This is a genomic window from Paenibacillus sp. 01T442, assembly GCF_056398345.1.
In genome coordinates this window covers 1-57,671 of record NZ_JBFTPF010000035.1, presented here as the reverse complement: position 1 = coordinate 57,671, position 57,671 = coordinate 1, and the positions used below count along the sequence as shown (strand labels likewise).

Here is a 57,671-nt window from a genome sequence, read left to right as displayed (position 1 = left end):
TCGCCCCTCCCAAGAGGTTAGGCAAGTCCGTTAATTGACTTACTTCATACCCCATATAGCCTTGTGAGCGTATGGCCTTAATATAGTCCTCATGTGCAGAGATATGTTCCACACCTTGTKGGCTGAAAGCTTGTTCTGCTTGGGTGTGAACCCAAATATGACATGGCTTCATTTGAAGAAGTGCCATTTGCTGAAACATCTGCAGCATTGCGCTCCCCTTTTGCGGAGAAATGAGCACAATTAAACTGCCTGCAGGCCAATCCTGTGAGCGTTMCTTCAAAATCTGGCTGAGCGTCTGGTACCCATCCGCATCAACACCAACGAGATGTTTAACAATTTCCTTGTAATGATGCTGACTGTGCTTCGGTTCAAAATAAGTAAATTCCTTGCCGATCGACAGTAAACCAAGCGACATTTCGCGTCCTGTTCCGTATCGGAACAGGGAAGCTGCAACAGACACTGCTAGTTCAAACTCAGCCGCATCTCGGTAAGCGCGAGCAGTTCGGTCCAGTAACACGATGGTTTTCGGCAATGATTCTCGCTCGAACTCCTTCGACTTCCAAGTTCCTGTCTTCGCTGTCGCATTCCAATGTATACGTGAAAGCCGATCACCATAAATGTATTCACGAACACCATTGATTYGAGTCGTTTCCCGGTGTGCACTCGTCGCCGTTRAGTGATGCTGCATACCTTTGAGCATTTGATGAAATTGCGCCCATTCGCGGATCGTAACGGTTTGGGGATACACAGTTATCGGTTGTTGCAAATCTAATCGACCTTTATGCTGAAAAAAGCCGAAAATATCCTCGGTTAAGCATTCGGTTTCTCCAAAACGATAGTACCCTCTCCGAAGTGGAGGCGTGCTATACGTGAACTCACCCCGACGTTTCCAGTCTGGAACGATAGATCCTTCGAAAACAGATTCGTCCCCATTCTGACGAATAAGCTGATCTTTAATCATTACGTAGGGAACTGGCCAGTAACCTGGTACTTGGACGCCAAGTTGGATTTGTAAAGATTGTCCTGCTTCCAGCTTAGCTTCTACGGTTGCATTGGTAATCTTTCGAGTCCCCTRCACACGTCTGATGCCACTCCAATTCCCTGAAAGCAAATAAATAGCTAAAAAAGTCATCGTAATGAATAACATTGAAGCCAGCTTGCCACCCTGAAATAGCATGAATAACAAGCTAGCTGCCAAGCAAGTTACAAGTAGCCAAAAAGGTGCCGGAAGCCGGGTGAATTCCCCGAATCGTTTGAATACCGGTCGTTTCATAGGCTCACTTCTCCAATCTAACCGGAACCCGTACTTGCTCAAAAATCGTCGCGAGTACAGAGGCAATGCTGACACCATCCATACGTGCTTCCATTTGAAGGATCATACGGTGACCCAGTACAAAAGGAGCTAAATATTTAATATCATCTGGGATGACATAATCGCGACCATGTAAGAAGGCATAGGCTTTGGAGGCTAATACCAACGAGAGCGTAGCCCTTGGGCTCGCACCGAGGAATACCGCGTGATGTTCCCGCGTTTTTCTCGAGATGGTAACTAAGTAATCAGCCACTGCTTCATCCAAATGCACCTGGCGAACCTGCTCTTGAATTTCAAGAACTTGTTTCGTATCCACAATCGCATGCAGCGCTTCCATCGGATGTACCTTGCTTTGGGAAGCTATCATCATTTTCTCGGCAGCTTCACTCGGGTAGCCTAAGCTCAACTTGATCATAAATCGATCTAATTGTGCCTCTGGCAATGTATACGTTCCCTCAAAATCAATTGGATTCTGAGTTGCTAGCATAAGGAACGGGGATKGGAGTTCATGCAAATCACCATCAACCGTAATATGTTGTTCTTCCATCGCTTCCAAAAGAGCTGATTGTGTTTTGGTTGTCGCACGGTTAATCTCATCAACAAGTAAAATATTGGTCATAATCGGCCCCGGTCGGAAAAGAAACTCCTCTTTTTTGGGGTGATATATAGATACGCCAGTAATATCCGTTGGCAATAAGTCCGGGTTACATTGAATACGGCGAAATTGACCATTAATAGATTTCGCCAGCGCTTTAATAAGTACAGTTTTACCTGTCCCTGGAACATCCTCAAGCAGAACATGACCACCTGCCAACATCGCAGTAAGCAACAATTCAATTTCGGCACTTTTGCCAAGAATACATGATTCTAAATTTGCTTTTAGCCTAGCTAGTACTTCTACATGATGCTGGGTGGCAGTTTCCATGTGTTGATCCTCCTTAGAGTTTTGCTTGCAAATCTTGCTTCGAAAGCATTACTGAGTTTTTGTCGAAGCTTGTATGCGTAAACATCGCTTTATTGTACGAACCTGCTTCATCTTCTGTTTTGCTCAGAAAACAAACAAAATGTACGTAAATCTAGTTTACAGGAAAGTTTTTCTTCCGTATACTTGTAAATCCTCTAAAGTTATTTGTTAAAATTAACCACATAAATGAGCCATGGTTGAATTCCCAAAACAATTCCAAAAGCCCTCCACCGCGGCTCCATATATAAATGTAAAAAAGACGCCTCTCGGCGTCTTCCATCACTTCATGTTTAGCTTCCGTATCTACCTGCTTCAACCCTTCGGTTTCACAAACAAGGCAGCTAAAAAGGAGAAGATGATCGCGGCGGATATCCCCGCACTAGTCACCTTGAAAATACCTGTAATAATGCCTATATAGCCATCCTTATGCAACTCCTCCAGAGCACCATGAACAAGCGCGTTCCCGAAGCTCGTGATCGGCACCGTTGCACCGGCGCCAGCAAAGGCAATCAACGGTTCATATAAATTGCAGCCATCGGCAATGGCACCGAGCACAACCAACGTGCTCATGGTGTGGGCTGGTGTTAATTTGCCAACGTCCATCAATAGTTGTCCCAGAACACAGATGGCCCCTCCAACAACAAATGCCCAAAAAAAGCTCATACGTATAAACCTCCAGACTCTATGGAAACAGCATGTGCGATACAGGGAATACTTTCACCTTGCTKGAATGAAATCGGTGAAAGCAAGGCTCCTGTTGCGACAACGAGGATTCGTTTCAATTCTCCTTTTGCCATGCGCTTTAATAAGTGCCCATAGGTAACCGTAGCAGAGCAACCGCAACCACTCCCACCTGCTTGAACGGTTTGTGTTTCTCGATCAAAGATCATTAATCCACAATCACTATAGGTCGTCTGTTCGATTGGGAAATGATGCTTGTGAAAGAGCTCACGCGCAATGCTAATCCCCACCGATGCAAGGTCCCCCGTCACGATAAGATCGTAATAGGAGGGGTCGCGATTCAATTCGCGGCAATGTGTTTGGATCGTATCTACAGCGGCAGGTGCCATGGCAGCGCCCATATTAAACGGATCCGTGATCCCCATATCCACGACTCGTCCGATCGTAGCCGCGGTGACGACAGGGCCGTCACCAGTCTTCCCAAGCACGGCCACCCCAGCACCAGTGACGGTGTACTGCGCCGTCGGCGGCTTCTGAGATCCATATTMCGTTGGATAACGGAATTGCTTCTCCGCCGTGCAGTTATGGCTGCACGTGCCAGCCAGGACATAGTTGGCTGCGCCAGAGTCTACTAATTGGGCGGCTAGCGCCAGCCCTTCCATCGATGTGGAGCAAGCACCGAATATCCCTAGATAAGGGATATTTAGTGTCCGCGCAGCGAACGTGTTGGAGATGATCTGATTCATCAGATCTCCCCCAATATAGAACTGGATTTGGCCGCCGGTCAGGCCGGCTTTCTTCATTGCAAGCTGAGCAGCCTCCTCCAGCAACGCTTTCTCAGCTTTTTCCCACGTTTTTTGACCAACAGTCAAATCACCGTGGACGATATCAAAATCTTCATTGAGCGGTCCCTTTCCTTCATCAGGACCTACAACTGTGCCTGTTGAAAGAATGACAGGCCGATTCTCGAAAAGCCAACTTTGGTGTCCCTTAAGCATCTCGTCAGCCCCCCGTGAAGATCAGATGTGCAATGCCTACAAAAAAGGCCGCTACAGTTCCGAAAACAATAACTGAACCAGCTAATTTAAACATATTACCGCCAACACCGAGCACAAGTCCTTCAGCACGATGCTCAATGGCTGCGGAACAAAGTGAGTTCGCAAAACCAGTGACGGGGACAGAGCTGCCGCCACCTGCCCACTGTGCGATTTTGTCGTAAATACCAAAGCTTGTTAAAATAACCGAGATAATAATCATGACAGCAACGGTCGGATTGCCGGCAGTCTTCTCTGTAAAACCAAAATAATTAATGAACATATGCATAAAGCATTCACCAATCAAGCAGATTGTCCCACCCACCAGAAAGGCTCTGCCGCAATTTTTTAGTACAGGTCTTTTGGGTTCTTGCTGCTTAGCTAATTTCTGATACTCTTGTTGTGTCATCGTTAAGTTTTTCTTCTTGTTGTTAGGCATGACTTACTCCTATTCCCTCAAAACCTAAGCTCTGAGAATCGTATGTACCTGCTGGATAATTTGAGTTAACTGCATGGAACATGTTTCATACATCATCTTAGCCTCAGAATTCTGCGTCGTTAACGAGTACAACTCCAGATCTGCTTCACATTTCTTCAAGCACGCAAGTACGGCAGGGCGTTCGGTAGTTGCCGGCACGACTATCTTGTCATCAAAAAGGTCAACCGATAATTCACCATGTGTATCGACTTGTCCAAGAAATACATTTTCTTTCGCCACACCCATTTTTTCAAGCTCTGATTGCAGCCAGCCTCTACTTTTCCCAGCCGCAGCTAATGGTTCATTTTGAATAACTCCGTCCATCATAACGGCTTGAGTTGGTTTCTCTATGGGCAGCTTTAGCCCTATATGCTTTGGGGTTAGCGGTTGGTGCTCACTCTTCAAAAGAATACTCAAATCACCACTGGATTCCAACATCGCGAATTCCACATCCGCCACCCGAAATACACCTTTTGTACGCAACTGTTCGAGTAATTCATCACCTGTATAGCGTTCCTTCTTTAAATTATCTTCTAGAATCTTGCCATCCTTAATAAGAACTCTGCCATTGCCTTCGAACCATACTCGAAGGGTCTTGCTTTTTAACGTCAATATTTCCAGCACTAATGGCACAAGCACCCATATTAGAATCGCAATAACACCATGAAAATAATTTGCTTCGACGTCAGTCGAAATGTTCCCAGCCAGATCCCCAAGTGTTATGCCAATCACGTATTCAAAGAAAGTCAGCTGTGAAATTTGTTTTTTACCTAGAATCCGTGTCAATACAAACAGAAACATCAAGGTACTTAATGCTCGAATCGCAATAAGTAGCCATTCCGGCACATCATTCCTCCCCTTTCTTCAACCTTCAATACCTACATTATGTGTCATTTGCCCCCTAACTATTATTGCTCTAAATTGGATTTATTTGTTAACATGAGTTGCTAATAATACGGGCATATTAACAACCGCAAACCTGAGCAGATGGCATACAGCTGTTCTATTGCAAGATCACAAAAGAGGAGTGTTTACGATATGACAGTAGCATCAGACGTTAAAACCACCTTAGCATCTTTAAAAAGTGCCCAAGCCAGTCTTGAAACCTTCGCCCTAAGCACACAAAATCAAGAGGCCAAGCAATTATATGAGACTGCGGCCCAGTCGACCCAGCAAATCGTTGATCAAGTTGCCAATCGCGTCCAACAGTTAGAAAATGAAGAGCCGCAATATAAAGGCTTTTAATCGCCAAACAGCCGTTGCGAAGAAAACGCAGCGGCTGTTTATTCTTTTTTAAAAAAACAAACTAAAAAATAGGATTAGCAATACAAATAAAATGAGAATGAGCAGTTTCAGTCGGTCCTTTGGCATGAGTGCCGTCCCTCGTTTCATTGAAATTCCTTCCGATACTCATTGCGGCGGCTGTCCTGAGGCTTTCCTCACTTCATTCGCTAATCGATTAAATTCCTTCTGTGCTTCCGGATCTGAGGTCGCGAAATAGGCTGCTGATAAGAAAGCAATAATCTTGTTCGCATCTTCCACACTCATCATCAAAATAGGCCTCCTCTAAATAAGACAAATTTATTTACCAGTCCAATAATCAAAGGTCAGTGATTTATTTCTGAAAAAAGTATAAGGAATGTAGCAATACCCTGCGTCTCCCCATGCGGTTCCCCATGAGTTTCGTGCAATAATGACACCCTTCCMTTTTTCCTTACCATCCTTATAGCCAACCGCAAGCAATGCATGACCGCCAAGAAGACTTTCCTTTTTCCGATTGGGATACGGGATTTTCCCTGTTTTGGAAGCTGTCTTATTCTCAAATGAGGCATATATCCAAATTCCAAATACAACAGGTGAGCCATCCGCGAGCGCAGCCTTCATCCCTGCTAAATCATGAATGCGATGATAGCCTTCAATACGATAATACCTAGCAAGAGACTCCGCTTGATAATTCGGTGTTTCTTTAAAATTTGCAGTCTGATATGGCCATACTTCCTCTGGACATACGCCTGTTTTGTGCAACACTTTCATTCCGTCACGGATCGTCGCCCMTGCATCGCGATTTACCGTATTTTCTAACTCGCGTTCATGCCAGTAATGATACAGACGAGATAGCCTTGTTGTGTTCTGTTCTTCGGTTAGCAGCCAATACTCTCGCAATCCACTTACAATGGCATTAGAGGTACATGAGCCTAAAGAACCTTGGTTAACAATCGGAGAGAGTTTGCTGCGTAAATCGATTTGACCCGGCAATTGAGATTCCCGAATATAATTAACACTTCTGTATGTGAAATCACGAAAATCGCGAGGGTCCTGCTTGACTGTATATTTCCGCATACCTGTACCTCCTAAGAAGCCTAATCGCTGAGTACTCCAGTGTATTCACCCATAGGCAGGAGCGTGCAAAAAAGAGCCCGACTTCAGAAACGAAGTTCGAGCTCTTTCATGTATGCTTTGCTTTCTTATTCCGTTATTGTAACTGTTACAGGCGACCACTCACCGATAATCGTCTGTCCATGCAAAGAGACACTGCCTTGTGGTGTCAAATCCTTCTCCGTCATCATGCCTAGGGCAACTGTGAAGCGATTGAATTTGATCGGTACATGCTTCTCACGTCGCACTTCCACACCATTCACATAGAAAATGACTTCGTCATTGCCGCGGTGATACGTAATTTTGTACGTATTGAATTCACGGGGTTGGAAATTCGTTTCCTCTTTGAAAATACAGAAGAAGCGCGTTTTGTCCGTCTCAGGAACTTGTACACCAGGGAATGGAAGAACGGCATATACACTTGCATATTTATCGTTGCCAGCAAAGAAATCCAGTGCAGCGCCTGTCGTAAAATCAAGCAAATTCAAAGAGACGAAGCCATCATATAAATCGTTCGGCTCAGTGTTCTGCGTACGAGCACGGATTTGAAGCTCAAAAGAAATTTCTCCTTCTTCGGGCACTTCAACATCTTGAGCCGAATAGTACATATGCTTTGCGTTATCTAGAAATTGTACATAGTCATTTTTGCGGCTAAGCGGCGCACGTGCATATAGAATGCCATTTCGAACAATAATCGTTGCATTCGGCTCTCTGAATTCCCAGAAGGACCCATCTGGCATCGGGAACCCACCTATTTTCCAAACTTCGCCTTCAGATAAGATGGTATGAAAATCACCTATTGTAAATTGTTTGCTCATCGCTTATGACCTCACTTTGTTGTAATATTCTCATTGCAAAATAGCTTGAACGACCAAAGCCAGCATCATGATCAAGCCGCCTCTGGTTGTTGCTTTTAAGGAAGCACCCATTAATGGCAAATAGGCTGGAGAAGGATTCTCAGACTTCAAATTACCATATACCCGATAAAATGGAACAGCTGTCACTAAAGCAAGCAGGGCATAGTAAGGAAAAACGTCCATAACCACGCACAATATCAAAGCCAAATAAGAGAGTACGAATAAACATTTGGAGAATATGAGTGCTTTTTTCTCGCCCCAGACAACAACTAGCGTTCGCTTACCCGCACTTTGATCTGATTTCCAATGAAGGAAATGATGGTTAAACAGAATTAATGTCGTCAATAAGCCGATCGGCAAAGCTAGTAATATCGGTCGATAATCAACCTGCATAGTCTGCACATAATAACTGCCTAAAGTTGGTAGAATGCCAAATGAAAGCAAAATAGCAATCTCGCTATATCCTTTGCCGCGATAACCAAATTTAATAGGCGGTGCCACATAGAAATAGGCAATCAAAGCACCTAAACCTCCGAAAACAAGTACGAGCCAGCCGCTGCTTATGCTTAAAATAAGACCACAAATAAGAGCAACAGCAAATAATGACCATGTCAGAAAACTAAACGTTCGCTCTGTTATGGTGCCATTGGCTAGAAAACCTGAATTGGTCGAAATTGTTGAAGCTGTTTCCTTAGCTGCTGTATCAATGCCATTACGGAAATCCCATAAGTCATTAATCATATTCGAGAATAAGTGCGCAGCAATTGACCCAATAAAGGTTAGCACAAATAAGATAGGATGAAATGTATCGTTCCATACGATTGCTCCTAATCCACCCAAAACGACAGGAATAACCATGACTGGAATAACCCGAAATCGTGATGCTTTTAATAATAAACTTAAGTTGAGGTTATTCATTTCTCACGTCCCTTTCAACAAAAACTGCTCTGCTATTCATACTATCCCAATCCTAGTAGTACTTCAAGTAGGTTTCAATTCCCCTAAAACCACGGTATGCCATCTCTGTCAATAGTCGGAAAATGAGAAAAGGATGCTAGAATACTCTCTAGTCATCCTTCTTCCATAACAACTTATTTCAGATAGAAAACCTCGCGCATCGGGGTAATCGGAACGGCTTCACGGAAATCGAAGGAGCCTACAACCATTTTGGACGTAATGGCATTCCAACGATTACATGCATCACTCTCTGCCAGATAGGCGAAAGCAGCATCTATATCATCGCACAAGAATACATAGAAAAATTGTGCACCATTTTGAAAAATGGAGTAATCTCGGAATCCTGCTTTACTATGTTCCTCCATAATCTCTGGCCATGGCGCTAAGTGCATCGCCACATATTCCTCAAGATCTTCTTCGCGAATCGTCCATGTCCAAGCAAATTTACCGCTATTTTGCATAAGGATCAACCCTTCCTTTTTCTTATATGGTAGAGTTGCAGAAGCAACCGGTTATCTTTTTACCAAATCTTCGCGAATCGGTGTAAATACATCTAAAAGTGCAGAGTCTTCCAATGCGGTAACACCATGCTTAGCTCCACTAGGTATATAAACCGTTTGGCCCTGTTCAATAACAGTAACGACGCCATCGATTGTGAATTCGATTTTACCCTTCAAGCAATACGACATTTGTTCGTGAACATGGCTGTGCTGATAGCCGATAGCCCCAGGTTCAAAGTGAACCTCCATCATCATTAAACCTACTTCAGCTTTCAAAATACAGCGAGTTACGCCTGGTTCTGCCGCTTCCCATACGCCAATATTAGACATCTGACTTTCCCCTTTCATTATAAACCGCTTCCATCCTGAAATGAAAAAGAAGGACCGCAAGCGGCCCTTCACTTACTCACTAATTATATCCGATAAGCACCCAAATGAACATACTTGAAAATAAATGAACCTTACGCTGAAGTCGTCGCGCGATCCTTCCCTTTGTCAGCTTCCCCTGCGTTCTTGTTGGCGGCTTCACGATCCTGCTGCATATCAGCGACCGTTTTCACTTTCACACGAGCAGCCCCTTCATAGTCACGCGTCGGAATGAGGTTCCCTGATGCAAGACGCTGTTTGGCTTCAGCGATCGCGGCACTATATTGCGGCAGCCATGCCTCTTGTTCGACTAACATCTCATCAACCATTTGCCAAATTTCCTTTGGATTGCATACGGCTCCAACAAGAGGATCCATCATAAAGGCTTGACGCAGCAGTTTATCATCCCCATGCACAGCCGCCTCTACAGCTAAGCGCTGGACCGAAATGCTGACATTACATACCGCCGCTGGCCCCAATGGCAGATCACCAACATGCGGCATCGAGATCCCATTGCGATCGACGTAGCCTGGCGCTTCAATAATCGCGTCATCCGGTAAATTCGAGATCACACCTTGATTGACCAAGTTAAAATGACCACGATAGACGCGACCTGTTTCTAGGCCCTCGATAATGTAAKAACCATGCTCTTCGCTGCGCTTCTCGCTGGCATAGACAAATGCGGGATCCTTCATCCAGTTCGGGAAATCCGTTTCAAACCAACGTCGTCCCTCCGTACACACACGTAAGTATCCACCTGTTTCACCATTAATCCAAGACCCCATATCAATCCAATCTTGAATTTCACTTGCCCGTTTCCGATACCAAGGAACATACTCACTCAAATGTCCATTGGACTCMGTGCTATAGTAGCCAAAGCGGCGCAGCATATCAATACGAACCTTCTCTGTTCGTGCATACTCGGCGTGATTTTCAAATGCTTCTAATAAGCCTGCTGTCAAATCCTTCCCCTCATGGGAAGCTTGAATATACCAGGTTTGATGATTAATGCCAGCGCAAATAATGTCCACGTCTTTCTTATCCAACCCGTAAACATCTGCGATTTGATGATGGCCATGCTGTACTCCGTGACACAGGCCTATCGTTCGTACACCACCGTATTTATTACAAGCCCAAGTCAGCATAGCCATCGGGTTCGCGTAATTCAACAATGTAGCATCTGTGGCAGCGACCTCGCGAATATCTTGGCAAATGCGCAGCATTTCAGAAATACCACGTTGACCGTACATGATGCCCCCCGCACACAATGTGTCACCAACGCATTGATCCACACCATATTTCAAAGGAATATCCACGTCTGTTGCAAAAGCCTCTAGACCGCCAACACGTATCGTGCAAAGCACATATTTGGCACCTTCTAATGCTTCCCTGCGATCTGTCGTCGCTTGGATTTGAATCGATAAGCCATTCTCGTGGATATCACGTTGGCATAGCTCCGTCACCATCTCTAAATTGTGTGGATTAATGTCTGTAAAAGCCACTTGAATATTGTGAAATTCGGGTACAGCTAGTAAATCTCGAAGTAGTCCACGTGTGAATCCAATACTGCCTGCGCCAATGAATGCTACCTTAAATGCCATATATATCGCCCTCTCTAACACTTCGTTTATGTTTCACATTGTACCAAGCCAAAGAGAGAAAACGTTATCAAATTTCTAACTACTTCTGTTTCTATTTGTCAAAAATCCTAACCTCCTTCTGGATACATATGTTTATGCGTGTTCATCGATTTACGATAATCCGTAGGCGTTAATTGCGTGTGCACCTTGAATAGCATATGGAAATATTGACGGCTGCCCACCCCGATATAATCCGAAATATCCGCAATTGGAATATCCGTTTCAAGCAGCAGCATTTGTGCTTTTTCCATTCTGATTTCCGTTAAATAGGCCATTAAGGTCTGTCCTGTCACTGCTTTGAATATGCGTTGTAAGTAGCCTGGATGTAAATTCACAGCCCCTGCTATTTCTTTCACTTGAATCTCGCGATCGTAATTTTGATGCATATAATCCATGCTTATCTTCACATACCATTCGCTTTGTGCCAAACTACTGCTCGCGGATTCACGCCGTAAACGAGCAATTCGGATCAGCAGTTGAGCAAACAACAGTTGAATCATAGACTCACTCTTGTCAGCTGGCTTGTCTAGCTCCAGCACCAAACTTTTCATCACATGATACACTTCATCTGGGTCACGCAGCACTAAATAAGCGGTCTGAACTTCTAATAAAGAGTTCAGTTGTTTCTCTTCCGCGGCAAGCTGTTGTAAAGACGGCATTACGCCCTGTTGCGGTGTAAAACGAAATTCCACATTGAGCATCCGACACGGCTCATCATCTTCAACAATAAGTCGATGAGCGATATTGGCATTAAGAAGAATGAATTCCCCTTTTTTTAGTCTAACTCGTTCCGTTTTTGTTGGGGAAACCTGTATCTCTATATCACAAAAGCCATGTATGGTATACATGATCTCAGTCGCATCATGTCGGTGAAAGGGCATATGAAATCCTTGCCATTGTTTAAAATAATAAGCAACCACCTGTGGATGACATGGTTKATTCGGTAACAAAACAGGAAATAATCTTGTCGATTGTGGCATCGGGGGCTCCTTTCCATCGGATCATAAGGTCATTGTACTCCCCTGCCTTCAAAAAGAAAATCCCTTCCAATGGAAGGGATTCAACGGCATCTTTTAGTCTCGATCTGTGTAATCCTCATCCGAAAATGGATGAGTTAAATTATCCATAATTTCTGCAACGGCATCACTTAACATATCTGTCGGTGTTGTATCTTCTTCTTCTGGCAGTGTTGGAATTGTATCATTGCAAACGTGATCGAAATAATGACTTTTGTCCATTACATGTGCCTCCTAAATTGTACATTCATGATTAACGTCGCTCGTTTGCTTGTTTTGTACACTTTCTGCTCACTTTATTCACAACTTCCATAATTTCCACAAATCGCACACAAGATCTCCTTGCCTAAATGGTTGATATGAAGTAAATTAAACCTATATGAACGTATATCAACACAAATAAACCAACTCAAGGAGAGATTAATCCATGGATATCCGCTATGCATCCMACCCGAATGAAGTTAAACAATTTGATACTGAACGTTTACAAGCTGAATTTCAAATTCAATCCTTATTTACAGAAAACCAAGTGACATTAGTTTACTCACACGTTGATCGTTTTATTATCGGTGGTGTTTTGCCTACAACTGAAACGCTTAAATTAGAAGCTGACACGAAAGAAATGGCTGCTGATTACTTCTTAGAGCGCCGCGAAATCGGTATTATCAACGTTGGTGCTAGAGGAACAATCACTGTCGATGGCACAGCGTACACAATGGATTCCAAAGACTGCATTTACATCGGTCTTGGCTCCAAAGAAATTTCCTTCGCAAGCGATGATGCAGCGAACCCAGCGAAGTTCTACTTCAACTCCACACCAGCGCACCGGGCGTACCCGACTGTAAAAGTAGCGATTAGCGAAGCGACACCTGCTCACCTAGGCAGCATCAACACTTCCAATGAGCGTACGATTTATAAATACATCCACTTGGATGGCATTCAAAGCTGTCAACTTGTTATGGGTATGACATTATTGAAGCCAGGCAACATGTGGAATACAATGCCGACTCATACGCACAACCGTCGTTCCGAGGTTTATTTCTATTTTGACATGCCAGAAGATGCAGTTGTCTTCCACATGATGGGTGAGCCGCAACAAACTCGTCACGTTGTTATGCGCAATGAGCAAGCTGTCATCTCACCTAGCTGGTCCATTCACAGTGGCGTTGGCACGAACAACTACACATTCATTTGGGGTATGGCTGGCGAAAATCAAATGTTCAACGATATGGACGCAGTTGCTATGCAAGATTTGAAATAATCGGTACTCCCATTAGAAGAACGGATGAATCCCGATGAATCCATTACGTAGATATGAAACGATCATGGAAGTTTTACTCGCTCAGAAAGAAGTCACCGTGAATGAGCTGAGTGAACGTCTGCAAGTAACAGGAAAAACCATTCGCGAAGATTTAGCCAAGCTGGAAGAAAAGGGGCTGCTTATCCGCATTCATGGCGGTGCTATGCTAGCTCAAAGTGATCAGTTAGGCATTCTCTCTGCGAAAGAACCGAATATTAAGCATGCGGACAAAAAATCGGAGATTGCCTCTCTCGCACTCCGATACATCCAACCTCGCGATATTATCGCATTGGATGGTGGCTCGACAACGCTTGAAATTGCTAGGCGGCTGGATAATCAGCCGCTTACCGTTGTCACTAACGATTTATATATCATCTCCGAGCTTGTCCATAAGGATGAAATTCGGCTAGTTGTGCCCGGCGGTTATCGTCTGCGCAACATGCTTGCCGGCCCAGAAGCCGTAGACTATGTGCGAGGCCTCAACATACAGAAATCGTTCATTTCTGCTACTGGGGTGCATCTGCAGCATGGCTTTACGATTTACACCAATGATCTAGTTGAGTATAAACGTGCCTTAATCAGCTCCAGCGCAACCGTCTATGGGGTTATCGATCATTTCAAGTTCGGACAATGTGCGTTGCGAACTTTCGCTTCCCTTTCTGAAGTGGCTATGATTTTAACCGATAGCGGGTTATCAGAAGAAACGGCCCAGCAGTTCCGTGATACAGGCATCCAGATTGAAACTCTTTAAGCGGAACAACTACATCAACCGTGAAACCAATAATTACTTATTTTGAAAAGGAGTACGTCATGACACTTTTTAATCTATCGGGAAAAACAGCATTCGTTACAGGCGCTTCAGGCGGCCTAGGCCAAGCTATGGCGATCGGACTTGCAGAAGCAGGCGCGAACGTTATCGCGGTTTCCTCTTCTGAAAGCGTACAGACTGTTGAAGCGATCCGCGCATTAGGCGGCAAAGCAGAGCTTATCGCTGCAGATCTAAGCAATGAAGACATCCTTGAGGATGTTGTTGCTAGAGCGATTGGCATTTACGGCAGCATCGATATCCTTGTAAATAACGCGGGTATTATCCGTCGTACTCCAGCTGTTGACCACGCACGTCAAGATTGGCACGATGTGATTGATCTGAACTTGAACTCGGCATTCTTCTTATGCCAGCTGATTGGTCGTCACATGATCGAACGCGGCAGCGGTAAAATCGTGAATATTGCTTCCATGCTGACGTATCAAGGTGGAATTAACGTGCCAGGGTACACAGCAAGTAAGCATGCGATTGCAGGTGTAACGAAAGCATTAGCGAACGAATGGGCTGGCAAAGGCATTCAAATTAATGCCATTGCTCCGGGCTATATGACGACGAATAACACAGCTCCGATTCTCAAAGATGAGAAACGTACAGCTTCTATCACGGAGCGTATTCCAGCAGGTCGTTGGGGTTCACCTGAAGATTTGAAAGGTCCTGTTGTGTTCTTGTCTTCGGGTGCTTCCGATTATATGAACGGACACGTACTATGCGTGGACGGCGGATGGATGGCCAGATAGATGGGTATCGGGACACTCGCTCATACCGTCGGCCATCTGCCCTTGAAGGAATTGACCGCGAAGTTAAGCGGACGAAGCATCGACTTCGTTCAGTTAGCACTTAGTAAAGCGATTAGCGATTATGATTTAAGTCTCGGGAAATTAAGCCCAGCTCTCGCCAATCATATTGGCGAGCAATTTCATCGCGCAGGCGTGCGGATTGGCGTGCTCGGATGTTATATCAATCCCGTGCATCCCGATCCACAGCAGCGCCGTTATGAGATCGATAGATTCAAAGAGCATTTGCGATACGCCCGTGATTTCGGAACGTCCATCGTGGCTACTGAAACAGGTGATCTAACAACGTATCTTGCGGAGGATGCTAACGGGTATGAGGCCAAAGGATGGTCCATCTTGAAGCAAACGGTTGAGGAATTAGCAGAAGAAGCCGAGCGTTGGGGTGTTCATATCGGATTAGAGCCGGTTGTCACACATACTTTGTCCAGCACAGAGAAAATGGCTCAAATCTTAGCCGAAGTGCCTTCCAGCACGTTAGGTGTTGTTTTTGATCCGGTTAATCTCATATCGCCGACTGTGGTTGAGCCACGGGATCAAGATGCTTTCTTGGATCATGCCTTCGCAACTTTTGGCAGCCGAATTGTGCTCACTCATTTGAAAGATTATGTTGTGAATCATGGTAAAAAGAACGAAATTGAGTCAGGTAAAGGCATATTCGAGACATCCTCCTTTTTAGCAAAACTTCACACGTATAAGCCTGGTGTCGACATTTCGTTAGAGCGGCTCCAAGATCATACGATTGAAGAAACGTTCTCGTACGTTAGAAGCTTGCTGTAGTTAATCGACCCCCGACTTCTCTCCATGGAGAGGTGTTGGGGGTTTCTTATTATAAGAGTTACTTATTGCGCGGTCGCTCCTCTTCTCACTTTTTAATATCTGCATCGGTAAGCACTTCGAATTGATCACCTAGGTGCTGCTGCAGTGCCTTCAAGGTCGCCACACCAACGGCAATATCCTCCTCGCCAGCTCCTCCACTCACGCCAACCCMGCCAATGACTTGACCGTTAACCACGATAGGAAATCCGCCTACGAAAATCGCAAACTTCCCCGGCATCATGGCATGAATGCCAAACGCTTCCCCATGGATCGTTGCTGGCCCGCCAGGCTGATTAAACAAGTGTGTAGAACGTCTATGCCCACTTGCCGTAAAAGCTTTCGCCATTGCCAGCTCAKGGCTCGTGTTGCGTGCCCCGTTCATTCGCTCTAAGGCCAACAAATAACCGCCTTCGTCGACGATACAAATCGTTTCTGCCGCTTGAGCTTTCTCCGCAGCTTGAATACCCGCAGCAATCATCACCTTCGCTTCCTCGATTTCTAGCTTCAACACGGATCTCATGATGCATGGCCTCCTTCGTCAAACCTTATCCGCTTGGTACATAACCATCTCCACCTTCGGCACTTTTTCCATTTATATGAGGATTTAGGCGGAAAAAGTCACATGAGTGACTAGCTAACGAGAATTTTGGCATAAAAAAGAGCCTTCACCATCTCCATTAATGGAGACTAGATAGGCTGTTCGCGATTGTTACTTATTCGGCTGTTGCGCGCGTGCTGGTCGGGTCGGACGTTCCACCCAGTTCTCACGGCTCATGCGCTTCACTTGATTAATCGGATTCGAGAGATCGATCACTTCTGCTTTAAAAGGCTGCTCTGCTGCAAGCTTCTCTTTGTAGCTTGTCCCAGGTGCTGGACCGCCTCCACCATTCCGTTTTCCCTTGTTCCATACGCGATTCTTACTCATGCCACCACTCCACCGTTTTTTGTTTAAGTGTAATGGCAGTTACCAAAAAACGCAAATATAGGTTTCATAATAGAGCAAGCTGTCTGTGGGAGGACGGTAGGGAAATGGGAAAAAGATCGCATAATAACGCGGCGCACGTACCTCCAACCACTTACTGAGACTACTATACCCGCACAACCTGCCTCACTTCCTACCTCCAACCATACTCTCTCCCTACTATAACCCCACTCATTACCTCCAACCACTCTCCCCCGCAAAATAAATGGAAAACATGTAGCTAATTCCTCTCGAAATCGCGGATTCTTGAGAATAACTGGAAAACATACAGCTAATTTGCTCAGTGTGACCGAAATCAAACCAAAATCGCTGAAATTAGCTACATGAAATCCAGTTATTTCTCATTTTCAAGCAAATTCGGTGAAATTAGATGTACTTTTTCCAGTTAATGGCGTGGCGGGAGCCGGGATGACGTGAATGACAAGGGGCTTGATGTTTGACAAACGGTGTGCCGCTAGACAAAGAGAGCTCCGTTCGGATAGAGAGTATTGTTTACAGGTGAAGCGTTGATCGACAAGAGGCCTGCTGGCCCCTTATCTCTACAAATCGAACGCTTTCGCCAGAAGGCGATATGAATGCAATCGCGCTTCGATGTTATGAATCGGCGAAACGACCATGATTTCATCCGCCTGATACGCTTCATTCAACTTCAAAATCTCTTCCTTCACTTGCTTAGGCGTACCAACAATTCGTCTATGACGACCATTGCGAATCATCGCATAGTCATTCTCCGTATACGGGTAATTGAGCGCCGTATTCACGGATGGGAATGACGGTAGCAGCATGCCGCGGCCTAAAGACAAGAAGAACAAATCTGTGCTAAGCGCCAGTTGATTCGCTTCTTCTTCCGTATCTGCACAGATAACCAACACGGCTGCTAAGGAATGAGGCTTTTCATTCAGGATCGATGGTGTGAACTGCTCGCGATAAATGCGCAGCGCCTGCTCACAATCGGCGTTCCCAAAAAATTGCGCAAAGCCGAAAGCCGCCCCTTGATCAGCAGCAATTCTTGCGCTGTCATAGGAAGAGCCGAGCAGCCAAATCTCTGGTGCCGTCGAGATTATTGGCGACGCTTGCAGCGCGGCGAACCTATGGCCCGCTGGAAGTGAATCATATAAATAACCCGTCAAATCAGCGATTTGCTGCGGGTATTGGTCAACACCTGTATATTTGCCCTCTTGCAGCGCACGCGTGGATATTGGCATGCCGCCTGGTGCACGGCCAAGCCCAACATCGATACGCCCCGGATGGAGAGCCTCTAACAAGCGGAAGTTTTCAGCAACTTTATATGCGCTATAATGCGGCATCATGATGCCTCCAGAGCCTAGTCGGATGCGCTCTGTTTTGGCTGCCAAATGCGCGATCAGAACCTCTGGACTTGAATGCGCCAAGGCTTGTGAAGCATGATGCTCCGACACCCAGAATCGGCTGTAGCCAATACGATCAGCTTCTTGTGCGAGTTCAGTCGTCTCGGCCAACGTCTGCGCGGCATTACGACCTTCTCCAATTTGCGATTGATCCAAAATACTTAATTTTAACACTTGAAATCACCTCCACTTAACTGTAACATAAAAAAGAACAGAATAGCAAAAAACACGTATGACTACCTATTATCCTCTCCAATTCACGAATTTAATGTGAAATTCACATGAACATTCATAAACTGACAGAATCTCTTATTTTACACCTCTACCAAACTTATCCATAAGATGGTATTTTATTATATACATCCTAGCGAAGGAGCGATTGCCATGAAAACTATTTACGAGAATTATAGAGGTTTCAAAATTAACAAAGATGATAGCACTTATAACGCTATACACGCGGATCGCATTATTTTTACGCAATCTCCGTTAAGTCAGGTTCTTGATTCCATCGATCATTACATTGATGTGACAGGAATTTCTGATTCATCCGAAGATCTATCTTCCTTACCGCAAAATTAATCAAGCACTTCCACGAATGTGGATATACGAATGAATTGGAGCACCCACTGTCATCTGGTTGAAATGAGAAGGAATGCCGCGGCAGAGGTACGGAGTTAAGTACGTGGATACAAAAAACGCAACTGTCCTTTACGGACTGTTGCGTTTTCTATTTGGTGGTTGTAGTAAGTCGGTTTCATCGACTAACTCCACTCTCATGCTATCGTATCAGCTACAAAATCACATGCTTCACATTCATCAGCTCCGCCACTTTCTGAAACTGGGACGCATTGTGCCCAATGGACATCGCGCAGTGATGCGTTGGCGCTTCTGCAAACCAGCGCGACATGTACGCATCCGGGTGCTCACGGAACTTCACCGGCGTCTGTGTGTTGCCGATCTTCATGATCGGCCCGTTCGTCGACTCGCCTTCGCTGGAGATCAGCTTCAGCCGCCCGTCCCCCGTCTGCGTCACATTCAGCGTCGTGATCGCKCCTGTCTTCACCTTGGCTTCGACGGACACGCCCGTGCCCTGCTTGCCGTGATAAAGCCCCATGCCTCGTAAAATCGGCTTTCCTTCGGAAATCGCGATGTGGAACGGCCCGTCATGGCCAAGCAGAATCGTCTCGTCGATATAATCCACGACGACGATTTCCGAGAAGGAGCCGCCGACGCCGAGAATATCGCTGATTTTCATCGCGACAGCTGTCTTCAGGTCTCCTTCGCCAGAACAAGGAATGCCACGCGCTGTTAGCAGCGAGTGACCAACAATGAAGCCGCCTTGCAGCTTCTCGTATCCACCACCAGGCGCGCCATGGTAATAGTACGACAAGGCGTCTAAATCATAGGCGCGCACAAGCTTCTCTTGCGCGGCAGCTACCCGACAAGACCACTCCAGCTGCTCTTCCGTTGGCTTTTTCGCAATCGGATCCGAAGGGGAGTCTCCGCTGATTTGGAACATGTCATACAGTTCATCCAGCTTCTGTTTCACATCCTGTGCCGTCACTTCTCGCAACATGCGGTCCAGATCACACATTTCAAGCACTTCTACATGCAGACCTGTCTGCGCAGAAATCATCGTAAAATCACTATACATATCTAGCATCCCGCTATAGGTATTGCCTAAGAAACCGAAGCGGCTATGCTGCAAGGTCCTAGGTACTCCTGCTGCTCGTACCCACTCTTCAATTTCTTTCCACGCACGCACTGCTTCACGGCGCTCATGCGTCACTTCATTCGTCAATGAGATGGCTGGCGTATAATCGAGCCCCAGCGTGCCATTTACAACTCGGAATGGGATGCCCGCTCGATTGAACACATTGGCGAACTCTGGCACAGGACAAGCTCCGCAATGCGCCAACCATTCCCCTGTCGTCGACTGTTCATAATTAAGTCTCGCCGTCGGCTGCAAATTGAGGAAGACAACAGGTGATTTACAAATTTGATGCACCGGTAGCACGGTAGAACTTGTGGAGTAGGTTGCTGCATGGCAGAATACAAGATCCACTTGCCGCTCGTTCAGCCACTCACCGGCCTTCCGCCCTTCCCCTTCCGTATCAACGAGGCCATAGTAATATACGTCTCCCCATGCGGACATTTTTCGTTCAATAAAACGTCCATATTCTTCTAATCGTTCCTTTAAACCAGGAAACTGCTCCCAATATGCTCGGAGTCCCACGGAGTACAACCCAATTCGCGGCTTGATGCTTGGCTTAATTGCTGGGTAAATTGACATTGAAGCATCTCCATTCATCCATAAATAATAGCTTTATAAACTTATTGTAATGGCTTACAATCAAGATATCATCCAAGGATCTTGGTTTAAAATAATAGAATCTTGCTGTAATATCGGAGGCGTTTCTCTTATGAAAGAAAATTTCACTACCGCATGGTCGGAAGACTCGATTCGTTTCATCTCAAGTCCTTCCACGTTCGCCAAAGCGAACCTGTGTTATGTACAAGAAATCGGTCACTTCCTTACACTCCCAGGTTATTTCACAGAACGGGAAGGTCTTGACTCMTATTTGATTGCATACATTTTGCGAGGTAGAGGACAGTTGACTTATCGGGATAATAGTTATTCTTTAGGAGCTCATCAGTTATTTTTCATCCATTGTGATACCCATCATCACTACGCGACCCACCCCCAGGAGCCGCTCGAGCTTCTATGGGTACATTTTCACGGGAGTGCTTCGTCAGCCTATTATGAGCAGTACGCAGCGTCACACGAGCCAGTTTTGCAGCAAAACAACGAATCACCCGTTTCCACGCTATTGCGCCAGACACTGCAGATCCAACAACAAAGAAATGCTGGAACAGAGTTCCTCACATCAAAGTTGCTAGTTGAGCTGTTGACGGAGATCGTCCTCTCTGCAAAGCAAATAGGCTTATCCGAATCGGACAAGCCTGATTACATTGATGCGATATGTCAAACCCTGACATCCAGATTTACGGAATCCATCTCCTTAGACGAGCTCGCTCGAGAACATGCCGTTAGCAAGTACCACATGGCCAAACGGTTTAAGCAATATACAGGCTTCTCGCCACACGAATACTTGATTAGCATCCGAATGACACATGCCAAGGAACGATTGAAATACTCCGACATGCCTGTATCAGAAATAGCTGTCACCCTCGGCATTGACAACGTCAGCCACTTCATCAATTTGTTCAAAGACCGTACCGGCGACACGCCTCTAGTCTATCGCAAGAAATGGCAGCGGCCACGGTAATACGGCGGGATGTAAGGGTTGCACTTGCACTTTGCAGCTCCCCCCCTTACTTCAAATCCGTCTCATCCATCACCGCTGGAATCTCAATCCACGCCCGCACTCCCTGATCCTCCCGCAACGCATACTGCAGGCCATAGCCTTCCCCGAAATGCAGCTGAATCCGCTTTTGCACATTAATAATACCGAATCCCTTACTACTCTCTTTCCCCTGTAAAATGGCATTCAACATCCCGATATCCGGCATACGATAGCCGTTGTCCTCAACGCTGATAATCAGTTTCCCTTCCGTATGTTTCACCTTGATCCAAAGCTCCCCATCATGGCTCATATTCTTGATTCCGTGGAGGATGGCATTCTCAATAATCGGTTGCAGGAGCACCTTTGGCATTAGAAACCGTTTGGCCTCCTCTTCGATTTCCCAATAAGCCTTAAATGCATACTCATAGCGGAACAGCTGGAGCCGTACATACGCTTCCGCATGATTAATTTCTTCCAGCACCGGAATGAGCAGTTTGCCCTTACTAAGCCCAATCCGCATAATGAGCGACAAATCCTTAATCATTTCTGCTGATTCCGCCGCTMCTTCCATTAACGTATGCCAGTAGACGGACTCCAACGTGTTATAGAGAAGATGTGGATTGATTTGTGTATGTAATATCGACAATTCAACTTCCTTATGCTTTAATTCAAGCTCATATTGATCATAAATCGTTTGATTCAAGCGATTGGTCATACGGATGAAATGATTGCTCAGAAGCATGATCTCATTTTTACTCTCCGCGTGCATGCTAATGGCCAAAGGTTTACCAGGGTGATACGAATTCGTGATTCGAGCCAGCCGAGAAATAGGCTTCAAAATCGATTGGATGAAATACATACTCGCCAAAATCAAAATAAAAAAATAAATCAACATAATCCAATCTACTAAACGTTGAACACTGATATGATCGATAATGATCGATTGGACTGGAACGCGCATCAGCAGCTTAGTCCCCGTAAATTCACTCGTATGTATGACCGACATGATCTCATTACCGCTCTCGATTTGCTTATAAACCCCTTCTTCCTTGCCCTCGGGTACACCAAACTTTGAGCCAATCCCGAAAGCTTCTGTATTCGTAGCTAAGACCGTGTTATCGGGATCTAACAGAAGAATCTGGGCATCTTTGTACTTATCAAAAGGGACGAAATCCATCTGTAAAGGTGTTTCAATACCTGACACAACCAAGTAGCCAATAACCGTTTCGCCGTTATATATACTGTTTAACTGCCTCAAATAGGCCACAGTTTGCGTGTTGTTCGGGTTATGTCCGAATTTATCTATAACACGAATTATCCCCTTGCCCTTCGCATTGCCAACCGCTTTATACCACGAAAGATCCGTCATATCCGTCGAATAAAACACGCCATTATTCAACAGATCTGAATTAGGAACGAACGAATACAACTTATCCTTATCCGAGAAAAACAAGGAATATCGCACCGAATTGGTTGAGTAATTGTTCAAATATTTATCTAACGCTTTGAAAATTTCAAAACGTTCATATTCAGAGGATGATGGAACGCTCACTAATTGTTGGATTTCTTGCGAAATCATAATTTTCTCCGTTTTTTCTTCAAAATCACTGCTTTCACGGTCTAGTGTTAAATGACTTCCCCGGACTAATTGAAGCAGAGCTGTACCAACTTGTTCTTCTRTAATGGATTCCAGCTTTTTGGCAACGACCAAATCCAACACGAGGGTTGGAATCACCACGAAGATGATAAGCAGCAGGATCAACTTTTTCATCAGCTTCATATTTTGCAGCATTGTACGCATCCCTCTTACCATCCTTTCAAAAAGCTTTCCGTCAAGCTGCCAGGAGCAGCACCGCTGTTAGTTAGACTATCAGTACGTTCGCTATGCCGGAAAGAAACTCCTTTAAACGCAAAAGAAAACGCCTCCAGAATTCGCATTCTGAAGGACGCTTCTCCCTATCCTTTCACGCTGGATACTGATAAGCCGCGAATCATAAACTTTTGGAAAATCAAGAAGAACAGTACTGGCGGCAACATCGCCATGGTCAACACCGCGAAGCGTACACTCCATGGAATGACAGAGTTGGAATACACCACATAACGATAAATACCTGTGGCCAGCGGGTACATGCTTTTATCCGTCATCACAATGCTCGGCCAGTAGAAATCATTCCACGTCGTTGAGAACGACAGCATGAGAAGCGTACCAATGATTGGCATCGACAGCGGAATTGCAATCCTAATGAAAGATTTGAACTCACTTGCCCCATCGATACGCGCAGCTTCCAGTACTTCTTTGTGAATGCCATCGAAGAAATTTTTGAGCAGGAGCATGAAATAGGCATTCGCCGCCGCGGGCAGCCAGAAGGCCCAGTAGGTATTGATCATCCCTAAGCTTTTCAAATTCAAAAAGTTAGGTACGATATACGTTGCCGGTGGAATCAACAGTGTGGAGAAAAAGAACAGTGTTATCCATCGCTTGAACGGGACTTTCAAATGAGATAACGCATATGCGGCTAGCCCGATAAACAACAAGGAGCACACGACATTACCAATATAAATGAGAATGGTATTTTTCAAAAACGTCAACAAAGGCAGGTCGAAGCTGTTGAAAGCATCGTCATAATTTTTCCAAATCCAATGTTTCGGAAAAAAAGTGGGAGGAAAGGTAAAAAACTCTTCCCGCGTTTTCAGTGAGCCAAAAAACGTATTCAGAAACGGATAGATGGTCGTAACCGCAATCGCCACGATGAGCAGCACCATGAGGGTGTAACCGAATTTGACGGAACCTTTTTTGAAATCATGCTGGGAAATTAATCCTCGTTCGCCTTGCTTCATGCTTTCTCACTCCTACGCTGCATGACGTTGTAAAGGATGGTCATTCCAATGAGCACAAAGAACATCAAGCTGCCCATGGCACTCGCTTTGCCGAATTCCAAATCACGGAACGCCGTGTGGTTAAGCCATAACAAGTACGTCAGCGTTGCATTATTCGGACCGCCATCCGTCATCGATAGTTGTGCTTGGAAGCCTTGAGAGGTCGTGATCAGTTGGAGAACCAGCAATAATCCCATTAAGGTTTTGATACTAGGCAAAATGATATAGCGAACGCGCTGCCACACACTGGCGCCATCAATTTCAGCAGCTTCGTACAAATCCTTCGGAATCCCGACGATCGCGGCGATATAGATTAACGTAGCCGCACCGAAGCTTTGCCATGTTTCTAGAACAACAATCGAAGCCATCGCTAATTTCGGACTAAAGAACGAAACTTGGTCTATGCCTATTTTCTGCAACAGACTGTTAATCGGCCCTACAGCATCAAAGAACCACATCCACATGCCGTACAAAACAATGGCAGGAACTGCACTAGGTAAATAGCTGATGATACGTGCGGCCCCCTGAAACCGACGAAGCTCGGAAACGGCGATTGCGACTACCGGTGGGATCCAGAAGCCGAGAATAATCCCCAAAGCCATATAGATCAATGTATTCTTAATTGAAATCCAAAGTAGATCATCCTTCAGAATACTCACATAATTTGCTAAGCCAGTGAAATGATTGCCATCAACGAAATCAACGTTGTAGAAGCTATAGAAAATCCCTTTGAAAATAGGCACCCATAGAAAGATAATGAATAAGACGACTTCCGGTAAAATAAACAGCGTACCCCATACATACCAGCTCATTTTCTTCTTCGATACCCGACTTGCTACGATAGGTTGTGAACTCAGCTCTGCATCCATCCTAAACACTCCTTATAGTGAGACAACCTCTACCTACAGCCACTCCAGAATAAGCGGCCGCAGGTAGAAGTAAGTTAGGCTTACCTATTCGACCTTCACTTTGTCAAACGTTTCCGTTTGAACTTTGGTCGCGGCTTCAGACAGTGCTTTTTTCAAGTCCACATCTTTCGTCGTAAATACTTTTTGAATAACATTCGCCATTTCTGTATAGAACTTTTGAGCTTCGTATTGCGCTTCTGGCTTACCATCCCATAGAGCGAGCAATTGTGGGTCGTATTTGAACACGTTATCGTACTTCGTTAAGAGATCTGTATACTTTTTACCGAAATCCGAGGAATCTTTCCAGTAGTTGATCGGTTGTGGAATGTAAACGCGGTTCTTACCTTTACGATCTTCGATTTCTTTCTTCGTGGAGTTCAAGAAATCGTCTGTAAAGTACTCATCCGTAATCCATTTGAACGCCATTTCTTGTTGGTCTTTATCGCTCTTCGGATTAATAACACGATAGTTACCGCCAAGTACGCCCGTATGTTTGCCGCCTTTCGTAAATGAAGGCATAGGATACACAACGAGATCATCCTTACTGATGCCGCCTTCGTTAATCGCCGTATCCGCTGCGTTACCGCTACCACACATAACCATCGCGCCACGCCMTTGAGCAAATGCATTCAAAGCGTCGCCATAACCAAGTGCCCAGTTCTGCGGGATCAGGTTCTCATCCTTCAGCTTCTTGTAGAATTCAAGCGCTTGCAAACCAGCGTCCGAATTGAACACGCCGACTACTTTACCATTATCTAGTTTCTGTACATCGCCACCTGCAGCATACAGGAAATTCGTCCAGTTCCAGCCCGCTTCCGGCCCTTTACCCATAGGAATAAAGCCTGCAATCCCCTTCGCTGGATCATTGATTTTGCGAGCTGCTGCCAGCAGATCATCCCAAGTCCAATCCATTGGCGGCAAGTCTACGCCTTTCTCTTTGAACAGCTTTTTATTCAACGTGATCGTCATGACGTAACCATCAATCGGCACACCGTATGTTTTCCCATTTACGACAAAAGGTTTGGAAAGTAGATCATTCATATCCTTGGCATGTGCCMATGAAGTCATGGAATCGGTAATGTCTGCGACCCATTTCTTATCGACAAGCACTTTGCCTTCCGTTGCATACGTCGTATACTCGGTTGGCGCACTGTTCGAAGCCATTTTGATCCCGATTTCGAGCGGATTGTACTGCCAGTCGTCCTTTTTGAAATCAGCATTCGGGAATTTGGTTTTAAAACGAGCAATACGCTGATCTAACTGATCATTCTTCTCTTTTTGATCGGCTTTAAAGCTTTGAGCTGTAATCGTTACTTTCTTGGCAACAGGTGCAGCTGTTGCAGCAGCTGGCGTGGATTCTTTTGCCGCTGGAGCTGGGCTTGTCGTGCTTGATGTTCCATTGCCGGAACTGCACCCCGCTATCAATACCGTTAAAGCAATCGCACTCATTGTAGACGCTTTCTTTGCTCTCATGTTTGGTTCCCCTTTCGAATCGCATTCACTTGTAGTTGCTACATTTTTGATTATAAGGGGAGTTCAAGGCAAGGGCGATGTGTCGTATTACGCTAAGTATGTCGTATGTTACGCACCTGTTTGCTTCACTTCCGAGATATTAATTCCGAAATGTTTTTTGAAAATTTTGCTAAAATGCTCCGGTGATTCGTAACCGATTTCTTCGGAAATCTCGTAGCGTCGTTTATCCGTCGTCAGAATGAGACGCTTCCCTTCTTCCATCCGCMGCTTCGTGACATAGTCCCAGATGTTCGTGCCCATCACTTTTTTGAACAAATAGCTCAAATAATTCGGACTTAAATGCACCGCATCTGCGATATCCTGCAGCTTCAACCCTTTATCGCAGAAATGACCCTCTATGTACACTTTGGTCTCATATACGATTCGGTTGTTCGCCTMATCTACGCCAGTTATGGTTAATTCGGGATCCTGATTGATGCTGTCTTTATCCTCAATATAGAACATATAGTGACCTTTATTGCTTTCACAACAAGTTAGGCTCTCGAGTGCTTCTTTATACATCACTGGCCACTGCGTTATGCCCTCATGGATGCGACTGATGCCGATAAGACTCTTTACATTCAAGTATTTCAGCAGATTCGTATGAATCATTTGAGCCACCATCAAAAGCTGGTTCACACGCATCGAGCCACGGCTTTCCTCTTCCATAATTTGCAGCAGCAAGGTGAAGGTCGAGTTATGATTATTAAAAACAAGATGGCTCCACTGACTCGCAGTTTCCTCCATAATGTTCAACGCTGCGTATTTCAACAAACTGCGATCCTTCAACGTGGATATTTCCTGATCATGAATACCGCCACGTTCTAATGATAATTTAATAGTCAATATGCTAAAATACGTGCCATTCATGCGATTATCCAGTGTCTCTTTTATTGTAGGAACCTCGGACTCATGGATCGTTCCTGTCACCAATTCATTCAAATAATAATTCGTCTCATGCGTCATGTGCCCAGGCAGGGAACGCGAGCCTTCCCAATTCGCGAAGCGCTGACCTTTCTCTTCCTTTTCCTTCAACAGCTTGGTCACAACGGAAATGAGATGCGGCGGCGTAATCGGCTTTACCAAATACTCTTTCGCTCCAAAACGGATCGCTTTCTGTGCATACTCAAACTCACCATGCGCCGACAAAATCACAATCGGAATCGAAGGATCCTCTAAGAAAATGTTCTCGATCAACTCGATCCCATTCATTTTCTCCATCTGAATATCTGTAAAAACAAGGTCAATTTTCTCCAAATGTATAAAATCCAGCGCCTCAAACCCGTTATACGCGATGAATACCTCGTTAATGTCCAACTTGGACTGCTTCAAAATCGTCGCAACACCCTTGCAAATCATTGGCTCATCATCTACAACCAAAATATTAACCATGCTGCCACCTCGTTCATTTACTTGCCATAACTCCATTTTATTGTACAACAATCGATGTGAATATGTGTTTTATTACGTTTATTGTGTGGGATGTGTGGATGGCGATTTATTCGAGTTGTACGGGCGCTGGCGTTTTGTGCGCTAGCGTGCGATCGCCGACGGGGACACTCTCCTTGCGCACAATAATTGTGCGCTAGCGTGCTGTCGCCGACCGGGATAATCCCCTTGCGCACAATATTTGTGCGCTAGCGTGCTGTCGCCGACCGGGATAATCCCCTTGCGCACAATATTTGTGCGCTAGCGTGCTGTCGCTGACCGGGATAATCCCCTTGCGCACAATAATTGTGCGCTAGCGTGCTGTCGCCGACGGGGACACTCTCCTTGCGCACAATATTTGTGCGCTAGCGTACTGTCGCCGACAGGATACTCTCCTTGCGCACAATATTTGTGCGCTAGCGTGCTGTCGCCGACAGGATACTCTCCTTGCGCACAATATTTGTGCGCTAGCGTGCTGTCGCCGACGGGGACACTCTCCTTGCGCACAATATTTGTGCGCTAGCGTGCTGTCGCCGACGGGGATAATCCCGTTGCGCACAATATTTGTGCGCTAGCGTGCGGTCACCGACGGGGATAATCCCGTTGCGCACAATATTTGTGCGCTAGCGTGCGGTCGCCGACGGGGACACTCTCCTTGCGCACAATATTTGTGCGCTAGCGTGCTGTCGCCGACGGGGACACTCTCCTTGCGCACAATATTTGTGCGCTAGCGTGCGAATGGCGGAAAGCCTACAAGCTTTCCACATTTAGAAGATAATAAAACGCCGCCAGCTCCAAAAAAGAGCTAGCGGCGTATGCTTTACGCTTAAAATCATTCTTATCTTCAAGATACCAAATTACTTGGCACTTAGCAAAATCTATCTATCTATCTATCTATCTATCTATCTATCTATCTATCATCTCTTAATTAATCTGAAATCATCATAATGGAACCCCGGTGCAACGACACAGGAAACCAGAACGGGTTCATCGCCTAGCGGTCGCGCCATTTGCCATACATGTGCTGGGACAAGAGCCTGTGGATGCTGACCGTTCAGTACATCAGGACCTAGAATAATCTCCTGTGTCGCTTTCGGCTGCTCGCTCGTTCCTCCTAAGGTAAGCACGATCGGGCTGCCCGAGTGCCATAACCATAACTCGTCGGACAATACCGTGTGCCATTCCGAAAATTCATCTGGGTGAAGCAGGAAATAGATCGAAGTTGCTGCGTATCGCGAACCCGAGTAGGCTGCATGGAGTACTTCTTTAGGGATTTCGAATGAGGCTTTCCATAGCTCTTTGTACCATCCACCCTCAKGGTGCGGTTTCAAATCTAACGTTTGAACAAGTGGTGAAAGTTGTTTGGTAATCATATGATTTCTCCTATTTCTCTCTAAACTTACAAAGTATGAATTATACCATACTGAAGTCACATATTGTATATGTAAGAATTTCCGAAACCCCCGACCGTTACGCACGTATTGAAAAAGGGATCCATCTAACAAATGCTGGGAAACGAGGGAAGAAGATGCCAGATAATCTTAACCTTCAATTGAGGGTTGCGAAAGAACGGATGTTTCGTCTGCATAAAGCAAAACGCAAAAGAGAAGATCTTCTGAATAGAGTATATGAGCAGGAACGTCTCATAGGACGGCTTGAGTTACAACTGGAATCAGAGCAGGCAGATGTAGAGCGATTAACGCGAATGTCACTTGCAAATTTATTCCACACGATTCTTCGCAGTAAATCCGAGCAACTTGAAATGGAACGGCAACAAGTCCTTAACGCTGCTCTTCAATTAGAAACTGCCAAACAGGCACTTCTGGATGCACAGAATGCTTTGATTCAAGTCGGTGATGACCTCGCCAACTATCAACGCGCCGCAGACGACTATAAGAAGCTAATGACAGTGAAGGAAGCCGCGCTCTTTAACGCACCGCTATTATCTAGAGAGCTTGAACGAATGGACGACAACATCGATGATCAGAAGCTTTTGGTCAAAGAACTGCAAGAAGCGCTGACTGCTGGAAAGCTTGTTCTAGCTTCCTTGACAGACGCTTCCAATAGTCTAGAGAAGGCAGAAAATTGKGGGAAATGGGACTTATGKGGTGGCGGCGGCTTGATTAGCAYCCATGCAAAGCATACGCATGTGGATGATGCCAAACAGTTTATTCATCAGGCTAATCACCAGATCCTCAATTTTCGTGACGAACTAAACGACTTGAATCGGAGTTTTCAAATTGAAATTGATATCAGCAACACGCTGAAAATGGCTGACTATTGGTTTGATGGCCTCATTGCAGACTGGATTGTACAAGGTCGGATCACGAATTCTCAGAGCCAAACGCTTTCAGCCATGAATAAAATTCGCCCTGTCGTTTCACAGTTGCAAAAGGAGTTTTCGGCCGCAGAGGCTACGCTAGCTGACCTGATTACGAAACGGATCAATTGGATCGAAGAATCTAACTTGGACAGTTGACAATAAAGAGCCACCCCCAACCAACGTTGAGAGTGGCTTTTTCCATACCTCAGATTCTAATTCCAAATTTATATCACAACGAAACACCTAAGAAGCCACGTGTTAATTGGAAATCAACATTACCCTGCTGGTAGAGACGAGGTGTATAGGTATGCTCAATGACTTGCTTGACGCGCTCAAGAATCCTGTTCGTCCACTCATTCGTATCTCCACTGAGCAGCAAATCTAGATCATTGTCATTGTTTTGCAGCATTTCCGTTTCCGATGATATTTGCAGCATAGGAACGAACGGATGCGTCTGCATCGGACGATTACCGACAAGCGCTATAATTAATTCTACACCCGTGGCAGCTAAGCCAGTAACCGTCTCCACCCAATGCTCCGTCGGGGTCTCCATGATGTGGAAGCCATTGCGACGGACATGCTCCCCATAGGCAATTGACGGCAGGACATCGGACGAAGTCAATATATTTCGGCTATAAGAAGCCGTGGAAAGCAGATCGCTGTTCGCAGGAATAACCACTAAGCCACCAGCGCCAACTATCATCTTGGTCAGCTTCACCAGTTGTTCTCCTTCATCATCGGAGATGGAACCATCGCTTATGATGCCAATACGCAGTCCTTCCAGACCGACTGTCTCCTTCTCAGTTGCTCCAGCTGCTGCCACTTGATCGGCAAACCACGCTTCTACCTTCTGCGTCACCTTCGTAATTCCGCCATCAAGCTGAATACTCGCAAAACCGAGGCGGCTCGTTTCAACACCCATCTCTTCCATCAGATGATGCATATAGTCGTTATGGGTTTTCTCACAGCCATGCTCCAGCAGCAAACAATGTTTCACCATCGGATGAGTGATGTAACCGATCATTGTGCGGGCATACAACTTTTCAGCTTGCCCCCCCGAATTACCGCAGCCTTCCGTATGTGCCAAAGCCACAAAACGTGAGATCTCAGGTTGCCCAACACCCTGTTTATTCAGCTTTTGCGTTATCATATTTGCTACCTGTCCAGCACAGAGACTGGTCGGCAAGATTAAGCCGATGTTGTCGCTGGCCTGGCGGTTTTGATGACGTATGAAGGAGAATTGAAACGAGCTATTACTGACATCTGAATCCTCTAGAATCTCAATAGGCTCTCCCGTTGGCTTATAAGGATGGAGCAATAACTCCAGCTGACTTGCATCGTTTTGCTGCCAATTGCGCCAGATCTGCACCTGGGAATGACCCGCCTTCTCACCGACACTGCGTTGACCAGAAGCTGTTTGGATAGTCAGTTCGAAGACCTCTTTGCCAAGCTCATCCATTGACACGCCTTCCAGAAATTTACCAGCGTTGACATCCATATCATTATTCAGCAATTGGTAGCGGCGCGTCGTCGTGACGACCTTGACCGTCGGCACGTAAGGGAAATTAGTGATCGAGCCGTTCCCCGTCGTAAAGAAGATCATATTACAGCCTGCAGCCACCTGTCCGGCGATGCTCTCGAGGTCGTTGCCAGGACTATCCATGAAATAGTATCCGCCATCTTTCATGAGCTCCCCGTATTCTGTGGCATAATCGAGGCGAGTGATCGGATCTTTCTTGCGAGCAGCACCAATGGATTTGAGATAAATGTTATAAAGGCCGCGAAATATATTGCCACCGGATGGATTTCCTTCTGCACTAGCACCGTGCCAAGACGTGCGCTCTTTGAAACGGTTCACAAGTTCTAGGAATTTATTTGCGGTTTCAAAGTTACGAACCTTCGACAGAATATAGGGTTCCGCGCCAATTAATTCATCGGTTTCGGCTATGCTGGCAGCTCCGCCGTAGCGTACCAATTCTTCTGAAATCCAACCAAGCAGCGGGTTCGCTGAAATACCAGAAAAAGCGTCCGAGCCACCGCATTGCAGTCCAATCTTCAGGTGACTAATGGATTCCTCCGTCCGTTGCATCGCATTAACAGTAGGCAGCCACTCCTTTATGACTTCTTCGCCTTGAGCCAGATTCTGTTCAAAGCCACCTTCGAGCGACACAAACTTATGCAACACATCATCGATCGGATAGCTGTGTTCTCGCAAATACGCTTCCACCATCTTATTGGTTACCGGTTCATTGCCATAATCAACTACCAAGACTGCACCCACGTTAGGGTTCACGATAAATCCAGCGAGCGTCCGCAGCAGTAAATCCAGGTTATTAAGCTTATCCGTGCTGCCCTCGGTATGCGCCACAGGTACAATCCCATCGATTTGGGGATAGTTCTTCAGTTCACCTTGTAGTCGAGCGGCAAGCTGCTTCGAATAGCTACCCGTAAGCGAGGTGGTACCTAACACGACTATGTGGTTACGGGTACCAACGCCACGAGGTTCACTGCGACGATAACCCATAAATGTACGAATATCTGAGTAAGCTGGTGATGCTGGTGCAGGCTTAAAGTTCTCCTCAGCAAAAACAAATGGAGGAATTTGATCCGTAAAATTAGGCTGAGCTGGCAGAGTGAATTTCAGCTGACGCCCGCTAAGTGCGTCCAATACCGCTTCATTGATCACATATTGACCGGGCTGAATCTCTTGCAGAGCCACGCCAAACGGCATTTCCCAAGAAAGCAGTTCAACACCGGGATTTATTGTCTTCACAGCAAACCGATGACCTTCCAAAACAGTATAATCTATGACCAAGGTTTCGCCTTCAAAATGAATAACGGTGCCAGCGTCCAAATTTCGAGTCGCAACGGCACAGTTATCGCCAGGTAATGGAAGTCTAGCAATTTCATCAAACTGGTAAATTTCATTCATCGATACCTATCTCCTTTTGATAATTACTCATCAATTACCTTGTTAGATTGAGCTCAACAATTTTATGAGAATCTCTCTGATTCAGGATCCTCAGTCGAATATTCAATGCTGTCCAGTGTTGGCCAAAGCTCTAATGGAATTGGAAAATTGGCAAGTTCCAACGTCTGTGCTACTCGTTCCGGCTTGCTCATGCCAACGACAGTACTCGCGATGCGGGAGTCACGCATGGAGAATTGGAGTGCAGCAGCGGCAAGGGGGACATCATATTCCTGGCAGATCTTCATGAAGGATCTTGCACGTTCAATTAACAAAGGAGGTGCCTCACTATACGCATAACGCGCGTAAGCATCCGGCCCTTTTGCTAATATTCCGCTGCCATAAGGTGCGGCGTTAATGACAGCAACCCCCAATTGATTGGCGATATCAAGCAACGGCTCCGCTGAGCGATTGAGCAGTGTATAGCGATTGTGGGTCTCAACGGCGCTAAACTCCCCTGTCTCTACGTAACGAATTAGCATGTCGATGGGGCCTCCAGATATGCCAATGTGATCTATGATTCCCTGATTCTTGAAGTTTTTCAGCACCTCAAGCGGCCCACCTGTTCCCATAATATTTTCAAAGGTGGAATGCTCCGGGTCATGGATATAGACATATTGCAGACGATCTAGCCCTAATCGAATGAGACTTTCTTCAATGGATTTTTTTATTTGATCTCCGCTGAAATCTCCAGTCCGTAAACAACGGTCTGCTTTGGTGGCAAGTACAAAACCCGACGGTAATCCACCGTTCTCTTTAATTACCTTGCCAATGCGACGCTCACTCTCGCCTTCACCATAGGCAGCCGCAGTGTCGAGAAAGTTAATCGAGCTTGCAAAGGCAGCGCGAATTGTGTCCAAAGCTGTTTCCTCTGGAGCATTAAAAGTAAAGATTTCCGGCATATCACCAAGTGGAGCTCCACCAACACAGAGCGGAGAGACAAACAAGCCCGTATTACCAATTGGTCTTTTTGAGTTAAGGGATGCAGTTGACATAAAGTAACCTCGCTTCTTATTGAGTATGAATACAGCTCTATTACCTAAGAGTTATCGATAATTCAATTATTAACTAATTACGCCCTTTTTTAAAATAATATTGGCATACAGCGCCTTTTCACTCGTCGCCACAATGGCATAAGCTTTTTTTGCGCGCTCATAAAATGCAAACCGTTCTACATATTCAATAGCTGGTGTAGCATGTTCACGGATGATCCCCTCGTATTCGCCCCAGATCGGTGTTTCAACTGGATCTCCAGGAACAACAGCCATAAGCGCAACAGGCTGATCGCTGTATGTATCAAGTGGATACAAGGATAATACCGCTTTCAACAATTCCGGTACTCCATGACCATCACAACGTAATAGACGGTTTGCATGACTGGCTGCCGGGAAATTCCCGTCTGCCAAGATGATTTCATCCCCATGCCCCATCTCCATTAACACTTTGAGCAACTCAGGCGAAAGGATGGAAGGTATCCCTTTTAACATCAYCAACATCTCCTTGAATAGTATGTGTTACCGATAACTCAAAATTAACAACTTTATGTCTTGCTGTCAATCCTTTATTTCTATACAATATGAAATACATGAAATCATAGCAGTCTGGCAAAGGAGATTAACACGTGATAACAATCTATGACATCGCCGAGAAGGCCGGTGTTTCCGCGATGACGGTTTCCCGAGTGATCAATAATACGGGCCGAATCAGCGAAGAGACGCGTAAGCGAGTGCGGAAAGTCATGGAAGAGCTCCATTATATTCCGAATGCATTGGCACGCAGCTTAGTTTCCCAGAAGACGAATCTCATTTCTCTTCTCATCACGGATATTACCAATCCGTTCTATACAACTTTAGCACGAGGCGCTGAGGATGCAGCGAAGAAGGCGGGCTATCGATTGCTTTTTGCTAATAGTGATGAGGATTATGAAAAAGAGAAAGATTACGTCGATATGATTCTATCTACACGGGTAGATGGCGTTTTATTCGCACCAGCAGGCGATCATTCTCATGACAATTTACTGCAATTGCAGAAACATCAGATTCCATTTGTTGTATTGGATCGGGAAATCCCCGGTATTGACGCGGATGTTGTCCTTGGCGACAGCAAAGAAGGCGCACGCAATCTAGTTGAACATTTGATTGTACAGGGGCATCAGCGTATCGCTTTAATTAATGGTTCACAGGATGTTTCAACAGCTCGATTGCGATATTTAGGCTACAATGAGGCGCTTCAACTAGGCGGAATAACCCCCGATGATTCACTCGTGCTCCATCTGGGTTACCGCGATTTCCACGATGAGACCGCACTCCATGAGCTGCTCCAGCTTGACGTTCCCCCTACCGCTATTTTCGCAGCTAATAATATGCTGGCCCTTGGAGTCATCCAATCCCTGCGCCATCGCGGCCTACAAGTACCAAGGGATATGTCTGTAGTCTGTTTCGACGACTTCKGACCAGCAGGTGCAATCAATCCATTTCTCACCGTTGCGTCACAACCAGCTTACCAATTCGGGAAATTAGGCATGCAACTACTAATTGAACGCATAGAAGGAGAAGCTAGCGTTGCATCACGCAGAATCATGCTGCCTTCTGAGCTCATTGTTCGCTCATCCACACAACCTCTCTCATAGAGATAGCGAGCTATTGTTCTTCCCATTTATGAACAATAGCCGCAATGATTTCTTCCTTCGTCTGCTCCGACAACCCATTCCGAAGCTCCGTTATAAACTCAATAAAAAGCAGCGACAACAGCTCATTCAATTCCATATTCAATGGATGATGATGCTTCCAGTTCATATCATCGAAAAATACACGCATCCGATTTACCTCGGCTGGGTGTAATCTTACGTTTAATGTTAGAAAAGAAGTCCCCTCTGAATGTCCCTCCTGAAAAGATAACCCCCACTGAAAGCCAGGCACACTCCCCGCGGGCGGTCGTTCATTCGGATTTGCATTTGCTATAACGCTGCCATATTTAGTTCTAAGCTGCAGTATATACGTATACAGATCCTTACCTTTACGGACGTGATCCATGAAATTATCAAATAAAAGCTTAACAAGAAAGGTTTTATTAATCCCACTAAGCTCATCTTGTGATGTGTACACAATATCCTCCAAGAACGCATCTGCCCGGTCAAAATAGTCGCGAGGCGCCCGTACTTTGACAGTATGGTAGATGTCTGTTGTTCCTTTTTGAAATAAACCCGTCCATGATTTTAATGTGAGCATCCCGTATTCCCCCTTCTTCTCCCCTCCTAAACTATTATTCCAAATCTAGCAGAAAAATGACTACAACTAAAAGAGACTACCCATTTATATCTGAACGAATATGACTACGAGCATACTTTTGTGGGTGGTCATCAGCACGCTCATTGTTTATGATGAGACTACGTAGTATAGCGGTGATCTAACGAAGCTGGAGGTTATACATATGGATGCAGTAACGTCACGGAAAGCGATAGTAATTGGAGCGGGAATCGGTGGATTATGTACAGCATTGTCACTTCAGCAGCAAGGATGGCGAGTCTCAGTATACGACAAGGCATCATCACTGAGAGAAGCCGGGGCTGGAATTGTGCTCGCAGCCAACGCCATGAAAGCACTCGATTTGCTTGGCATTGGAGAAGCCATCCGGTACGTGGGGGCACCCGTTGTTCATGCTGACATTCGAAGGTGGGATGGCACACTGATTACAAGCCTTCCAGCTGCCAAACAAGCGGCACTATACGGAACGCAAAGCTATGTCATTCATAGAGCTGACTTGCAAGCAATTCTTGTGCAARCAGTAACGGCGACGACACCTATTCAAACCAATAAACAATGGATCGATGGGATTCAGAGTGATCGAGGAGTAATCGCCGTTTTCAAAGACGGTACACAGGAAAAGGCTGATGTCATTATTGGTGCCGATGGGTTTCACTCTGCCGTACGAGAACGGCTTTTTGGTCAAAGTCCAGTCCGTTATTCGGGATATATGGCTTTAAGAGGCGTGTGTAATCAGGAGGAGACCCGCAACACAACTAATGGCGGGGGCTTCGAGGCCTTGGGACCAGGAAGACGTTTCGGTCTCTCAAGTCTTGGCAACGGTCGTGTCTTCTGGTTTGCCGCGATTAATGCTCCTCAAGGAAAACTACCTCCGGTAGAAGAGAGACAATCTGAACTGCTGCGTCAATTTCACGGTTGGTATAGTCCAATCGCATCTGCTATTGAAGCAACGGAAGCATCAACGATTCTGGCCCATGACATCGTTGACCGCCCCCCATTACCAAAGTGGAGTTCAGGCACGATGACGCTCCTCGGCGATGCCGCACATCCGATGATGCCCAATTTGGGACAGGGAGGTGCGCAAGCGATTGAAGATGCCATTGTACTGGCAAGATGCCTCCGAAATCCCGATATCCCGACTGCACTTTCAGCATATGAGAAGGAGCGTATGGATCGAGCAAACCGAATCGTGCGGATGTCTCGGTCGATGGGAAGAATGGTACAACTCGAGAACCCAATTCTGATCTACTTACGTAATAGTATGCTAGCCTCCTTGTCTGATGCCCGTTATATAAGCCGGTTCGATCCTATCATTGGATATGAGTTGTAGAATTTCTAATTCACTTCTATAAACATCTTTTTACTGAAAGAAACTGCACATCGGCTACCTTGTAACATAAATTGGTTTATGCGCATAAATATCAAAGCGGTAAAGCCAATATGATGTAAATCCAAAGGGTGAACATAGATGGAGAACACAAGTATCGATGCCTTAAGAGATCGAATTGATGAAATTAACGAGAGTCTGCGGGAACTACTCTCCGAAAGAGCACGCATTACCCAAGAGATCGGGCTGGAGAAGGAAAAACAAGGCGTGCCGAAATTCGACCCGCTACGCGAAAAGAAAATGCTAGACGCCTTGGTTGCACGAAATACAGGCCCTTTCGATGACGATACCATTCGTCACCTTTTCAAACAAATCTTCCAAGCCTCGCTGACTCTGCAACAAACAGTTCACAAGAAACAGCTGCTCGTTAGTCGTAAGCGGCAACAAGCAGACACCATCATTCAACTTGGTCCGGCCGCCATCGGCGGAGGTAAACCGATCATGATCRCGGGTCCCTGCTCGGTCGAGAGTTACGAGCAAGTACGCGCAGTTGCTGCGGCTATGAAAAGCGCTGGCGTGACTGTGCTGCGCGGCGGCGCCTTCAAGCCTCGCACATCCCCCTATGATTTCCAGGGGCTAGGCTTGGAAGGCTTACGAATTCTCAAAGATGTTGCCGACGAATTCGGACTCCAGACGATCAGCGAAATCGTGGATCCCGCCCATATCGAAATCGCGGGCCAATACATCGACGTGATCCAAATTGGCGCAAGAAACATGCACAATTTCGAACTACTGAAGGCGGCAGGAGAGGTTCGCATTCCCATTCTTTTGAAACGCGGCCTGTCTGCTACGCTTGACGAATTCCTGCATGCTGCCGAATACATCCTATCTCGCGGCAATACGCAGGTGATGTTAATTGAACGTGGCATCCGAACCTATGAGCTGGCGACGCGAAATACACTCGACATCTCAGCAGTTCCAATTCTGAAGCAAGAGAGCCATTTGCCTGTCTTGGTCGATGTGACCCATTCCACGGGACGCAAGGATATTTTCGCACCTTGTGCCAAGGCAGCCTTGGCCGCTGGAGCGGATGGGATCATGGTCGAAGTCCATCCAAATCCGGCGACTGCGCTTTCCGATGCCCAGCAACAGTTGACGATTGAGGAGTTCAGCCAATTTTATGCGGCGATTCAAAGTTCAGGATTGTTTTAACGATCATTCTCGATTCCCACGCATCTCCACCGCCGGAAACCCTCTGCCACACAACGCTTTAGTGATGAATAACATCACTATAGTCGTGTATCGAGGGCAACTTCTACGCAATTGTGATGTAAAACATCACTAAACACGCGAACGATAGTGATCTTACCGACTTAGTGATGAAAAACATCACTATAAACGGTGTTCGATGGCATTCTCTACGCAATAGTGATGAAAAACATCACTATTGACACATCAGAAGGTAAATTTGCCTCTACAAAAAAAGCCCCCAACCCCACAAAAAGTGGAATTGGAGGCTTCTTACCTATACGGTTTTATCTACAAAGGAAATTTTATTGTTTTCAGCAAATTTTTTCAGCTTAGACGCCATCGCCACAATATCAAAACGGTTCAACGTTTTGTTGTATACCCAACGAGGAGACTTGCCCGTAAGCTCGATGATAATTTGACCAGGTGCATGTACGATCTCTTTAATATTTTCCGCACCAAGCACTAATTCTCGGGCCAGTCCTCGCTTCGAGAGATTCGTCTTGGTCACTCGCAAGTACGGTCTCCGCACGAAATAAATAAGTACGCCGACTACCAAGTAGCTAAGCGTTGTATACCAGTACATTTTATCCCCTTCGGTTTTCGTCAAWGTAAATAACAAGAAGAGCGAAACTACGATGAAGAACGCAGCCAATAGGATGCTTCTTCCTTTAAACACGACCGGACGATCCGGATCTGTTGAAATCGGCGCCATCCCTTGTTTAGATCGGGTTTGATTTGCCTTTTTCGTATTCTTACTTACCATTCTTTCCCACTTGCGTGACATGCCTTTCACTCCCTGCGTAATAGTTACCAAACTCTTCTCCTCATAATCCCATACTTACGACAGAATGTCGATATTTAGCTTGTCATACACGGCAAAAAGGAGCCCTCTCGGACTCCCCACTACCTTATTTGTTCACATTCGAGTTATACAGATTCCCTCCACCCGTTCGCACATCATTCGTCGCTGTGGTTCCTGTTGCCGCACTCGTTGCATAGACGACGTATCCTGCCACACCGTCCAAATTCACAGTATTATTGTTAAACGAATTATTCACACCAGTCGCATAGTCCGAACCATGCGTCCGTACTTGGAAGGCATCTACAACGTTCGCGTTGCCATTCCGATACCCTTGATTATAGCGAATAATCGTATTCACACCTTTTACATCAACGAAGCTGTCAGYACTATTCGCCCCACTTATTCCAGTACCATTAAACGTGCAGTACTCAATAATCGTTCCGCTGGCACCTTCCTTCACATCAATATGCTCTGCTGTAATACCGCCATCGAAATTCGTATGACTAATCACATTCCCTGTTACAACATGCTCATATGGTGAGCTTGAATCGGAACCCACATACGCACCTTCCCCATACCCCGCTTGATACAACCCTGTATCGTAAATAAGCGAGTACGACAAAGTATTGTAGGAGCTGCCGTCGCGGAAATGGACACCTTCATCACCTACATTGTGAACTTCTACATTATTTAACAAATTGTTGTTCCCATTGTCGATAATGATACCCTTCTGTGCTTGCGTGATTTCAATATCTCGGACCTCCCAATAATTACCAGTTAAATGAATGCCATAGGAGCCATCGTTCACATTCACACCCTTGAGCACAGCTGGATTAGCCGCATCACAGCTCTTCAGCACAATCGGATTGGCAGCCGTTCCGTTTTTGTCCGAATAGAATAATCCCTGCCCACCCGGGTCGCCACTCGTCGAACGATCACCCACATAATTACCTGGGGCAAGCAGAATGACGGACCCTGCCACTGCATTTTTCATCGCATTTTGAATCGCAACCGTTGTCGTCAGTGCATTCGTACAACCGCTAGGCGGCGTTCCCGCAGTCGTTGTCACATTAATTGTGCTGCTTTGGCTTGAAGCATTCCCAGCCGCATCCTTAGCTTTGACGTAGTAGCTATACGAGGTAGACGCTGCTAAACCCGTGTCACTCGTGGAAGTACCCGTCACGGTCTTCAGGAACGTGCCATTGCGATACACATCATAGCCCGTTACACCCATATTATCTGTCGAAGCGCTCCAGCTGAGATTGATTTGGCTGCTGGAAGCCGCTGTGCCATTAAATCCACTAGGCGCTGTCGGCGCTTGGGTATCCCCACCTGTACCTCCACCGCTAACGACAACAAGTTGCGGCTTGTTCGAAGCATTCTCATTACTATTCAGTGTTGTATATTTCCCGACACTTTCTTGAAGTGCAAATGAAACGACACCATCTCCTGCCGCTTGCGCAGTCACATACGCAGTAACATCAATCTCGTTGTACGTCGTCGTCGTATTGATGGCAACACTACCTGCTGAGCTGCCAACCGTTGGTTTCGTGCTCCAGGTAATCGCGGATTGCGACCAGCTATCGGTCGTTTGATACGCAGATAGAACGGTTGACGCGGAGGCGCTGCCATAAATCCGGAGCTTCGCACTCGTTACACCTGAAAGGCCCGAGAGACTATATTTGAGATACGTGTAACGAGATGCACCTGGGTCATTTTTCACATACAACGAAGTGGCTGTTCCATAATTGCTTGTCGGGCTACCTTCATGCACATAAGAATCATCTGATGGACTTAGTGTGGTTGTCGCCGCTCCTGCAATTGCTGGAACTGCAAGCAGCATCACCGTTGAGAGCAGCACAACAGCCCCTGCCTTACCATTCAAATCTTTGAAAAGCTTTAGCATTATTACTCCTCCTTAGTCACCATTAGATAGCGCTTACAAATAAAATTATAAAAGATCATCGCGTGCACATGTTTTCAGCTATTGTTCAGAACTTGCACTGTGTTGCTGTCTTTTTATACCTGCATGCGATACGACTTCGGCGTCGTTCCAAGCATATTCTTAAACACACGTGAAAAGTAAGACCCATTCTGAAAGCCCACCTCCTGAGCGATATAACTAGCCGATTTCGAAGTGGTTTCGAGCAAGAGACAAGCTTCCTTTAATCTGCGGGATATAATAAATTCCGTTATCGTACGCCCCGTTGACTGCCGAAAAACATGAGATAAATAAAAGGTGGAGAGATGCAAATCCTCTGACATGCGTTGCAAATCAAATTTATCCTTGTAATGCTTTTCGATCCATTCTGTGATTTGCCCAGCCGTATGATTACTGCTCAGCTTCGCCCTCTCCTTCTGAGTATGGCAAATTTCACTTTCATAAGGCTCAAGCTGCTGAAGCATAGATAATAAGCATAAGACAAATTCCTCTTGCTGTTTGTGCGTCGAAACACGACTTAGTTTTCTATGTAAATGCTCATAACATTTGGCTAAATGCTGTTGCTGAGGGATCACATGACCGGTTAACGCATGCTTCCAAAGCGTGTTATACCATGTGCGAATCCCGCTAAACGCGCGCAGCGCTGTATCCAATCTGTAAGGATCAAACATCAGAATTGATCGCACAAAGGGACCTTGGATTTGAATGCGATGCAATTGAAATGGTTGGAAAATTAAAAGGCTGCCTGGCTCAATGGTGTACCAGCGTTTATTCACTTCCACACGTCCTACCCCTTCATACACATAGAGGAATTCCATACAAGAATGGGCATGATAGATCTCCCAATTTTGATTTCGACTTGATTTCTCATGATTCAGATGAAAGGGCTCCTTGGTGACATCAACACTTGTGCTAAGTTTCAAAAGCTATCCCTCCCGATTATGGAAATGGTTTACATTATGAGCGTGAGCACACTCTATCACATCCTTGTACAAAACAATTGTACAAATTCTAGAAATTCCTGTGTTTTGTTTAGATGCGATGCATGCACACAAAAAAACAGATCCTGCCATTTTCTCCCGAGAGAAAATAAACAAGATCTGTTATCAGGTCATCTTATGCGTTGACCTTTTCCACACGTTTTTCTGGCGCTTCAAGATGCTCAGGGGATTCCTTCCCTTCACCTACGAGCTCCCTGGCTGAATTTTTAAATTCATGCAGGGTACGACCTACAGCTCGACCAAGTTCAGGCAGCTTAGACGGTCCAAACAATACCAATACAACGACTAAAATTAACATGAGTCCAGGTAATCCAATATTTTGCAGCACAGGCACATCATCTCCGTTTCATTAGTCTTGGTTATGGTGCTTTGGATACACAGCTACGGCTTCAATTTCAATCAGCCAATCGGAGCTAACGAGACTTGCAATACCAACCGTAGAACGTGCTGGCTTCACAGGATTAGCTTCTGTTCCAAAAAATTGCGCATACGCGTCAAACCAGCCCTGATAATCGAACTTGCCATCTTTGGCTGCATCTGGCGTCACATAGACACGAAGATAGGCAACATCTGCAAGTGTGAGGCCTTTATCTTTTAATTGCGTTTCAATGGCCTTTAGAATGCCTATCCCCTGTGTTTTCGTATCCCCATAGCGTTCATATACGGTTTTGCCTTCTTTATTGATAACGGGCGGCACGGTACCGCTTGTGAATAGATAGGAGGCTCCCGCAGGGACTGACACACCCGCAGCAATGGAAGAAGCAGGATTCCCATAAAATTCGACTTCGTTAATTGGCTCTGCATTATATTTACTTGATTTCTCAGTCCCAGCCGCATAGGCACTTACGCAAATCAGACATGAACCAACGGTAGCTGCTACGATTGTCTTCCACTTTTTCGATATTATCATCATGATTCACTCCTTCTTCTCTATTCTTTCATTACGCGTTCATGAATTTCGGTAACAACTTTCCGCGCAGATTCAATAGCCCCAGCTTGCCAAGCAGTGATATAACTAATATGCTCCCCTGCCAAATATATACGACCATCGGGTTTGCATAGGGTTGGATAATAGTTCTTACGATCGTCTGCCGTATAGGAAGCCCAGCCGCCTTGATTATATTTAATTTTCTTCCAATCCACAGAGAAAGAGGTTTCGAACTCCTTGTGGTATTGTGGGTGAATCTTCGCTCCTTGGCTTAAGGCATAATCTTCTCGCGCAGCAAGTGACATATTACCTAATTTATCTGCGTTCCCTCCGAATGAATAATATCCTAATAGAATTCCTTTTTTGGAAAAATAGTCATTCGGCGGGTAATAGATATTGGCAATATCCATATTCGTCAATGAGCTTCCGCCATAAATCATCTCATCTTCTTCCCAGAAGCGGCGTTTAAATTGAAGACCAATTTTACCTGCAGCAGCATAGCTTATCTTAGCGATTGCAGTCGACATTTCAGGAGAGAAATCCGCTTTAATGTTCTTGAGGACAGGGAGCGGGATGGTACAGATGCAGAAGTCTCCATCAATCTCTTTATTTGCTCCGCTGTTTAAGTCCTTATACAAAATCTTAACGCCATCAGAAGACTGTTTAATCTCATGAACTTCCGCATTGAATTGAATTTTGTCGCCTACGCGTTTCTCGAACGCCTTCGCAATCATATCCATCCCGCCAACAGGGTGGAACATCATCATTTGCTGATCATAGCTATACTCACTGCTGAGGAATTGACCAAAACCAGAATTGATGATCRCTTTTAAGCTAAATGGATCCTTCCGAACACCTGCGTCAAATTTACCGCCGGGTTCTTCAACATAACCAGCTCTGCTTGAACCTTTATAGAACAGATCCGCGTTTAGATCCCCTTCGCTTTTCAAATACGCAACAAGCTTCGTTTTCTCTTCTGTTGTCAAAGGGAGATCTAACGCTTTCTGATTAACAGCTTTAGCCAGCATTTCTGCCACATAACCACGTACATCGGCTTTGGCCTGCCGCTTAGGAACTTTTACGCCTGATAACTCGCCTACATTTTCATTATAGTAATACCCGCTCTCATTCACATTGTTAAAGGGTTCTATGGCAACTCCGAATTTGCGGGCATAGTCCAGCGTCACATGAAATTGAGGAATTCGCATCGGCCCTGCATTGAAATACATGCCATTATCGAAGCGAGCCACMTGCTTTACGCCGCCAATCTCTGTTACTGTTGTCCCTCTACGCACTGTCCATGCTCGTCCGCCTGAACGTGCTCTCGCTTCTAGGATGGTGCACTGATAGCCGGCATTACCCAGCTCATAGGCTGCTGTCATCCCGGCAATCCCACCGCCTAAGATGATGACTTTCTTGCCATTACGATTCGCAGATGTAAGATCCCTTCCCGATGGCGGCGTGTAATCTGCGGCTTTCATCGTTTCCGGGGAGAGTAGTCCTAAAGTACCCATCACACTGAATATTGCGGCTGACCCTCCTAATTTGCCGACTGTTGTCAAAAATTGTCTACGTGTAATTTGATCTTCTTGGATCGGTGTCTTCTCCATGCTTCCATCTCCTCAGTTTAAGTTTGGCTATCCGCTACTTAAACTTAACAGCGAAGACATGAACAGTCATTACTTTATGTAAGATAATATGACATAAATTTTAATTATACTAAGATAAGTATCGTTTATTTGATCGTTTTTCCATATAATGATAGAGTTTCATTATTAAATGTCACATATAAGTTAATTAACCTTACATCAAATTGGAGGGATAGGCTGATGATGACAAAGAAAAAAGTAATTCAAATTGGTGTTGTAAGTGAACTAACGGGGTTAACAGAGAGGCAAATTCGATACTACGAGGACCGCAAGCTTATTTTTCCAGACCGAAGCAAGGGAGGCGTTCGTAAATATTCCTTCGAGGATATTCAAACCATTATGGATATTCACACAAAGCTAACTAACGGCTTTCATACGGTAGAATTAAGACGAATGCTAGCCGGCTCCTAACACTTCCTCACCAATTAGACTGGAGGGCTCCTATGCAGATCAAAGAAATGATGTCACTTGTCGAACATTTAACCGAACTACGCACACGTATTATTCGCGTCCTCATTGCTGTCATTCTAACCTTAATTATTGGATTCGTCTTCGCTCAGAATATTTTACTTTACCTTAAGCAAAGCTCCACAGCATCCGATATTACGTGGCATGTCTTTTCACCGATGGATAGCATTCGCATCTATATGTTGATTGCATTCGCCGTTTCGCTCACACTTACACTACCATTTATCCTTTATCAAATTTGGGCTTTCGTCAAAAAAGGACTTACCAAAGATGAGCAAGTCGCCACACTTCGGTACATCCCCTATACGTTCTTATGCTTCATGATTGGATTAGCTTTCGGTTACTTCGTTGTATTCMCCATGTGTATCAAATTTACATTAGGCGTTACCGAAAACCTTGGATTAACTCAGACCTACGGTGTTGCTCAATATTTTAGCTTCATGCTCAATATTATCATTCCGTTGTCTTTAGCCTTCGAACTTCCGATTGTCGTCATGTTCCTTACGAAACTAAAGCTGCTGAATCCTAAATTATTAAACAAAGTCCGAAGATATGCCTATCTGATTCTGATTATTACAGCGAGCTTAATTTCACCACCTGATTTAATCTCGCATCTGATGGTAGCCATCCCTTTATTCGCTCTATATGAAATTAGCATTTTGCTATCTCGCATCGTTTATAACKGGCAACAACGGGAGCAGAGTCTCAGTCAAGTCGAATATGGCGTCTCCTAAAATAGTCCTTCTCTCATATTGTTCATCTCCATCAGTTCGGATATAGTTACGTCATAACTGGCATACAGAAAAGGTGAACTATGCGAATTGAACAACTCATTTATATTATTGAAATCAATCAAACAGGTTCCATTTCTTTAGCAGCGGAAAAGCTTCACGTATCCCAGCCGAACATCTCTCAAGCGATTGTCAGCTTAGAGGAAGAGCTAGGCGTGAAGCTTTTCGTTCGCTCGCGCACCGGAGCCATTCCTACGGAAGACGGGAAATTAATTATTAGCAAAGCCATAGAGATCATGAATAAAGTGGAAGAACTTAGAGAAACTGCAGGTTTTCAATTCAATCAACTGTCAGGCTCTCTTTCCATCGCCTCTGTACCGAGTCTTTGTTTAAGTATTCTTCCTCCAACATTAGCTATCTTCAAAAATAAGCACGCTGATGTTGAACTTATCATGATGGAGATGAATTATCCACAGATTGTACAAGAAGTACTCGGTGGACAAGTCGATCTGGGACTCATCGCTGTTGGCACCAATTATACCAACACTCATGCGCGACTGGTGACAGAACATTTGCTAGAATGCCGTATTATGGCCTATGTGGGTAAAAAATCCCCTTTATCACACCGTACTAGCATCTCCATCGAAGAACTCCTGCTAGAACCCCTTTTGATATCCTCTGATTTCCTTATGAACATATTCAAAAAGCATGGGGAGCCTAACATCCTATTTAAGTTGGGGAATTCAGAAGCAGCTAAGCGGATTATTGCCGAAGGAATCGCGATCGGCTTCTATACGGAGACAGGAATGAGATATGATCCTTATCTGGAAACAGGCAGTATCGTCGCACTCGAAATCACAGGCGTGGATTTAGGCGTTTCCTTCCGATCCTTGCGCCTGAAGAGTCGGCACCTTTCACTGCCTTGCAAAGAATTTATGAAGGAACTTAAAACCATTATTGCGGTAATGTGACGTCTGTAATTTCGTGTGCAGTTACAGGTTTACTCCGGGGAAGATCCGGCTTCTTCCCTTTGATCACGGCATAGAGAACTGCAGCAACAATTCCAAGAAGTAATGGAACAGACAATCGGCTTAACAAGAGATATCCTTGGAACATTAACAACCCGACTGCAATACTTACAATCAAGTAAAGCAGGTAGGGTTTCATTGTGAAAGGAGCGCTTTGATATAAATCTGGGAATGCACGCGGAAGTCTCGCAGCGGATAAGACGGGGAAAATGCTTGCAATGAGTAAGATGCCTACTCCGAGTTGGGAAATGGTTTCAAGAGATATCCCCGTCAGGATAGGAATGATCCCCAGAATATAGTAAAAAGTTAGCAGCCAATGTGGCGTTCCGAATCTTCGATTCACCCTCCCCAGTGATGCTGGCAGCCAGCCATCCCTGCATGCGACCAGCATCCCTCTAGTCACCCAAGAGAACGTAACATTTAACGTTGATGCCAAAGCGAACATGGCCCCGCCAATTACAAAAAATAAAAACAACGGCTTAGGCAGTATCGATGTAGCCACATCAATCAAAGACTCCCCTGCAACTTCCGATATGGGCAATACGCCAGTTGCAACAATCCCCATTCCTATGTAAAGCAATCCTACAATACCAGAACTGATTAAAATCGCTAACGGGATATCCCGCTTAGGCCGTTTCATCTCTCCGCCAAGTTCGACAACAGCGTAAGCCCCAYCAGATGCAAATGATGTGATTCCAACAGCCATTAGAAAGCCACTGATACCGCGTGGCAAATAGGAAGTTGGGTGAAATACCGTATAGTCGACCTCCGACATTCCCCACGCAATGAACATACAAAGGGATACTAATTTGGTGACGATAAGCACCCTCCCCAAAGTTGACATGAATTTTATTCCGAATAGGTTGATGAGGTAGAAGAAAGTTAGTACAAGGGAAGCTACAAACATGATGGGTACGTTTTTCACAATCCCTTGCAAATAGTGAGCAAACGATAGGGCATAAACAGCGATTGTGAGATGTCCAAAAGTGAATAAGCTTAGATACACGAACCCCGCTTTAGGCGATAGCAATCGACTGGTATACGTGTACATCCCACCTGTCGTCGGAAGCACAGATCCAAGTACAGCAAGTGGGATGGTAATGATAAGCATGAACACGGAAGATAGCAAGAACGCAAGCGGAACACCTGTCCCGGTTAATGCTATCGCTACCCCAGTAATGGAAAGAATTCCCGCACCTACCATTTGGCCTATGGCAATACCAATCGCATCACGCAACCCTAAGACTTTTTTCAATTTCTCTATTTCGTTCCCCATCTCCTCACCAACCTCCCTAACTTTACTACTTTCCATTTCAACATAAACCAGAGATCCCCTTTTTTTCTTACGCCGTTATCGGTTCAAACGATGAATTTGTCGAAGTTAGACTAACATTATTTAGGGCTTTTCCCTCATTGTTCCATTCTCTACTTTCAGCTATAGTTACCTCATAACCTCATAACAAAGTTCTAGGCATATTCAATCCGCACATCTCATATCATGTATAGTTGCTTATTTCTGAAAACCAAATGTAATTTGCAGAAAATTAAGTTGAAACTTGAAGGGATGTTGATTTCGTATTCTTACTCTAGAGAAAATCCAATTTATCGAGACACAATGTATCAATCCGCAAGATGCTATTATTATTCGACTGCTTATCGAGGGTGTCGCCCCTCACGAAATTGTTTATTTGAAAAGTAATTCCTTAGATGAAAAAAAGCAAATACTTACTGTGTCTGATGCCATGGGCGGCAAAAGGTACATACCCGTTTCCAAAACCTGTGTCGAGCGATTTCAATCCGCTTTGAAACAAACTAAATATTTGACTAACTTGGGTAACCCGCATCAACCTAAGAAATTTACAGATTTAAGAAATAGTCCTTTTCTAATCAAAATGAGTATGACCGACTATATCGCAAATCGAGCGATGATTACTGAATTGGATTCTGTTATTCTACGAACGATTTACATGCGCCTTCGTCGATTAGCTGAGTTTTTCTCACTTCCTGAGCTTACTCATTTAACAACAGTTAAGCTTGAAGTGAAACAACTTGCGATTGTATAGCTTCCACGTTAAAGGCCTATTGGCCTTTTTTTTGCGCAAAAAAAGTGGATCYCCTACTTACTCGGAGATCCACTTGTATCATTCGGTTTGAAGACGATGGGCACGTCGTCTTCGTTTCAATAATTCTGGCAGCGCTATGCCTAACATCGTTACAATTACACCTAACCATTGCAGTCCACTTACAGATTCGTGGAGAACGAGGAAGGACATAATGACAGCCGTCGGCAGCTCCGCTGCGCTCATGATCGTGGCCATACCGCCGCCAATACGTGGCACACCAATAGCAAAGAACAATGGGGGTATGACGACACCGAACAAGGCCAGCAGCAAAGCCCATGGTAATAGTGATTCATGCAAGGATCCATTCCACAAGAAATGAGGTGGGAAGATCAGCATGACGATGATAAAGGAGCCCGTTTGCATCACAGCACCTCGCGTGATTGGCGCAATTTGCTTAGCAACCCTACCGCTCATGCCAATAAACAGTGCGTACGTCAATGCAGATAGCAACCCTAATCCCACTCCAAGCCACGAGGGAGCTTCTACCATACCTTTTAGATAACCACTTGCCATAATAATACCGATAAATAAGAAAATAAGTGCGATGAGTTTATCTCTGCTCGGACGTTTACGATCCATAATCGCTTCTAAGACGATACCAATCCATGTAAATTGAAATAATAAAAGAATGGCAAATGATGCTGAAACGTATTGCAAGGCGGCATAATAAAATATCCCGGTTAAGCCTGAACTTGTTCCTACTAACATAAGCAGGAGAGCATTACGAGGTGAAACGCGAAACGTTTGGGCTTCTGCTGATCCTTGTTTAGCTGATTTGGCGGTTACGAAAGCCATGATCCACATCATGATGAGTCCGAAAAAAATTTGCGAGCCAACCACTTCACCCACATGGAAACCAGACTCATAGGCCTTCTTCACGAATGTTGACAACAATCCAAAGCTGCATGCGCCAGCTAATACATATACGTAGTATTTCATGCTAACGACCTTATCAAGATATCTCTGACAGAGTCCCTCGTCATGACTTTATATTGACCAATTGTAGATTTCATAAATGATTTGTGCACTAATTCTTCAATGCGCTGATCATCAATGCCATAATAGCCAAGCTGATTCGGCGCTCCGAGAGAATCCCAGAATTGACGCAAAGCTTGAATTCCTTCTAGTGCCACTTCGTGATCCGTTTTTCCTGTCTCGTCGATTCCGAAAACCGATATGGCCAACTTCTTCATCCGCGAAGGATCATCTTCTGCACAATGACTCATCCAATTCGGGAATACAATAGCAAGTCCGCCTCCGTGAGGAATATCGTAAACCGCGGATAAACCATGCTCAATTTGATGAGACGCCCAATCGCCTCCATCTGTCCCACAAGACAGCAAACCATTGAAGGCGGTAGTTCCAGCGTACATAATCGTCGCACGATGCTCGACATCTTCCAGATTCGATAATAGTTTCGGCGCAGCCTCCATAACAGTCAACAAGACGGCTTCCATGAAGCGATCCATCATCGGGGTATGTTCCGTGCGGTGAAAATATTGTTCCAGCACATGCGACATCATATCTACAATCCCATAGACCGTCTGATCTAACGGAACGGATGTGGTATAGGCAGGGTCTAGAATAGAAAAAGCCGGAAAAGCTAACGGACTGCTCCAGCCGCGCTTCTCATTGCGATCCCAATTCGTAATGACAGAAATGTTATTCATCTCCGAGCCTGTCGCGGCTAGCGTTAACACGGTCCCCAGCGGCAGTGCCTCCTGCGGTTCAGCTTTCTTTGTAATGATGTCCCAAACATCCCCGTCGTAATAAACACCTATCGAAATGGCTTTGGCACAATCAATAACACTCCCCCCACCAACAGCAAGGATGAGATCGATTTGATTTACTCGGCACAGCTCAATACCTTTCTTCACTGTAGTCAACCTAGGGTTAGGTTCTACACCCGACATCTCGACTACAATGGCTTGCTTATCTAGCAGCTGCTTCATCACAGCATCGTATACACCATTATTCCGGATGCTGCCTCCACCATAAACTAGCAGGACGCGTTTCCCGCTATTTCCTAGCTCTTGTTGCAATTGCTTGATCTGACCTTCGCCAAACCATAATCGTGTAGGATTAAACTGAATAAATGATTGCATATGTGTGTAAACTCCTTCGATGACTAATATCTACAGAAGTATATCACAAGTCGAATTCAATAGCATTGGAAACACCTTTGGTATAGACACTCCTTCCTATGAAAAAAACCGCACACCTCTTAGTAAGATGTACGGATCGGATCACTTATATGCGATGTAAAGGAAGTGAGAACGAAATGCTGCAGCCCTGACCTAGGCGGCTTTCCGCCCAAATTTGCCCACCATGATATTGCACGATTTCCTTGGCTATGGCGAGCCCTAAGCCGCTTCCGCCCGAGTTGCTTCTTGATTTGGATACTTTATAGAACCGTTCGAAAATATGAGGTAAATCCTCCTCACTAATCCCCACTCCTGTGTCGGACACCCGAATAACAAGTTCACGCGGATTGTCCCTTATCTGAGCTTGAACCTGARTGGAACAGCCCCTGGTTGAAAATTTAATCGCATTGTAAATAATATTAGCATACACCTGCTCAATTCGATCCACATCCACCGTCAACATATCCTGCCCATTCATTTGCGCCATGTTTAACGTGTAGGCAATTCCAGCATTTTGTGTATCCAATTCATATTTGGCGAAAAGCTGACGAATCATCGTCACACAAGACGTTGAGGCAAGTTGGAAATGAAACTGCTTCGTTTCAAGTCGGCTCAGTTGATACAAATCCGTAATTAAACGTTGAATACCAACGATGCGCATATGGACTACGCTCAAATATTTCTTCTGTTCTTCTGGGTCCTGAATAACATCATCCAGAATCGCTTCTACATAACCTTGGATCGACGTGAGTGGCGTCCCTAGATCGTGGGAGATGTTCGATAAAAGATCGCGCCGCGACGTTTCCATCAAGATTAACTCATTGGTACGTTCCTTTACCTTGGACTCCAAATCATTGTACAATCTAGCATTCTCAATGGATATCGCAGCTTGAGCCGATAGTAACTTGATCACATCCAAGCGATCTGATGTAAAGGCGTTCCGAATTAAATTATTTTCCAAATAAAAAACGCCGATTAGATTACCTTGATGGAGAATCGGTTCGCAGAAGATGGATTTACTTTCCGCTTGTCTTATGTAAGGATCGTTTGAGAAAAGTGTTGATTTCTCCGCATTATCTAACACAATCCCCTCTTTCATGCGCGCAACATACTGGATCACTGTTTTCGGAACATTATCACGTGTTTCGATCAAAACAGAGCTCACCATACAGGAATCCTTCCCTGCACTCGCAAGCATCTCTGCTTCAACGTACAAACTATCCTTATCTTTCAGAACAAGGATACTTCGCTCTGCACCGGAAGAATACGTAACAATCTCCATCAATCGTTTGATCAGTTGCTCTAGATTCACTTCACTTGAGAGAGAACGTGATGTATTCATAATTGTTTTGAAATCAATGGCTTGCAGGGAATAATCACTGATTTTGGTTGTTGCCCAATCAGGAGACTCGGCTCGACTTGTGAAGTAAGCTGGATATCTCAGCCTTAGATCATCCGCCTTCGCTTTTGCCCCCCAATTGACATAACCAAAATAAGCATCAACGAAATACGTTTTAGCGAATTTTTCGCGGCCAATTTGCTTGTAGTATTTCCCCGCTATCTCGCAAGCCATGGCTTCATGTTGAATAAATCCTTGCTCACGCGCTTGTCGAATGGCCGATTCATATCCCTGCTCTGCTAATTGCCCAAACCCCCTCACTCGATGCCATTCTGCATGCATGAGGAGTGTTAAGTGCGAATAGTTCTCAGGACAATGAGCAGCCCACTTATCCATCTTTCTGAGCATTTTCTTAACTCGCCTAGCAAGCCATTTCTGTTCATCACTAGGGAGTTCAGGAAATGCCGCCGCAATGGAGAGGACATAATAGAAATAATTTTCAGGTATATGAAATAAACCAAAAGAGGCAGCTTGATGTAACTCTGTCGACTTCCCTGTCTTTACCGCATCTTCAAAATAACCGAATAAATAGTACAGCATCATTTTTTTTACCGAGTATACATGGATAATTACCTGATTCGGGTGAAATTTAAGCTTACTAACAAATTGTTCTTCCTCTTCCTGATGATTGCCGAAAAGGATCGGATTCACAGACATCCCTTCCAAATTTAAGGTCAACATTCGCAGCATCTCAAGCATAAGCAGGGTATCATGATGATTCGTCTGTTCCAAAATGCGATAATTTTTGGCCAAATCTTCTTTCACTTCTGCGAGTACAGCTCCTTGAAAATCCTTCATAAGCATCTGATAGGTTAGCGCATACCCGGCAAACACAAGGTCGCCATCTTCGATGCCGCATCGAAATGACTCTTTTAAGTGTTCCAAGCAGATTCGTAACGATTTCACCCAAGGGCTAATGAACAAACCCAATGAAAAGTAACTTTTACTGCGATATTGGTGAGACTGAAACCTTGCGTTCATTCGTTCACCTAGTTGACCATATTGATAGCCCCGCTGGTAATCTCCAAATCCGGACCCAAGAATCAAGCCGTACGCCCCATACACATAGGCCATAGAAGGCGTGTTCCCATACTTCAAAGCAAGCTTCGTCATAATCAACATAAAAGGCACGAATAGATTTGTATTTACGAAATAGGCAGATACCGCGACACTCATCATTAAATCAATTAATTTCATCCGAAACGTATCTTCCATAATCGGTAAATCATACAGCTCCAGCGTACTTCTTCGCCMTATCAACCCTCTCACATTGATGTACGTCATGACGATATACATGTTGGACGGTGCAACAGACAATCGGATGCCATGCTCTGCTAAAGCCTTTAAGCCTACCTTGATACTCTGATGATGCTTGCCAATATTCGTGTGCAAGACAACTTGCAGATTATATACTTCAAGCTTCTGCTCGTTGGATAATGGCCCTTGCAGCAATTGCTCATATAGCGTCTCTGCCTCGTCCGCTTGACCACTCAAATAGAGGCATTCCGACTTCTCCAAACGAATCGCAAAACCTAATTCTTTCTGCTCACATCCCTCAATCTGATCCATCACTTCTAGTGCTTTATTAAAATATTGGATAGCCGAACGGTACGCATTCGAGGATTTCGCTTTGCGCCCTGCGTTATAGTTAAATTCGAGTAATTGGATTAATTCATGATTCATATTGAGCAGTGCTGAACCTATATTCATATGATTAACAATTTCAAGCAGACGCTTCTCAATCTCATCATTCGCCAGTTCCTTCAGCAGCATTCGAGCGATGCTCAGATGCATGCCAGGCAGCTTCAATTCCTCAACGGAGCCATATACAGCTTCTTGAATGGAATCATGGACAAACATAAACCGAATATCTCTCGCAGCCGCTTCCCCTTGCGCATCGTTGTAGAATTTATAATCTGTTCCTACGGGGATAATCAAACCATTCTGAATCGTCAGTTCCAGCTCTTGCAAAGCGTCGACGAAAGATTTCCCCATACTAATACCCAATGCTTCCAAGTCAAAAGAGACGCCCAAACAAGCAGCTAAGCGCAAGATATTTTGCGTATTCGGCGGCATCCGATCTAATTTCTCAGCCAGAAGAAACATCAGATTGTCTGTAATTCGCAGTTTTTGAATCTCGTTCATATCCCAGATCCAACGATTCTCCTTATAATTAAACGAAAGCAAATCCTGCTCATGCAAAGCCGTCAGAAACTGTTTGACGAAAAATGGGTTGCCTCCGGTCTTCTGCAAAATAAGCACAGCCAGCTCCGTAACGTGCTTCTCGTCCGAAATCAAGGACTCCGCTACCAAGGTTTGAACATCCGCAAGCTTCAAAGCTTTTAACACGATTCGATCCAACACAAGGTGCTGCGGCAGCTTGTCGAGTAGTTGAACATGCATAGAAGACAACCAATTCGTATCATATTCACCTCGATATGAACCAATAAACAAGAAATATTTCATTTGTGTATTGTTCAAAAGCAGATCCAAAAATTGTAAGGAAGCCGTATCTGCCCACTGCAGATCATCTAAGAATAGAACGATCGGACGATCCTTCCCCGAGAAAATCAACAAAAATTGTTGCAGCAAATAATGAAGGCGATTCTGCGTTTCTTTTTGTGGAAGCTGCTTCGCATTCGGCTGTTCGCCTATCAGTAGAGCTAACTCAGGCACAAGATCAATAATGACTTTGCCGCTTGTTCCTAAGACACTAAGCAGCCGGTCACGGTACTCTTCGATTTGCCCATTCTTACCTGTTAGCAGTTGTCTTACTAACTCTCTCATGGCTTGCGAGAGCGCGTGATAGGATACATGCTGCTTATTCGGCTCAAATCGCCCTGAGAGGAACCACCCACGATCTTTCATAATCATTTTCATCGTCTCAGCAATTAGGAAGGTCTTACCAAATCCAGACTCCCCTGTAACCCACACCGCTTCCAATGAGCCATGAATGGCTTGTTCATACACATGCAGAAGTTTATCGATCTCTTTATCTCGCCCATATAAGCCTTGTGGAATCTGAAATCGATCCGTCATATCATACATCCCTACTGTAAATTCCCCAATATCCTCTCCAGCGTTGATTTTCGCCAAGCAATATTCGAGATCCTGTAGGATGCCATACGCACTTTGATAGCGATCCTCGGCATTCTTGGAAAGCAGCTTCAAGATCATATCCGAAATTGGTTTAGGAATTCCGCTCTCTATTTGATCCGGCGGTGGAGGGGACACAGCTAAATGCCCGTGAATTAATTCCACCGGATCTTCCGTTTGAAAGGGTAATTTCCCCGTCAACATTTCATAGAACGTAACGCCTAACGAATAGTAATCCGTCCGATAATCGATGATCCGATTCATTCGCCCCGTTTGTTCTGGGGACATATATTGAAGCGTTCCCTCTAGCATTAAAGGATCCAGCATCTCTTGCCGTTCTCTTGTAAAAGATGAGATGCTGAAATCACCCAGTTTCATGATTTGCTTGTCCCAATTCACAAAAATATTGCTTGGATTGATATCTTTATGTATGACATACCTTTTGTGAATATCCCCAACCATCCTGACGATTTGAATGGCAGCTGTTAAGAAATCTTGAATGGATTTTCTGAACACTGGGAATAAATTGGCTAATGCTTCGCCATCAAAGTCTTCTAAAATCAAAGCGAAATTATTCTGGAATTTTGGAAGGGATAAAGGTTTAAGCACGCAGGGAATATCCAGCATCTTCCCAATCTCATACTCGCGCTTAAGTCTGGCAATATCCGAGGAAATCGGAAAATCAGAACGAAGTGTCTTAATCATTACTTTCTCCATAGACTGCTTATGAACCGCACGATGTAGGACAGTCCGTTCATCCTGATGGACGGGTCTGATGAACTCAAAATCCGGAAAAATCAACCCTAATACCCCCTCACAAAATTGCCTGTCAGAACTTAAAATTTAGGACTTTGCCATTCCACGGAAGTCCCTTGTCGAAGCGCTTCTTGTCCCTCTGTCGAAAAACTTTTAACACATCGATATTACCC

Annotated in this window: 54 protein-coding genes (1 of these 54 running past the window's edge); 15 read left to right on the top strand and 39 right to left on the bottom strand. The window is 45.1% G+C overall.

The window, feature by feature from the left end; genetic code table 11:
* From AC1DLM_RS22300 to AC1DLM_RS22275, 6 genes are all read right to left on the bottom strand, one after another.
* Positions 1-1,273: the 5' portion of a DUF58 domain-containing protein gene (locus AC1DLM_RS22300; RefSeq protein ID WP_477571235.1), read on the bottom strand. Its footprint begins 14 nt before the window's first position; only the first 1,273 of its 1,287 coding nucleotides appear in the window; it begins with the start codon at positions 1,271-1,273; the stop codon falls past the left edge of the window.
* A 4-nt stretch (positions 1,274-1,277) separates the two neighbouring features.
* On the bottom strand, positions 1,278-2,237 hold the full coding sequence (locus tag AC1DLM_RS22295) for an AAA family ATPase (RefSeq protein ID WP_477571234.1): 960 nt from the start codon (positions 2,235-2,237) through the stop codon (positions 1,278-1,280).
* 351 nt (positions 2,238-2,588) lie between these two features.
* Positions 2,589-2,939: a stage V sporulation protein AE gene (gene spoVAE / locus AC1DLM_RS22290; protein ID WP_171635174.1), complete on the bottom strand. Its 351-nt coding sequence runs from the start codon at positions 2,937-2,939 to the stop codon at positions 2,589-2,591.
* Positions 2,936-3,955, bottom strand: a complete 1,020-nt coding sequence (spoVAD, locus tag AC1DLM_RS22285) for a stage V sporulation protein AD (protein ID WP_477571233.1) — start codon at positions 3,953-3,955, stop codon at positions 2,936-2,938. Before spoVAD ends, spoVAE begins: the two co-directional genes overlap by 4 nt.
* Positions 3,956-3,959: 4 nt before the next feature.
* A complete protein-coding gene (gene spoVAC, locus AC1DLM_RS22280; protein ID WP_171635171.1) occupies positions 3,960-4,430 on the bottom strand; it encodes a stage V sporulation protein AC in 471 nt (156 codons plus the stop codon).
* Between the two features lie 24 nt (positions 4,431-4,454).
* Positions 4,455-5,315, bottom strand: a complete 861-nt coding sequence (locus AC1DLM_RS22275) for a DUF421 domain-containing protein (protein ID WP_441990329.1) — start codon at positions 5,313-5,315, stop codon at positions 4,455-4,457.
* A gap of 192 nt (positions 5,316-5,507) precedes the next feature.
* Here AC1DLM_RS22275 and AC1DLM_RS22270 point away from each other — a divergent pair, with 192 nt between their 5' ends.
* The gene (locus AC1DLM_RS22270; protein WP_171635169.1) at positions 5,508-5,714 is read left to right on the top strand and encodes a DUF1657 domain-containing protein; all 207 of its coding nucleotides are present in this window, start codon (positions 5,508-5,510) and stop codon (positions 5,712-5,714) included.
* 165 nt (positions 5,715-5,879) lie between these two features.
* On the opposite strand, the gene AC1DLM_RS22265 is transcribed toward AC1DLM_RS22270, so the two are convergent.
* From AC1DLM_RS22265 to AC1DLM_RS22225, 9 genes are all read right to left on the bottom strand, one after another.
* The gene (locus AC1DLM_RS22265; protein ID WP_056609849.1) at positions 5,880-6,020 is read right to left on the bottom strand and encodes a hypothetical protein; all 141 of its coding nucleotides are present in this window, start codon (positions 6,018-6,020) and stop codon (positions 5,880-5,882) included.
* A gap of 30 nt (positions 6,021-6,050) precedes the next feature.
* Positions 6,051-6,809 carry a C1 family peptidase gene (locus AC1DLM_RS22260; RefSeq protein WP_477571232.1) on the bottom strand — a complete coding sequence of 253 codons (759 nt, stop codon included), beginning with the start codon at positions 6,807-6,809 and terminating at the stop codon, positions 6,051-6,053.
* Positions 6,810-6,934: 125 nt separating this feature from the next.
* The gene (locus AC1DLM_RS22255; protein ID WP_441990331.1) at positions 6,935-7,663 is read right to left on the bottom strand and encodes a DUF6081 family protein; all 729 of its coding nucleotides are present in this window, start codon (positions 7,661-7,663) and stop codon (positions 6,935-6,937) included.
* Between the two features lie 30 nt (positions 7,664-7,693).
* Complete coding sequence (locus AC1DLM_RS22250) at positions 7,694-8,620, bottom strand: prenyltransferase (RefSeq protein ID WP_441990332.1); 927 nt, start codon at positions 8,618-8,620, stop codon at positions 7,694-7,696.
* 173 nt (positions 8,621-8,793) lie between these two features.
* Positions 8,794-9,120: an L-rhamnose mutarotase gene (locus AC1DLM_RS22245; RefSeq protein ID WP_171635161.1), complete on the bottom strand. Its 327-nt coding sequence runs from the start codon at positions 9,118-9,120 to the stop codon at positions 8,794-8,796.
* Positions 9,121-9,171: 51 nt separating this feature from the next.
* Positions 9,172-9,489 (bottom strand): cupin domain-containing protein, encoded by a 318-nt coding sequence (locus tag AC1DLM_RS22240; protein WP_056609861.1) that lies wholly within the window; start codon positions 9,487-9,489, stop codon positions 9,172-9,174.
* A 131-nt stretch (positions 9,490-9,620) separates the two neighbouring features.
* Positions 9,621-11,126 carry an alpha-galactosidase gene (gene melA / locus AC1DLM_RS22235; RefSeq protein WP_477571231.1) on the bottom strand — a complete coding sequence of 502 codons (1,506 nt, stop codon included), beginning with the start codon at positions 11,124-11,126 and terminating at the stop codon, positions 9,621-9,623.
* A 107-nt stretch (positions 11,127-11,233) separates the two neighbouring features.
* On the bottom strand, positions 11,234-12,145 hold the full coding sequence (locus AC1DLM_RS22230; protein WP_477571230.1) for an AraC family transcriptional regulator: 912 nt from the start codon (positions 12,143-12,145) through the stop codon (positions 11,234-11,236).
* A gap of 93 nt (positions 12,146-12,238) precedes the next feature.
* Entirely contained in the window at positions 12,239-12,403 is a 165-nt protein-coding gene (locus tag AC1DLM_RS22225) for a hypothetical protein (protein ID WP_441990335.1), read from the bottom strand.
* Between the two features lie 205 nt (positions 12,404-12,608).
* Here AC1DLM_RS22225 and kduI point away from each other — a divergent pair, with 205 nt between their 5' ends.
* From kduI to AC1DLM_RS22205, 4 genes are read left to right on the top strand one after another with little or no spacing between them, the layout of a single operon-like run.
* Entirely contained in the window at positions 12,609-13,442 is an 834-nt protein-coding gene (gene kduI / locus AC1DLM_RS22220) for a 5-dehydro-4-deoxy-D-glucuronate isomerase (RefSeq protein WP_477571229.1), read from the top strand.
* Between the two features lie 34 nt (positions 13,443-13,476).
* Positions 13,477-14,232: a DeoR/GlpR family DNA-binding transcription regulator gene (locus AC1DLM_RS22215; RefSeq protein WP_171635155.1), complete on the top strand. Its 756-nt coding sequence runs from the start codon at positions 13,477-13,479 to the stop codon at positions 14,230-14,232.
* 59 nt (positions 14,233-14,291) lie between these two features.
* Positions 14,292-15,044, top strand: a complete 753-nt coding sequence (kduD, locus tag AC1DLM_RS22210; RefSeq protein WP_276574892.1) for a 2-dehydro-3-deoxy-D-gluconate 5-dehydrogenase KduD — start codon at positions 14,292-14,294, stop codon at positions 15,042-15,044.
* Positions 15,045-15,878, top strand: a complete 834-nt coding sequence (locus tag AC1DLM_RS22205) for a sugar phosphate isomerase/epimerase family protein (protein ID WP_477571228.1) — start codon at positions 15,045-15,047, stop codon at positions 15,876-15,878.
* An 85-nt stretch (positions 15,879-15,963) separates the two neighbouring features.
* On the opposite strand, the gene AC1DLM_RS22200 is transcribed toward AC1DLM_RS22205, so the two are convergent.
* The 3 genes from AC1DLM_RS22200 to AC1DLM_RS22190 all read right to left on the bottom strand — a co-directional run bounded on the left by AC1DLM_RS22200 (position 15,964) and on the right by AC1DLM_RS22190 (position 18,440).
* Positions 15,964-16,437 (bottom strand): GlcG/HbpS family heme-binding protein, encoded by a 474-nt coding sequence (locus tag AC1DLM_RS22200; protein ID WP_477571227.1) that lies wholly within the window; start codon positions 16,435-16,437, stop codon positions 15,964-15,966.
* Positions 16,438-16,626: 189 nt separating this feature from the next.
* Complete coding sequence (locus AC1DLM_RS22195) at positions 16,627-16,842, bottom strand: hypothetical protein (RefSeq protein WP_171635149.1); 216 nt, start codon at positions 16,840-16,842, stop codon at positions 16,627-16,629.
* A gap of 596 nt (positions 16,843-17,438) precedes the next feature.
* Positions 17,439-18,440, bottom strand: coding sequence for an LLM class flavin-dependent oxidoreductase (locus tag AC1DLM_RS22190; protein WP_477571226.1), 1,002 nt, complete (start codon positions 18,438-18,440; stop codon positions 17,439-17,441).
* Positions 18,441-18,650: 210 nt separating this feature from the next.
* Here AC1DLM_RS22190 and AC1DLM_RS22185 point away from each other — a divergent pair, with 210 nt between their 5' ends.
* Entirely contained in the window at positions 18,651-18,845 is a 195-nt protein-coding gene (locus AC1DLM_RS22185) for a hypothetical protein (protein ID WP_441990339.1), read from the top strand.
* A gap of 211 nt (positions 18,846-19,056) precedes the next feature.
* On the opposite strand, the gene AC1DLM_RS22180 is transcribed toward AC1DLM_RS22185, so the two are convergent.
* Positions 19,057-20,559, bottom strand: coding sequence for an L-fucose/L-arabinose isomerase family protein (locus AC1DLM_RS22180; RefSeq protein WP_477571225.1), 1,503 nt, complete (start codon positions 20,557-20,559; stop codon positions 19,057-19,059).
* Positions 20,560-20,689: 130 nt separating this feature from the next.
* Here AC1DLM_RS22180 and AC1DLM_RS22175 point away from each other — a divergent pair, with 130 nt between their 5' ends.
* Complete coding sequence (locus AC1DLM_RS22175; RefSeq protein WP_477571224.1) at positions 20,690-21,556, top strand: helix-turn-helix domain-containing protein; 867 nt, start codon at positions 20,690-20,692, stop codon at positions 21,554-21,556.
* 46 nt (positions 21,557-21,602) lie between these two features.
* Here AC1DLM_RS22175 and AC1DLM_RS22170 read toward each other — a convergent pair whose 3' ends face one another.
* The 6 genes from AC1DLM_RS22170 to AC1DLM_RS22145 all read right to left on the bottom strand — a co-directional run bounded on the left by AC1DLM_RS22170 (position 21,603) and on the right by AC1DLM_RS22145 (position 29,669).
* Complete coding sequence (locus AC1DLM_RS22170; RefSeq protein WP_477571223.1) at positions 21,603-23,375, bottom strand: sensor histidine kinase; 1,773 nt, start codon at positions 23,373-23,375, stop codon at positions 21,603-21,605.
* 155 nt (positions 23,376-23,530) lie between these two features.
* Entirely contained in the window at positions 23,531-24,412 is an 882-nt protein-coding gene (locus AC1DLM_RS22165; protein WP_477571222.1) for a carbohydrate ABC transporter permease, read from the bottom strand.
* Positions 24,409-25,320: a carbohydrate ABC transporter permease gene (locus AC1DLM_RS22160; protein ID WP_477571221.1), complete on the bottom strand. Its 912-nt coding sequence runs from the start codon at positions 25,318-25,320 to the stop codon at positions 24,409-24,411. Before AC1DLM_RS22160 ends, AC1DLM_RS22165 begins: the two co-directional genes overlap by 4 nt.
* An 84-nt stretch (positions 25,321-25,404) precedes the next feature.
* On the bottom strand, positions 25,405-26,832 hold the full coding sequence (locus tag AC1DLM_RS22155; protein ID WP_477571220.1) for an ABC transporter substrate-binding protein: 1,428 nt from the start codon (positions 26,830-26,832) through the stop codon (positions 25,405-25,407).
* 108 nt (positions 26,833-26,940) lie between these two features.
* A complete protein-coding gene (locus AC1DLM_RS22150) occupies positions 26,941-28,263 on the bottom strand; it encodes a response regulator transcription factor (protein WP_477571219.1) in 1,323 nt (440 codons plus the stop codon).
* Between the two features lie 953 nt (positions 28,264-29,216).
* Complete coding sequence (locus tag AC1DLM_RS22145; RefSeq protein ID WP_477571241.1) at positions 29,217-29,669, bottom strand: cupin domain-containing protein; 453 nt, start codon at positions 29,667-29,669, stop codon at positions 29,217-29,219.
* Positions 29,670-29,827: 158 nt separating this feature from the next.
* Here AC1DLM_RS22145 and AC1DLM_RS22140 point away from each other — a divergent pair, with 158 nt between their 5' ends.
* On the top strand, positions 29,828-30,778 hold the full coding sequence (locus AC1DLM_RS22140; RefSeq protein ID WP_477571218.1) for a hypothetical protein: 951 nt from the start codon (positions 29,828-29,830) through the stop codon (positions 30,776-30,778).
* A gap of 73 nt (positions 30,779-30,851) precedes the next feature.
* Here AC1DLM_RS22140 and AC1DLM_RS22135 read toward each other — a convergent pair whose 3' ends face one another.
* From AC1DLM_RS22135 to fucU, 3 genes are all read right to left on the bottom strand, one after another.
* Positions 30,852-33,554: a UxaA family hydrolase gene (locus AC1DLM_RS22135; protein WP_477571217.1), complete on the bottom strand. Its 2,703-nt coding sequence runs from the start codon at positions 33,552-33,554 to the stop codon at positions 30,852-30,854.
* Between the two features lie 62 nt (positions 33,555-33,616).
* Positions 33,617-34,585, bottom strand: coding sequence for an aldo/keto reductase (locus AC1DLM_RS22130; RefSeq protein WP_477571216.1), 969 nt, complete (start codon positions 34,583-34,585; stop codon positions 33,617-33,619).
* Positions 34,586-34,654: 69 nt separating this feature from the next.
* The gene (gene fucU / locus AC1DLM_RS22125) at positions 34,655-35,077 is read right to left on the bottom strand and encodes an L-fucose mutarotase (protein ID WP_477571215.1); all 423 of its coding nucleotides are present in this window, start codon (positions 35,075-35,077) and stop codon (positions 34,655-34,657) included.
* A 134-nt stretch (positions 35,078-35,211) separates the two neighbouring features.
* Here fucU and AC1DLM_RS22120 point away from each other — a divergent pair, with 134 nt between their 5' ends.
* Positions 35,212-36,219, top strand: a complete 1,008-nt coding sequence (locus AC1DLM_RS22120) for a LacI family DNA-binding transcriptional regulator (protein ID WP_477571214.1) — start codon at positions 35,212-35,214, stop codon at positions 36,217-36,219.
* Positions 36,220-36,229: 10 nt separating this feature from the next.
* Here the strand turns inward: AC1DLM_RS22120 and AC1DLM_RS22115 are convergent, their stop codons facing one another.
* Positions 36,230-36,817 carry a hypothetical protein gene (locus AC1DLM_RS22115; protein WP_477571213.1) on the bottom strand — a complete coding sequence of 196 codons (588 nt, stop codon included), beginning with the start codon at positions 36,815-36,817 and terminating at the stop codon, positions 36,230-36,232.
* 202 nt (positions 36,818-37,019) lie between these two features.
* Between AC1DLM_RS22115 and AC1DLM_RS22110 the strand changes: the two genes are divergently transcribed.
* Together AC1DLM_RS22110 and AC1DLM_RS22105 are read left to right on the top strand one after the other, a co-directional pair.
* Positions 37,020-38,183 carry an FAD-dependent monooxygenase gene (locus AC1DLM_RS22110; protein WP_477571212.1) on the top strand — a complete coding sequence of 388 codons (1,164 nt, stop codon included), beginning with the start codon at positions 37,020-37,022 and terminating at the stop codon, positions 38,181-38,183.
* A gap of 138 nt (positions 38,184-38,321) precedes the next feature.
* Entirely contained in the window at positions 38,322-39,392 is a 1,071-nt protein-coding gene (locus AC1DLM_RS22105) for a bifunctional 3-deoxy-7-phosphoheptulonate synthase/chorismate mutase (RefSeq protein ID WP_477571211.1), read from the top strand.
* Between the two features lie 313 nt (positions 39,393-39,705).
* Here AC1DLM_RS22105 and AC1DLM_RS22100 read toward each other — a convergent pair whose 3' ends face one another.
* The 6 genes from AC1DLM_RS22100 to AC1DLM_RS22075 form a co-directional block, all read right to left on the bottom strand.
* Positions 39,706-40,215 (bottom strand): hypothetical protein, encoded by a 510-nt coding sequence (locus AC1DLM_RS22100; RefSeq protein ID WP_441990354.1) that lies wholly within the window; start codon positions 40,213-40,215, stop codon positions 39,706-39,708.
* Between the two features lie 124 nt (positions 40,216-40,339).
* Positions 40,340-42,139, bottom strand: a complete 1,800-nt coding sequence (locus tag AC1DLM_RS22095; protein WP_477571210.1) for a CBM96 family carbohydrate-binding protein — start codon at positions 42,137-42,139, stop codon at positions 40,340-40,342.
* Positions 42,140-42,252: 113 nt separating this feature from the next.
* A complete protein-coding gene (locus AC1DLM_RS22090) occupies positions 42,253-43,098 on the bottom strand; it encodes a helix-turn-helix domain-containing protein (RefSeq protein WP_441990356.1) in 846 nt (281 codons plus the stop codon).
* 193 nt (positions 43,099-43,291) lie between these two features.
* Complete coding sequence (gene tatA / locus AC1DLM_RS22085; protein WP_441990357.1) at positions 43,292-43,504, bottom strand: twin-arginine translocase TatA/TatE family subunit; 213 nt, start codon at positions 43,502-43,504, stop codon at positions 43,292-43,294.
* 21 nt (positions 43,505-43,525) lie between these two features.
* Entirely contained in the window at positions 43,526-44,089 is a 564-nt protein-coding gene (locus AC1DLM_RS22080; RefSeq protein ID WP_441990358.1) for a RidA family protein, read from the bottom strand.
* A gap of 17 nt (positions 44,090-44,106) precedes the next feature.
* On the bottom strand, positions 44,107-45,714 hold the full coding sequence (locus tag AC1DLM_RS22075; RefSeq protein ID WP_477571209.1) for a flavin monoamine oxidase family protein: 1,608 nt from the start codon (positions 45,712-45,714) through the stop codon (positions 44,107-44,109).
* A 219-nt stretch (positions 45,715-45,933) separates the two neighbouring features.
* Between AC1DLM_RS22075 and AC1DLM_RS22070 the strand changes: the two genes are divergently transcribed.
* From AC1DLM_RS22070 to AC1DLM_RS22060, 3 genes are all read left to right on the top strand, one after another.
* Positions 45,934-46,164 (top strand): MerR family transcriptional regulator, encoded by a 231-nt coding sequence (locus tag AC1DLM_RS22070; RefSeq protein WP_477571208.1) that lies wholly within the window; start codon positions 45,934-45,936, stop codon positions 46,162-46,164.
* Positions 46,165-46,196: 32 nt separating this feature from the next.
* Complete coding sequence (gene tatC / locus AC1DLM_RS22065) at positions 46,197-46,955, top strand: twin-arginine translocase subunit TatC (protein WP_477571207.1); 759 nt, start codon at positions 46,197-46,199, stop codon at positions 46,953-46,955.
* Positions 46,956-47,035: 80 nt separating this feature from the next.
* On the top strand, positions 47,036-47,923 hold the full coding sequence (locus AC1DLM_RS22060; RefSeq protein ID WP_441990362.1) for a LysR family transcriptional regulator: 888 nt from the start codon (positions 47,036-47,038) through the stop codon (positions 47,921-47,923).
* Here the strand turns inward: AC1DLM_RS22060 and AC1DLM_RS22055 are convergent.
* On the bottom strand, positions 47,907-49,256 hold the full coding sequence (locus tag AC1DLM_RS22055; RefSeq protein ID WP_477571206.1) for an APC family permease: 1,350 nt from the start codon (positions 49,254-49,256) through the stop codon (positions 47,907-47,909). The genes AC1DLM_RS22060 and AC1DLM_RS22055 overlap by 17 nt on opposite strands.
* 454 nt (positions 49,257-49,710) lie before the next feature.
* Here AC1DLM_RS22055 and AC1DLM_RS22050 point away from each other — a divergent pair, with 454 nt between their 5' ends.
* Positions 49,711-50,043: a hypothetical protein gene (locus tag AC1DLM_RS22050; protein WP_441990364.1), complete on the top strand. Its 333-nt coding sequence runs from the start codon at positions 49,711-49,713 to the stop codon at positions 50,041-50,043.
* Between the two features lie 78 nt (positions 50,044-50,121).
* On the opposite strand, the gene AC1DLM_RS22045 is transcribed toward AC1DLM_RS22050, so the two are convergent.
* The 3 genes from AC1DLM_RS22045 to AC1DLM_RS22035 all read right to left on the bottom strand — a co-directional run bounded on the left by AC1DLM_RS22045 (position 50,122) and on the right by AC1DLM_RS22035 (position 57,543).
* The gene (locus tag AC1DLM_RS22045) at positions 50,122-51,042 is read right to left on the bottom strand and encodes an EamA family transporter (RefSeq protein ID WP_477571205.1); all 921 of its coding nucleotides are present in this window, start codon (positions 51,040-51,042) and stop codon (positions 50,122-50,124) included.
* Positions 51,039-52,208: an iron-containing alcohol dehydrogenase gene (locus AC1DLM_RS22040; protein WP_477571204.1), complete on the bottom strand. Its 1,170-nt coding sequence runs from the start codon at positions 52,206-52,208 to the stop codon at positions 51,039-51,041. The genes AC1DLM_RS22045 and AC1DLM_RS22040 overlap by 4 nt, the downstream gene beginning before the upstream one ends.
* Before the next feature lie 145 nt (positions 52,209-52,353).
* Positions 52,354-57,543: an AAA family ATPase gene (locus AC1DLM_RS22035; RefSeq protein WP_477571203.1), complete on the bottom strand. Its 5,190-nt coding sequence runs from the start codon at positions 57,541-57,543 to the stop codon at positions 52,354-52,356.
* Between the last annotated feature and the right edge of the window lie 128 nt (positions 57,544-57,671).

Excerpts from the sequence above, each read along its gene's own strand:
- spoVAE (WP_171635174.1), bottom strand. The coding sequence starts at position 2,939 with ATGAGCTTTTTTTGGGCATTTGTTGTTGGAGGGGCCATCTGTGTTCTG.
- spoVAC (WP_171635171.1), bottom strand. The coding sequence starts at position 4,430 with ATGCCTAACAACAAGAAGAAAAACTTAACGATGACACAACAAGAGTAT.
- AC1DLM_RS22270 (WP_171635169.1), top strand. The coding sequence starts at position 5,508 with ATGACAGTAGCATCAGACGTTAAAACCACCTTAGCATCTTTAAAAAGT.
- AC1DLM_RS22265 (WP_056609849.1), bottom strand. The coding sequence starts at position 6,020 with ATGATGAGTGTGGAAGATGCGAACAAGATTATTGCTTTCTTATCAGCA.
- AC1DLM_RS22255 (WP_441990331.1), bottom strand. The coding sequence starts at position 7,663 with ATGAGCAAACAATTTACAATAGGTGATTTTCATACCATCTTATCTGAA.
- AC1DLM_RS22250 (WP_441990332.1), bottom strand. The coding sequence starts at position 8,620 with ATGAATAACCTCAACTTAAGTTTATTATTAAAAGCATCACGATTTCGG.
- AC1DLM_RS22245 (WP_171635161.1), bottom strand. The coding sequence starts at position 9,120 with ATGCAAAATAGCGGTAAATTTGCTTGGACATGGACGATTCGCGAAGAA.
- AC1DLM_RS22240 (WP_056609861.1), bottom strand. The coding sequence starts at position 9,489 with ATGTCTAATATTGGCGTATGGGAAGCGGCAGAACCAGGCGTAACTCGC.
- AC1DLM_RS22225 (WP_441990335.1), bottom strand. The coding sequence starts at position 12,403 with ATGGACAAAAGTCATTATTTCGATCACGTTTGCAATGATACAATTCCA.
- AC1DLM_RS22215 (WP_171635155.1), top strand. The coding sequence starts at position 13,477 with ATGAATCCATTACGTAGATATGAAACGATCATGGAAGTTTTACTCGCT.
- kduD (WP_276574892.1), top strand. The coding sequence starts at position 14,292 with ATGACACTTTTTAATCTATCGGGAAAAACAGCATTCGTTACAGGCGCT.
- AC1DLM_RS22205 (WP_477571228.1), top strand. The coding sequence starts at position 15,045 with ATGGGTATCGGGACACTCGCTCATACCGTCGGCCATCTGCCCTTGAAG.
- AC1DLM_RS22195 (WP_171635149.1), bottom strand. The coding sequence starts at position 16,842 with ATGAGTAAGAATCGCGTATGGAACAAGGGAAAACGGAATGGTGGAGGC.
- AC1DLM_RS22185 (WP_441990339.1), top strand. The coding sequence starts at position 18,651 with ATGAAAACTATTTACGAGAATTATAGAGGTTTCAAAATTAACAAAGAT.
- AC1DLM_RS22165 (WP_477571222.1), bottom strand. The coding sequence starts at position 24,412 with ATGAAGCAAGGCGAACGAGGATTAATTTCCCAGCATGATTTCAAAAAA.
- AC1DLM_RS22160 (WP_477571221.1), bottom strand. The coding sequence starts at position 25,320 with ATGGATGCAGAGCTGAGTTCACAACCTATCGTAGCAAGTCGGGTATCG.
- AC1DLM_RS22135 (WP_477571217.1), bottom strand. The coding sequence starts at position 33,554 with ATGAATGAAATTTACCAGTTTGATGAAATTGCTAGACTTCCATTACCT.
- AC1DLM_RS22130 (WP_477571216.1), bottom strand. The coding sequence starts at position 34,585 with ATGTCAACTGCATCCCTTAACTCAAAAAGACCAATTGGTAATACGGGC.
- fucU (WP_477571215.1), bottom strand. The coding sequence starts at position 35,077 with ATGTTAAAAGGGATACCTTCCATCCTTTCGCCTGAGTTGCTCAAAGTG.
- AC1DLM_RS22115 (WP_477571213.1), bottom strand. The coding sequence starts at position 36,817 with ATGCTCACATTAAAATCATGGACGGGTTTATTTCAAAAAGGAACAACA.
- AC1DLM_RS22080 (WP_441990358.1), bottom strand. The coding sequence starts at position 44,089 with ATGATGATAATATCGAAAAAGTGGAAGACAATCGTAGCAGCTACCGTT.
- AC1DLM_RS22070 (WP_477571208.1), top strand. The coding sequence starts at position 45,934 with ATGATGACAAAGAAAAAAGTAATTCAAATTGGTGTTGTAAGTGAACTA.
- AC1DLM_RS22060 (WP_441990362.1), top strand. The coding sequence starts at position 47,036 with ATGCGAATTGAACAACTCATTTATATTATTGAAATCAATCAAACAGGT.
- AC1DLM_RS22045 (WP_477571205.1), bottom strand. The coding sequence starts at position 51,042 with ATGAAATACTACGTATATGTATTAGCTGGCGCATGCAGCTTTGGATTG.
- AC1DLM_RS22040 (WP_477571204.1), bottom strand. The coding sequence starts at position 52,208 with ATGCAATCATTTATTCAGTTTAATCCTACACGATTATGGTTTGGCGAA.